The sequence below is a fragment of the Citrobacter sp. Cb023 genome (assembly GCF_030336805.1).
Lineage (GTDB): Bacteria > Pseudomonadota > Gammaproteobacteria > Enterobacterales > Enterobacteriaceae > Citrobacter > Citrobacter braakii.
On sequence record NZ_JAOWCV010000035.1, the window covers coordinates 1 to 50,576 of the forward strand.

44 protein-coding genes, 1 other RNA gene, 1 pseudogene and 1 other annotated feature are annotated in these 50,576 nt (G+C 52.9%); of the genes and pseudogenes, 23 read left to right on the plus strand and 23 right to left on the minus strand.

The features are described from left to right. Positions 1-472, plus strand: a 472-nt coding sequence (locus OGW44_RS12370; protein WP_286454125.1) for a tail fiber protein, incomplete at its 5' end; no start/stop codon positions are given. Further along, entirely contained in the window at positions 472-1,065 is a 594-nt protein-coding gene (locus tag OGW44_RS12375; protein WP_101701457.1) for a tail fiber assembly protein, read from the plus strand. The genes OGW44_RS12370 and OGW44_RS12375, both read left to right, overlap by 1 nt. Here the strand turns inward: OGW44_RS12375 and OGW44_RS12380 are convergent. From OGW44_RS12380 to OGW44_RS12390, 3 genes and pseudogenes are all read right to left on the minus strand, one after another. Next, positions 1,037-1,456 carry a tail fiber assembly protein gene (locus OGW44_RS12380; protein ID WP_268063700.1) on the minus strand — a complete coding sequence of 140 codons (420 nt, stop codon included), beginning with the start codon at positions 1,454-1,456 and terminating at the stop codon, positions 1,037-1,039. The genes OGW44_RS12375 and OGW44_RS12380 overlap by 29 nt on opposite strands. Beyond that, entirely contained in the window at positions 1,456-1,791 is a 336-nt protein-coding gene (locus tag OGW44_RS12385) for a hypothetical protein (protein ID WP_286454126.1), read from the minus strand. The genes OGW44_RS12380 and OGW44_RS12385 overlap by 1 nt, the downstream gene beginning before the upstream one ends. Further along, positions 1,780-1,845, minus strand: a pseudogene (locus tag OGW44_RS12390) (hypothetical protein); the annotation flags it as partial. The pseudogene OGW44_RS12390 and the gene OGW44_RS12385, both read right to left, overlap by 12 nt. 149 nt (positions 1,846-1,994) lie before the next feature. Between OGW44_RS12390 and OGW44_RS12395 the strand changes: the two are divergent. From OGW44_RS12395 to OGW44_RS12430, 8 genes are all read left to right on the plus strand, one after another. Beyond that, positions 1,995-3,167 (plus strand): phage tail sheath protein, encoded by a 1,173-nt coding sequence (locus tag OGW44_RS12395; RefSeq protein ID WP_278085771.1) that lies wholly within the window; start codon positions 1,995-1,997, stop codon positions 3,165-3,167. Between the two features lie 9 nt (positions 3,168-3,176). Then, positions 3,177-3,692: a phage major tail tube protein gene (locus tag OGW44_RS12400; RefSeq protein ID WP_024552851.1), complete on the plus strand. Its 516-nt coding sequence runs from the start codon at positions 3,177-3,179 to the stop codon at positions 3,690-3,692. Between the two features lie 54 nt (positions 3,693-3,746). After that, on the plus strand, positions 3,747-4,049 hold the full coding sequence (locus OGW44_RS12405; protein WP_001528658.1) for a phage tail assembly protein: 303 nt from the start codon (positions 3,747-3,749) through the stop codon (positions 4,047-4,049). 14 nt (positions 4,050-4,063) lie between these two features. Then, positions 4,064-4,183 (plus strand): GpE family phage tail protein, encoded by a 120-nt coding sequence (locus OGW44_RS12410; RefSeq protein WP_000763315.1) that lies wholly within the window; start codon positions 4,064-4,066, stop codon positions 4,181-4,183. Beyond that, on the plus strand, positions 4,176-6,953 hold the full coding sequence (locus OGW44_RS12415; protein ID WP_278085773.1) for a phage tail tape measure protein: 2,778 nt from the start codon (positions 4,176-4,178) through the stop codon (positions 6,951-6,953). The genes OGW44_RS12410 and OGW44_RS12415 overlap by 8 nt, the downstream gene beginning before the upstream one ends. Further along, the gene (locus tag OGW44_RS12420; RefSeq protein WP_013098780.1) at positions 6,950-7,435 is read left to right on the plus strand and encodes a phage tail protein; all 486 of its coding nucleotides are present in this window, start codon (positions 6,950-6,952) and stop codon (positions 7,433-7,435) included. The genes OGW44_RS12415 and OGW44_RS12420 overlap by 4 nt, the downstream gene beginning before the upstream one ends. Continuing rightward, positions 7,432-8,532 (plus strand): phage late control D family protein, encoded by a 1,101-nt coding sequence (locus OGW44_RS12425; protein ID WP_278085774.1) that lies wholly within the window; start codon positions 7,432-7,434, stop codon positions 8,530-8,532. Before OGW44_RS12420 ends, OGW44_RS12425 begins: the two co-directional genes overlap by 4 nt. A gap of 67 nt (positions 8,533-8,599) precedes the next feature. After that, positions 8,600-8,818, plus strand: a complete 219-nt coding sequence (locus tag OGW44_RS12430; protein ID WP_045901840.1) for an ogr/Delta-like zinc finger family protein — start codon at positions 8,600-8,602, stop codon at positions 8,816-8,818. 39 nt (positions 8,819-8,857) lie between these two features. Here the strand turns inward: OGW44_RS12430 and OGW44_RS12435 are convergent, their stop codons facing one another. The 7 genes from OGW44_RS12435 to smpB form a co-directional block, all read right to left on the minus strand. Further along, positions 8,858-9,241 carry a hypothetical protein gene (locus tag OGW44_RS12435; protein ID WP_278085775.1) on the minus strand — a complete coding sequence of 128 codons (384 nt, stop codon included), beginning with the start codon at positions 9,239-9,241 and terminating at the stop codon, positions 8,858-8,860. Between the two features lie 96 nt (positions 9,242-9,337). Next, positions 9,338-9,701: a transfer-messenger RNA gene (gene ssrA / locus OGW44_RS12440) on the minus strand. Positions 9,702-9,773: 72 nt separating this feature from the next. Beyond that, positions 9,774-10,937 carry a beta-barrel domain-containing protein gene (locus OGW44_RS12445; protein WP_109018004.1) on the minus strand — a complete coding sequence of 388 codons (1,164 nt, stop codon included), beginning with the start codon at positions 10,935-10,937 and terminating at the stop codon, positions 9,774-9,776. Positions 10,938-10,944: 7 nt separating this feature from the next. Beyond that, entirely contained in the window at positions 10,945-13,131 is a 2,187-nt protein-coding gene (locus OGW44_RS12450) for a type I secretion system permease/ATPase (protein WP_185654523.1), read from the minus strand. After that, positions 13,128-14,537 (minus strand): TolC family outer membrane protein, encoded by a 1,410-nt coding sequence (locus tag OGW44_RS12455; RefSeq protein WP_046275995.1) that lies wholly within the window; start codon positions 14,535-14,537, stop codon positions 13,128-13,130. The genes OGW44_RS12450 and OGW44_RS12455 overlap by 4 nt, the downstream gene beginning before the upstream one ends. Before the next feature lie 100 nt (positions 14,538-14,637). After that, positions 14,638-25,899, minus strand: coding sequence for a BapA/Bap/LapF family large adhesin (locus OGW44_RS12460; protein WP_185654524.1), 11,262 nt, complete (start codon positions 25,897-25,899; stop codon positions 14,638-14,640). Positions 25,900-26,480: 581 nt separating this feature from the next. After that, positions 26,481-26,963, minus strand: coding sequence for an SsrA-binding protein SmpB (gene smpB / locus OGW44_RS12465; protein WP_003031211.1), 483 nt, complete (start codon positions 26,961-26,963; stop codon positions 26,481-26,483). Between the two features lie 154 nt (positions 26,964-27,117). On the opposite strand from smpB, the gene ratA reads away from it, so the two are divergent. Beyond that, entirely contained in the window at positions 27,118-27,561 is a 444-nt protein-coding gene (ratA, locus tag OGW44_RS12470; RefSeq protein WP_003031213.1) for a type II toxin-antitoxin system toxin RatA, read from the plus strand. Further along, complete coding sequence (locus tag OGW44_RS12475; RefSeq protein WP_185654530.1) at positions 27,551-27,841, plus strand: RnfH family protein; 291 nt, start codon at positions 27,551-27,553, stop codon at positions 27,839-27,841. Before ratA ends, OGW44_RS12475 begins: the two co-directional genes overlap by 11 nt. Positions 27,842-27,891: 50 nt before the next feature. On the opposite strand, the gene bamE is transcribed toward OGW44_RS12475, so the two are convergent. From bamE to nadK, 3 genes are all read right to left on the minus strand, one after another. Next, positions 27,892-28,236: an outer membrane protein assembly factor BamE gene (gene bamE / locus OGW44_RS12480; protein WP_003826401.1), complete on the minus strand. Its 345-nt coding sequence runs from the start codon at positions 28,234-28,236 to the stop codon at positions 27,892-27,894. A gap of 149 nt (positions 28,237-28,385) precedes the next feature. Then, positions 28,386-30,047, minus strand: a complete 1,662-nt coding sequence (gene recN / locus OGW44_RS12485; RefSeq protein WP_016157188.1) for a DNA repair protein RecN — start codon at positions 30,045-30,047, stop codon at positions 28,386-28,388. A gap of 85 nt (positions 30,048-30,132) precedes the next feature. Continuing rightward, positions 30,133-31,011 (minus strand): NAD(+) kinase, encoded by an 879-nt coding sequence (nadK, locus tag OGW44_RS12490; RefSeq protein WP_016154073.1) that lies wholly within the window; start codon positions 31,009-31,011, stop codon positions 30,133-30,135. Between the two features lie 122 nt (positions 31,012-31,133). On the opposite strand from nadK, the gene grpE reads away from it, so the two are divergent. Beyond that, a complete protein-coding gene (gene grpE / locus OGW44_RS12495) occupies positions 31,134-31,727 on the plus strand; it encodes a nucleotide exchange factor GrpE (protein ID WP_003031221.1) in 594 nt (197 codons plus the stop codon). A gap of 50 nt (positions 31,728-31,777) precedes the next feature. On the opposite strand, the gene OGW44_RS12500 is transcribed toward grpE, so the two are convergent. Both OGW44_RS12500 and OGW44_RS12505 read right to left on the minus strand, forming a co-directional pair. Then, entirely contained in the window at positions 31,778-33,067 is a 1,290-nt protein-coding gene (locus OGW44_RS12500; protein WP_008324538.1) for an HlyC/CorC family transporter, read from the minus strand. An 18-nt stretch (positions 33,068-33,085) separates the two neighbouring features. Next, entirely contained in the window at positions 33,086-33,877 is a 792-nt protein-coding gene (locus tag OGW44_RS12505; protein WP_003031224.1) for a cytochrome C assembly family protein, read from the minus strand. 165 nt (positions 33,878-34,042) lie between these two features. Here OGW44_RS12505 and ffh point away from each other — a divergent pair, with 165 nt between their 5' ends. From ffh to rplS, 5 genes are all read left to right on the plus strand, one after another. Next, positions 34,043-35,404, plus strand: coding sequence for a signal recognition particle protein (gene ffh, locus OGW44_RS12510; protein WP_003031226.1), 1,362 nt, complete (start codon positions 34,043-34,045; stop codon positions 35,402-35,404). A 253-nt stretch (positions 35,405-35,657) separates the two neighbouring features. Beyond that, positions 35,658-35,906 carry a 30S ribosomal protein S16 gene (rpsP, locus tag OGW44_RS12515; protein WP_003031228.1) on the plus strand — a complete coding sequence of 83 codons (249 nt, stop codon included), beginning with the start codon at positions 35,658-35,660 and terminating at the stop codon, positions 35,904-35,906. A gap of 18 nt (positions 35,907-35,924) precedes the next feature. Continuing rightward, the gene (gene rimM / locus OGW44_RS12520) at positions 35,925-36,473 is read left to right on the plus strand and encodes a ribosome maturation factor RimM (protein ID WP_003031230.1); all 549 of its coding nucleotides are present in this window, start codon (positions 35,925-35,927) and stop codon (positions 36,471-36,473) included. 44 nt (positions 36,474-36,517) lie between these two features. Continuing rightward, on the plus strand, positions 36,518-37,285 hold the full coding sequence (gene trmD / locus OGW44_RS12525) for a tRNA (guanosine(37)-N1)-methyltransferase TrmD (protein ID WP_016157187.1): 768 nt from the start codon (positions 36,518-36,520) through the stop codon (positions 37,283-37,285). A gap of 41 nt (positions 37,286-37,326) precedes the next feature. Next, positions 37,327-37,674: a 50S ribosomal protein L19 gene (gene rplS, locus OGW44_RS12530; protein WP_002914145.1), complete on the plus strand. Its 348-nt coding sequence runs from the start codon at positions 37,327-37,329 to the stop codon at positions 37,672-37,674. A gap of 127 nt (positions 37,675-37,801) precedes the next feature. On the opposite strand, the gene OGW44_RS12535 is transcribed toward rplS, so the two are convergent. The 4 genes from OGW44_RS12535 to OGW44_RS12550 form a co-directional block, all read right to left on the minus strand. Then, complete coding sequence (locus OGW44_RS12535) at positions 37,802-38,284, minus strand: OmpA family protein (RefSeq protein WP_016154071.1); 483 nt, start codon at positions 38,282-38,284, stop codon at positions 37,802-37,804. Between the two features lie 10 nt (positions 38,285-38,294). After that, on the minus strand, positions 38,295-39,521 hold the full coding sequence (gene dgcN, locus OGW44_RS12540; protein ID WP_047414892.1) for a diguanylate cyclase DgcN/YfiN: 1,227 nt from the start codon (positions 39,519-39,521) through the stop codon (positions 38,295-38,297). Beyond that, complete coding sequence (gene yfiR, locus OGW44_RS12545) at positions 39,514-40,032, minus strand: regulatory sequestration protein YfiR (protein WP_016157185.1); 519 nt, start codon at positions 40,030-40,032, stop codon at positions 39,514-39,516. The genes dgcN and yfiR overlap by 8 nt, the downstream gene beginning before the upstream one ends. 158 nt (positions 40,033-40,190) lie before the next feature. Then, entirely contained in the window at positions 40,191-40,565 is a 375-nt protein-coding gene (locus OGW44_RS12550; RefSeq protein ID WP_185654525.1) for a DUF2799 domain-containing protein, read from the minus strand. 215 nt (positions 40,566-40,780) lie between these two features. Here OGW44_RS12550 and aroF point away from each other — a divergent pair, with 215 nt between their 5' ends. Further along, the gene (gene aroF / locus OGW44_RS12555; RefSeq protein ID WP_016154067.1) at positions 40,781-41,851 is read left to right on the plus strand and encodes a 3-deoxy-7-phosphoheptulonate synthase AroF; all 1,071 of its coding nucleotides are present in this window, start codon (positions 40,781-40,783) and stop codon (positions 41,849-41,851) included. A 10-nt stretch (positions 41,852-41,861) separates the two neighbouring features. Next, a complete protein-coding gene (tyrA, locus tag OGW44_RS12560) occupies positions 41,862-42,983 on the plus strand; it encodes a bifunctional chorismate mutase/prephenate dehydrogenase (protein ID WP_016154066.1) in 1,122 nt (373 codons plus the stop codon). 101 nt (positions 42,984-43,084) lie between these two features. Here the strand turns inward: tyrA and pheA are convergent, their stop codons facing one another. The 4 genes from pheA to bamD form a co-directional block, all read right to left on the minus strand. After that, the gene (pheA, locus tag OGW44_RS12565; protein ID WP_047499527.1) at positions 43,085-44,245 is read right to left on the minus strand and encodes a bifunctional chorismate mutase/prephenate dehydratase; all 1,161 of its coding nucleotides are present in this window, start codon (positions 44,243-44,245) and stop codon (positions 43,085-43,087) included. A gap of 22 nt (positions 44,246-44,267) precedes the next feature. Beyond that, positions 44,268-44,393, minus strand: a sequence feature (Phe leader region). Then, entirely contained in the window at positions 44,345-44,392 is a 48-nt protein-coding gene (gene pheL / locus OGW44_RS12570) for a pheA operon leader peptide PheL (protein WP_100250063.1), read from the minus strand. It overlaps the preceding feature by 48 nt. 102 nt (positions 44,394-44,495) lie before the next feature. Continuing rightward, positions 44,496-44,834: a ribosome-associated translation inhibitor RaiA gene (gene raiA, locus OGW44_RS12575; protein WP_003031244.1), complete on the minus strand. Its 339-nt coding sequence runs from the start codon at positions 44,832-44,834 to the stop codon at positions 44,496-44,498. A gap of 268 nt (positions 44,835-45,102) precedes the next feature. Then, complete coding sequence (bamD, locus tag OGW44_RS12580) at positions 45,103-45,840, minus strand: outer membrane protein assembly factor BamD (protein WP_016154064.1); 738 nt, start codon at positions 45,838-45,840, stop codon at positions 45,103-45,105. 131 nt (positions 45,841-45,971) lie between these two features. Here bamD and rluD point away from each other — a divergent pair, with 131 nt between their 5' ends. The 3 genes from rluD (at position 45,972) to clpB (ending at position 50,383) form a co-directional block, all read left to right on the plus strand. Further along, positions 45,972-46,952, plus strand: a complete 981-nt coding sequence (gene rluD, locus OGW44_RS12585) for a 23S rRNA pseudouridine(1911/1915/1917) synthase RluD (protein ID WP_016154063.1) — start codon at positions 45,972-45,974, stop codon at positions 46,950-46,952. Then, on the plus strand, positions 46,949-47,680 hold the full coding sequence (yfiH, locus tag OGW44_RS12590) for a purine nucleoside phosphorylase YfiH (RefSeq protein ID WP_047499528.1): 732 nt from the start codon (positions 46,949-46,951) through the stop codon (positions 47,678-47,680). Before rluD ends, yfiH begins: the two co-directional genes overlap by 4 nt. Before the next feature lie 129 nt (positions 47,681-47,809). After that, complete coding sequence (gene clpB / locus OGW44_RS12595) at positions 47,810-50,383, plus strand: ATP-dependent chaperone ClpB (protein WP_185654526.1); 2,574 nt, start codon at positions 47,810-47,812, stop codon at positions 50,381-50,383. The last annotated feature ends 193 nt before the right edge of the window (positions 50,384-50,576 follow it).

Here is a 50,576-nt window from a genome sequence, read left to right on the forward strand (position 1 = left end):
ATACCTTGGTCTGGGAGAAGGCTCTATGCTCCCGGTTGGGACTCCAATTCCCTGGCCGCTGGCAACACCGCCGACCGGCTTTCTGAAAATGAACGGTGCAACATTTGATAAGGTTGCAAACCCTAAGCTTGCCCTTGCGTACCCGTCCGGAGTCTTGCCCGACTTACGTGCGCAAACTATTCGTGGCTGGGATGATGGAAGGGGTATTGATACCGGACGGGCGCTTTTAAGCGAACAGGGGGATGCGATCCGAAACATTATTGGCAGTGCCGCGAACGTCTATACAGGAAACCCAGATTTAGCGACGGGCGTCATTACCTACACCGGTACTGGAATCACCTCGTGGCAGAGTGGAACAGGACTGAGTATTTCCTACAGAAACTTAAATATTAATGCTGCGACTCAAGTTCCAACCGCTGCTGAGAACCGCGTTAAAAGCGTGGCATTTAATTACATCGTGAGAGCGCAATAATGAAAGAATACATCACGCTTAATGCGCAGGGATTTGCAGAAACTTCAGGATGGATTGTTTGCTATCTGACAAAACCTGATGGGGAATATATCGGCTTTATTGATGAGTTTATCCCGGCAACTGCTGGCTTACCTGCTGGTGCATATATTGATGAACCCCCGGCCGATGAAGCGGGAAAAGCGATAATCCGTGTCGGCGATAAGTGGGAGTTAGTCGATGACCATCGCGGCGAAACGGTTTACAGCACAGAGAGCGGCCAACCAATTGAAGTGAAAGCCCCTGGTGATTACCCTGAAAACACAACACCACTTGCGCCAGCCACACCTTTTGACAAATGGAATGGCAGCGCCTGGGTGACTGATGAAAACAAACTGAAAGCTGCAAATATCGCTGAAAATGAGTTTCGTAAAGCCCAATTGCGCGCTCAGGCGGATTCAGAAATCGCCTGGCGACAATACGCCGTAGACAAGGGCAAAGCGACGGAGGAAGAAGCCGACGCTTTGATTGAATGGCAGGATTACAGGCTGGATTTGATGCGGGTTGATACTATAAATCCTGTCTGGCCTACACCGCCGGTTTCTCAGACCAGTTAATCTTTGGCGCACTGGAGGTGTCTACCCCCTCCAGTTCCTTGATATAAGTTCTCCACTCAATTAGTTTCGCCTTGTCTTCATCACTAATGGTGCCAAGCAGCAGGTCAATCTGCCACCCTTTGGTAACTTCTGATGCTTCAGCGAGGAACTGAGATTTTTGCTGCTCAGCCGCTGCAATTGCCGAGGCTTTAATTTCTTCTGCCGTTGGTGGTGGAATCTCTTCCCATGACGGGAGGCCATCATCACCGGCAACCCGACGCTTTCCATCCAGAGGCGTAACACAAAACTCTTCAAAAACAGATTTCTCAACAGAAACCACATCAGCAGGTGCTGACGTGCTATCAGCGAACCAGAATGCGTTCTGTTCTGAGCTATAAACGAAAGTGTGCATCAGATAGTCCCCACCACAACCCAGTTAAAGTTAGTAGACTGAGCGACAAATTTACCGTCACTGCCACGATATGAAGATGATTTAGCGAGAAATGAAGACGTTGTAGAAACTTGCGCACCATATACCGTGAAGAAGTCATACACCCCACCGCTACCTGTCCAGCTACCAGATAATCCTTCAATCACCACAGGGACATACGCTGACATTGCTACGGGTAAAGAAACAACAGCGCCACCATTTGCATCCGTGTTGCTGTTCCCCCATTGAATGCACATTCGGTTAGGGAATCGGTAAATATTGACCCCTCCGGATACAGAGAATACGAAAGAAGACATATCTGGTATCTGATTTACCCCAGTGCCAACCCCTCGTTTTGCCGCTTCTCCCAGACCAACCTTTCAAAGAATTTAAATGCACTGCTAACCATCATTTTCATCAATCTCAATTGTGCCATTTCCCACACATAGCCCGGTGCGTGCGCCGCACGCATATCAACCAGAACATAGGCACACCCCCTGTAAACCGGAGAGACTGCCTTATGGCTCAGGATTACCACCACGGGGTGCGCGTTGTCGAAGTCAACGAGGGCACCCGATCCATAACCACGGTGAGCACCGCCATCGTGGGCATGGTCTGCACCGGCGATGATGCTGATGCGTCCATGTTTCCCCTCAATAAGCCGGTCCTGCTGACCGATGTGCTGACCGCCAGCGGTAAAGCGGGAGAGTCAGGTACGCTGGCCCGTTCGCTGGATGCGATAGCAGACCAGGCAAAACCTGTGACTGTCGTTGTACGCGTGGCGCAGGGCGAAACCGAAGCGGAAACCACCTCCAACATTATCGGCGGCGTGACTGCTGACGGTAAAAAAACGGGCATGAAAGCGCTGCTTTCGGCGCAGTCACAACTGGGCGTCAAGCCGCGTATTCTCGGCGTACCGGGACACGACACGCAGGCGGTTGCCACTGAGCTGCTGAGCGTGGCGCAGAGTTTGCGCGGTTTTGCTTACCTGTCCGCCTACGGCTGCAAAACGGTGGAAGAAGCGATTGCCTACCGTGACAATTTCAGCCAGCGAGAGGGGATGCTGATCTGGCCTGACTTCATCAACTTTGACACCGTGTTGAATGCAGATGCGACGGCCTACGCCTCCGCCCGTGCGCTCGGACTGCGAGCCAAAATTGACGAGCAGACCGGCTGGCACAAAACCCTGTCCAACGTGGGAGTGAACGGCGTCACCGGCATTTCCGCTGATGTGTTCTGGGATCTGCAGGACCCGGCAACCGATGCGGGGCTGCTGAACCAGAATGACGTCACCACGCTTATCCGCAAAGACGGCTTCCGCTTCTGGGGTTCCCGCTGCCTCAGTGACGATCCGCTGTTTGCCTTTGAGAATTACACCCGCACGGCGCAGGTACTGGCTGACACCATCGCAGAAGCGCACATGTGGGCGGTGGATGGCGTGCTTAACCCGTCGCTGGCCCGTGACATTATCGAAGGTATCCGCGCCAAGCTGCGCAGCCTGAAAACGCAGGGCTACATCATCGGCGCGGACTGCTGGCTGGATGAGTCGGTGAACAATAAAGACTCCCTGAAAGCCGGGAAACTCACTATCGACTACGACTACACGCCGGTGCCGCCGCTTGAAAACCTGATGCTGCGCCAGCGCATCACCGATCAGTACCTGCTGGATTTCTCCAGCCAGGTCAGCGCGTAAGGGGACACCATGGCTTTACCACGCAAGTTAAAACACCTGAACCTGTTCAACGACGGGAACAACTGGCAGGGGATCGTTGAGTCTCTGACTCTGCCGAAATTCACCCGCAAATTTGAGAAGTATCGCGGCGGCGGTATGCCGGGCGCGGTGGACGTGGATATGGGGCTGGATGACGGCGCACTGGACACGGAATTTTCAATCGGCGGCACCGAACTGCTGTTATTCAAGCAGATGGGCAAAGCCACGGTTGACGGCATCCAGTTGCGTTTCACCGGCTCCATTCAGCGTGACGATACCGGCGAAGTGCAGGCCGTTGAGCTGGTTGTGCGCGGGCGTCATAAAGAAGTGGATTCCGGCGAGTGGAAAACCGGCGAGAGCAGCACCACCAAAGTCAGCAGCACCAACAGCTACGCGAAGCTGACCATTAACGGTGAGGTGCTCTATGAGGTCGATCTGGTCAACATGGTTGAAATCGTTGACGGTGTGGACCTGATGGAAGAACACCGTAATGCCCTCGGCCTCTGATTAACCTTAACGGCGCGGGCAGCCGCGTCAGTATTTCATTAACAGGAAACGAACATGAGCGACAAACTGACTGAAAAGACCGTAAAACTGGATACCCCCATCATGCGCGGTAAAGCTGAAATTACCGAGATTGTGCTGCGCAAGCCGCAGTCAGGCGCACTGCGTGGCACCCGTCTGCAGGCCATTATGGATATGGACGTGGGCGCGATGATGACTGTGATCCCGCGTATCTCCACCCCGACGCTGACCGCGCAGGAAATGGCAGAGCTGGACCCTGCCGATCTGACAGCAATGGCTGTAGAGGTGGTGACTTTTTTGTTGCCGAAGTCGGTGCTTGCCGATTTGCCGACAACCTGACGGTTGATGACCTGGTGGCAGACATTGCCACCATCTTTCACTGGTCGCCGTCCATCACTGACGTTATGCCGCTGACTGATGTGCTGGAGTGGCGGCATAAGGCAATTCAGCGAAGCGGGGCCAGCGATGAGTGATAATAACCTGCGACTGCAGGTAGTTCTGGGGGCGGTGGATAAGTTGACCCGCCCATTTAAAAATGCACAGGCTGGCTCTAAGGAGCTGGCATCAGCTATTCGACAAACCCGCGATCAGATTAAAAAGCTGAGTGATGCTGGAGGTCAGCTTAAATCCTTCGACCAGCTAACTCAGAGTGTTAGCCGTACTGGTGCCGAACTGGATCAGGCGAGGCTACGCGCTCAAATGATGACGCGCGAAATGTCATCTTTGGAATCCCCAACAAAAAAACAAACGCAGGCGCTTGAAGCTCAGTGGCGTGCTGTTTCACGTCTTGAACAAAAACAGCAACAGGAAACTCGCCAGATGGCGGCAGCCAGGGCTGAGCTTTATCGGCTGGGGTTATCTGCTGGGGGCGGAGCGCGCGAGACGGCGCGGATTGCACGGGAAACTGAGCGGTATAACCGACAATTAGCTGAGCAAGAGCGCAGGCTGCGTGAAGTTGGCGAGCGTCAGCGAAAGCTCAACGCTATCAAATCCAAGGCAGAAAAGACCCGCGAGTTAAGGAACTCTCTGGCAGGTAATGGTGCAGGGGCGATGGCGGCTGGGGTAACTACTGGCATGACGTTGCTGGCTCCAGTAAAAGCCTATTCGGAATCAGAAAATGCAGCGAATCAGCTCGCTGGTTCAATGATGGGACCGGGCGGAAAGGTAGCTCCTGAATTTGAAAAAATTAACCGGCTTGCAGTTGCTTTGGGCGATAAGCTGCCGGGAACAACAGCCGACTTTCAGAACATGATGACTATGCTACGCCGTCAGGGTATGTCGGCGCAGGTCATCCTGGGCGGCTTGGGAGAGTCAGCCGCTTATCTTGGTGTGCAGTTACAGATGGCCCCCACTGCAGCTGCTGAATTTGCAGCTAAGTTACAAGATGCTACTCAGACCTCCGAAAAAGACATGATGAATCTGATGGACGTGATCCAGAAAGGATTCTACGCGGGGGTAGATTCAGGAAATATGCTGCAGGGTTTCTCAAAAATCAGCAGCGCGATGGATATTATTCATAAAAAGGGATTGGACGCGGCTAAGACATTTGCTCCTCTATTGGTTATGGCTGATCAGGCTGGTATGGCTGGAGAGTCAGCCGGTAATGCCTACCGAAAAGTATTTCAGTCCGTCATGAATACGGAAAAAGTGAAGGATGCTAATGATGAACTAAAAGGCACTGGCGTTAGGTTCGATTTTACGGATGGCAAGGGGGAATTTGGCGGGCTGGAGAAAATGTACACGCAGTTAGCTCAACTCCAAAAGCTTAATACTGAGAAAAGGTTAGCTACTCTAAAAGGTATTTTTGGGGATGATGCGGAAACGCTGCAGGTGCTAAATATTATGATTACCAAAGGCATCTCAGGGTATCGTGAAACGGCTTCAAAGCTACAAAATCAGGCTTCTCTACGCGAGCGTGTTGATGCCTCCTTGAATACTCTTGGTAATAAATGGGAAGCCGCTACAGGTTCCTTTACCAATGCTATGGCTAGCATCGGTGAAACAGTTGCCCCAGCATTAAAGAAGCTGGCTGACTGGTTGGGGGAACTGGCGTCACGTCTGGATGGTTTTGTTAAGCGACACCCACAATTGACTTCTGCGCTGTTTAAGCTGGCAGCTGGGTTTGCCATTGTTGCCACCGCCGCTGGAGTTGTTTCACTGGCGCTGGCGTCCGTACTAGGGCCGATGGCAGTAGTACGAATGAGCGCAGGGGTGATGGGGCTAAAATTTTCATCTGCATTTGGTCTTATTGGGAAAGCAATCACTTCTGTTGGCAAGTCAGTTATATGGCTGGGCCGATTGATGTTTGCAAATCCTATATTGGCTGTCATTGGGCTGATCGCCGCTGGTGCTATTTATATCTGGCAGAACTGGGACACGCTTGGACCAAAATTCAAGGCAATGTGGGATGCCGTATGTAATGCCACAAGTACGGCATGGGATTGGATTAAAGAAAAGGCCAGCGCCGCATGGGAGGGGATTAAGTCACTGTTCTTTAATTATACCTTGCCGGGATTAATAGCTAAAAATTGGGATGCAATAAAAACTGGAGTTTCTGAGGCGTGGGCCAATATCAAACAATCTATTAGTGATAAATGGAATTCGATCCTGGCTGATGCTGTCGCGCTTCCTGCGAAGTTTCAGGAAATGGGCAGCGCCATTATTGACAGTATTCTCAATGGGATTAATGCCAAATGGGAGACTCTTAAAAGCAAGCTTTCCTCAGTCACCGATTATCTGCCTGACTGGATGACCGGAAATGATAAAACACAAGGCAAAGCACAGGTGCAGGTGATTGGTGGAGCAGCGGCTGCTGCGGTTCCGTTTGCCGGAATGTATGACAATGGCGGCACGATCCAGCGTGGTCAGTTTGGCATCGTCGGGGAGAACGGCCCAGAAATTGTGAACGGTCCCGCAAATGTTACCAGCAGACGGCGCACTGCCGCGCTGGCTTCCGTCGTTGCAGGTGTCATGGGCGTAGCGGCAGCGCCTGCGGAGGCAGCACCTTTGCATCCGTACAGCCTACCAGCAATGGCATACAAACAAAGTCAACCTGTGAAATCTGCCAGTGTACCGTCAGTGATCCGTTATGAGATTAACGCGCCCATTCATATCACTGCCCAGCCTGGGCAGAGTGCGCAGGATATTGCCCGCGAAGTCGCGCGGCAGCTTGATGAGCGCGAGCGCAAAGCCAGAGCGAAAGCGCGCAGTAATTTCAGTGATCAAGGGGGATATGAATCATGATGATGGTGCTGGGGTTATATGTTTTCATGCTGCGTACAGTGCCATATCAGGAACTGCAGTATCAGCGAAGCTGGCGACACGCCGCCAACAGTCGGGTGAACCGGCGACCATCAACGCAGTTTCTTGGCCCGGATAATGACTCGCTGACGTTATCTGGCGTACTGCTGCCGGAAGTCACTGGGGGCAGGCTGTCATTGCTCGCGCTGGAGCAAATGGCCGAGCTGGGCAAAGCATGGCCTCTGATTGAGGGAAGCGGGACCATTTACGGCATGTTTGTGATCGAGAGCCTGAGTCAGACAAAAACAGAGTTTTTTGAAAGTGGAATGCCTCGCCGTATTGAGTTTACGCTGACCCTGAAAAGGGTTGATGAGTCGCTGTCTGATATGTTCGGCAGTCTCAGTGATCAGCTCAGTAACCTGCAGGACTCTGCAACGTCTGCGATAGGTAATATTAAAAATACGGTTGGAGGGTTGCTGCAGTGAATTTTAGCTCTGATCTTTTTGACCTGAACAGCAGAAGCCCGGCTTTCAGTATCACTATTGAAGGTAAGGACGTGACCATCGCGCTGGATGCGCGCCTGATGAGTCTGACGCTGACCGATAACCGGGGTTTTGAGGCTGACCAGCTTGATCTGGAGCTGGACGACGCCGACGGGCAGATCGTTCTGCCGCGACGTGGTGCCGTTATTCAGCTGGCGCTGGGGTGGAAGGGCCAGCCGCTTTTCCCAAAAGGGGCATTTACGGTGGATGAGATTGAGCACAGCGGTGCTCCTGATCGTCTGACTATCCGTGCCCGTAGCGCTGATTTCCGTGAAACCCTCAATACCCGGCGCGAAAAGTCATGGCACCAGACAACCGTTGGCGATGTGGTAACGAAAATCGCAGCACGGCATAACCTCAAAATGGCGTTGGGTAAAGACCTGACGGACAAGGCGCTGGATCACATGGACCAGACCAATGAAAGCGATGCCAGTTTCCTGATGAAGCTGGCGCGCCAGTATGGGGCGATTGCTTCCGTTAAGGATGGAAACCTGCTGTTTATCAGGCAGGGGCAGGGAAGAACGGCGAGCGGTAAGCTGTTGCCGGTTATCACCATTGAACGTAAAGCCGGTGACGGTCATCGTTTTACTCTGGCTGATCGTGGTGCTTATACCGGTGTAATTGCTAGTTGGCTGCATACCCGCGAACCCAAGAAAAAAGAAACAACCAAGGTTAAGCGCCGCCGGAAGAAAACCACCTCGCCCAAAGAGCCGGAAGCAAAACAGGGTGATTATCTGGTGGGAACGGATGAAAACGTGCTGGTTCTTAATCGTACTTACGCAAACCGCAGCAATGCTGAGCGTGCAGCAAAAATGCAATGGGAGCGCCTGCAGCGTGGGGTTGCGTCATTCTCGCTGCAGCTCGCAGAGGGCCGGGCAGATCTCTACACCGAAATGCCAGTAAAGGTGAGCGGCTTTAAACAGCCTATCGACGATGCCGAATGGACCATTACAACGTTGACGCATACGGTCAGCCCGGATAATGGTTTTACTACCAGTCTGGAGCTAGAAGTAAAGATTGATGATATAGAAATAGAATAAATGAGTTCTCAATATTAATTCTTTGTGTATCATTATTGAGAACTTAATGGCAGCGGAGAAACTCAAGATGATGAATTGTCCAAAGTGTGGACACTCAGCGCACACTAGGAGCAGCTTTCAGGTAACTGATAGCACAAAAGAACGTTACTGCCAGTGTCAGAATATCAATTGCGGTAGCACCTTTGTCACTCATGAAACAGTAGTGCGGTTTATCGTTACGCCAGCCCTAGTAAATAACGCTCCTCCTCATCCAGCAGCAGGCGGACAAGGCCACATGAATTTTTGAAGAGTCTTTATCACCATTTGGCTTACAAATGGAGTGTCGTTAGAACTGAGTAGCGTTTTCGATGATATTGGCTTTATAGGCTTTCTCTTGTTCAAAAGTCATAGAGCCACTTTTCTTACACTCATTCCCGCCAGCATCAATTTTGTAACCTTGATCGCGTGTGACGTTCAGAAGCGTGACCCTTTTTATTGTCTCCGGCTTCCATTTATTCATGAAATAGTCATTACATATCCAGTCAAACATGGCGGTAGCCATATCCTGCGTCACTTTTGAACGGTCATATCTGACAGTGAGTTCACCATTTTTAAGACTATGCTCACGAGCATTTGTGCCAGCAATGACATTCTCAATCGAAACCGGAATCTTGTCTGCATAGGAGTTGGCGCTGGTAATAAGTAATAAGGCAATTAGAGATTTTTTCACGTCGGTAGTCCCTTTAATGGATAAATGTCTGTCGCCATTTTGCCGCCACTACTAAATAAAAAGGGGCTACGTTTTCACGTAACCCCTTGTTTTATTTGGTGGAGCTGGCGGGAGTTGAACCCGCGTCCGAAATTCCTACATCCTCGGTACTACATGCTTAGTCAGTCTTTACATTCGCCTGGCACCTGCGGACAGACACGCCACTACCAGACTAGCCTGATTAGATTTAACGCTTCAACCCCAGGCAGGGCCTCCACGCGATCTCTTTTGGGTTTGACCTCTCTTTGATCCCCGTCTTAAGAGCGGAAGCTAGGGAGAGAGGGCTCAGAGCAGGTTATTAAGCTGCTAAAGCGTAGTTTTCGTCGTTTGCGACTATTTTTTTGCGGCTTTTTACGAGGCCAACCGCCCCTCGGCATGCACCTTGGGTTTCGCGAATCCCGTCGAATCCAGAATCAGCCCCAATGTGTTAGAGCAAGTATAACAGACTTGTGACACGCGTGACCAGCCCCCGCAACCCCTAATCCTCAAGGATTTACCGCTCGCGCAGCGCTTCTTTTGCGCGATTAAACGGTTTGATTAAATAGTCGACGATGGTTTTTTCACCTGTTTTTATATCCACTGTGGCAATCATTCCCGGTACGATGGAGAAATGGCGTCCCAGTTTGTTCTGTAAGAAGTCCTGATGGGTGCGGATAAACACGCGGTAGTAGAATATTTCCGGTTTCACTTTGTCCTGAATAGTATCCGGGGAAATAGTTTCGACTACGCCTTCCAGACCGCCGTAAATCGCGTAGTCATAAGCGGTTATCTTCACCAGCGCCCGCTGGCCGGGGTGGATGAACGCGATATCGCGCGGAGACAGGCGGGTTTCAATCAGCAGATGATCGTCCAGCGGTACAATCTCCATCATCTCGCCATTGGGCGGGATAACGCCGCCAATGGTAGTGACCTGGATGTTTTTCACAATACCGCGCATCGGCGCGCGCACGGTCAGGCGGGTGACGGAATCCTCGCGTCCTTTCAAAATAGCCGCCAGCATATCCACTTCGGCATTGGCTTTTGACAGCGCTTCCCGCGCCTGCACGAAGTATTGTGAGCGCAGATCGGTGATTTTTAATCCTAAATCGCTTTTTTGTCGTTGCAGACGCAGCACTTCAACGTGGCTGGCGGCACCACTTTTTTCCAGCCGTTGGGTTATGGCCAGCTCTTTATTTACCGAGACCAGCGCATCCTGCAGTTCTGCCATAGAATCAGCGAGCTGCGCGCGGCGGCTTTTATACAAGCGCGTTTCGGAGGCGATGAGATCCGGCCAGGCGCGTAGTGAAGCGGGAAACACGAGCGGCAGATCGTTAACTTCGGCATTGAGCCTTGCGCTGGAAGCCAGTGAGGCGCGATAGCGGGCGGCGCTCTCCCCAACGTTGGACTCAGAGCGAGTGGGGTCGAGGCGCGCGACAATCTGATTAGCCTGTACTTTATCTCCTTCGCGTACCGTGAGCTCGGCGAGAATGCCGCCATCCAGCGACTGCAAAACCTGCTCGCGCGAGCTGGGGATTACCTTCCCGCTGCCGGTCGAGACTTCATCCAGCTTGCCGAAATACGCCCAGAAACCCAGGACGGCAAATAGCAGCGTGCTGAGCAGAATAATGCGGCTGGCCCCGGAGAAACGGTGCTCGCGGCGGATATCGAGGTCGTCCATGGCAGCGTCATGCGGATTGGTTTTCATTTTTCCACTCCCGACCGTGAGTAGGGGCTGGTGCCCGGCTCGCATTCAGCGCCTGCGCTTTCGGGGCATCCATGACCAGTTGACCTTCTTTTAACACCACTACGCGCTCGACCAGCTCCAGAACCGGTACGCGATGGGTGGCGACAATCAATGTTCGGTTGCCCAGCCACTGGTTCAGGCGCTGAATAAACTCTCGTTCGGTATGTTCATCCAGCGAGGCGCTGGGTTCGTCGAGCAGCACGATATTGGGCGATCGCAGCAGCATTCTTGCCAGCAGGATCGACTGCCGTTGTCCACCGGACAGACCGTTGCCGCCCTCCATAATGGGGTGCGCCAGCCCTTTGGCGAGTTGTTTAACGAAAGCCGCCGCGCCGCTGACCTCCAGCGCTTCGAAGATCTGCGCGTCACTGGCATGCGGTGCGCCGAGGGTCAGGTTCTCGCGCAAGGTGCCGAAAAACAGCCGCGCATTCTGACTGAGAAAACCGATATTGCGGCGTAAATCGGCCATATCGATCTGCGCCAGGCTAAGGTTATCGAGTCGGACATCGCCCTGGATAATCTCCACGCCGCCCGCCATGGCCTGTAGCAGTGTTGATTTCCCGGCGCCGTTACGCCCGAGGATCGCCACCCGTTCGCCGGGCATGACCTCCAGACGTGAGATGCGCAGCGGAACGCGTTGATCGTCGCTGTGGTAGCGAAAGTGCGCGTTTTCAAACAGATAATGGCCGTGAAAAATCTCCTGATGCACCCGGTCTTCATCGTACTGCGTTTCGGTGGGAAGCTGCATGATGCTGTCTAACCCCATCTTCGCCGCCTTGACCTGCTGCCAGCGGGCCAGCACGCCACACAAGTTCGCCATCGGGGCAATCATTCTGGAACCGAGCATCGACGCGGCCACCACGGCCCCGGTGGTCATTGTGCCTTCAATGACCATCGGCGCGCCGAACATAATGATGGCGGCGTAGACCAGGCTTTGTACCGACATGCCCCAGCCAATCAGCCCCTGAGTCAGCTTGCGCGTGCGCAGCCCGGACTCTCCGGTAATACGGATGTAGCTGTTCCACTGCTGTAAAAAGCGGTTTTCCGCCTGCATCAGCTTGATATCTTCCAGCCCCTGAACGCTCTCGACCAGCACCGCGTTGCGCAGGGTGGATTCATGCGCTGCCTGGTTGGCGAGTACCGCCAGTTTCTTCTGTAACAGCAAACCAGGCAGGATCATCAGCAGGGCCGCGACGGGGGCTATCCACGCCAAGGGCGGGGCGATAAAGGCCAGCACCACGATAAACAAAAAGAAAAACGGCAGATCGACAAGGGTCGACAGGGTTGAGGAGGTGATCATCTCGCGAACCTGTTCCAGCTCGCGCAGTTGAGAAATAAAGCTCCCCGTCGAGCGGGGAACGGCGCTGTTGCGCAGCCGCAATGCGTGGCTGAACACGCGATCGGAAATGCGCATATCAGCGCGTTTGCCGAGCAGGTCCATTATGTGGGTACGCGCTTCGCGCAGCAAAAAGCCAAACAGCACCGCCACCAGAACGCCGGTGGAGAGCACATACAGCGTTGGATAAGACTGGGCGGGGATCACCCGATCATAGACCTGCATCGAAAAGATAATCCCGGCAAGCGACAGGACGTTAATCAGAAAGGCGGCAATCATGACCGGCAGGTAAGGGCGGATATCCTGTAACACCAGTTCGCGCATCCAGTCGGGCCTGAAGCGCGAAATATAGCGGTCTACCCGACTGTCCTTCAGCGCCGACAGCGGGCGCAGCGCGGTAATGCTCACGATCTCCGGCAGAAGTTCTGCAACTGTGAGTCGGTTACGCTGGCCCTCTTCGGCGATGATAAAAACATCCAACGCATCTTCACCGTTGAAATGTTCTATCACCATCAGTTGGCCGTCGCGCAGTTCCGCCACCACCGGCAGACGCCACTGGCCGAATGCCTGCGTGGCGGTATCCAGCGCATGAAATGACAGCCCCGCCTGACGCGCCAGCTGCGACAGGGCCATAGCTCGGCTTTTTCCCGCAAACCACGGGGCGTTGGCCTGGATTGCGCCGGGCGAACAGGCAACGCGATAGTGGCTGGCAATATGCGTCATCGCCAGCGCCCACTGGCTCAGGGCGTGTTCGCCAATCGCATCTTCCGCATGTGTATCGACGTCGCTCATAGCTTTATCTCCACCGATTGAATACTGCGGTTATTTAAGGCGAACGCCTGGCGAAGCGAGCCGGTGTTATAGAGGCAGTTCAACTGGAGCTGGCGCAGCTGGTTTTGAGTCTGGAGTTCAGCAAAACGGGCCTGATATACCTCCTGCTCGGCGTTAAGCACGTCGAGCAGTGGGCGTGACCCGAGGTCCAGATACTGCTGTTGATAAAGCTCGCGCGTTTGTTCACTCAGCCGTTGCTGGCGACGCAGGATCTGCAGGGCAGTGGCGAGGCTCATCGCCTGGCTGCGGGATTCCAGTAATTTCTGCCGCACTTCAAGTCGGGTACGCTGGATGGAGTACTGTGCAGACTCTACCGCGTGACTGGCGGCGTTGCGTCTGGCGGTGAGTCCGCCCCCCTGATACAGCGGCATCTCGACTTTTACCCACGTGGAGTACTGGGTTTTATCGAGCACCTCATGGCTGGGGTATTTGTCGTTGAGATAGTGCTGAACCGACGGCTCGAGGGAGATAGTGGGCGTCATCTGCGCGTTGGCGTAATCGAGATTTGCCTGGGCCACATTCGCCTGCGCCCATGCCGCCAGCACCGCAGGAACCAGCTTATCGTCCGGTTTGACCACATCACAACTGCTGTCCAGTTTGACCGGAAATTCGTTGCTGATGCCGTTAAGCGAGTTCCAGCCGAGGAAGCTCATCAGCGTTGCCTTGCTGCTGTCGAGATTAGCCTGATACTGCGCCAACTGAGAACGTGCAGACTCGATACGCGCATCGGTTTGCACCACGTCGGATAGCGAGGTTGCCCCTTCATCATTGCGTTGACGGGTCAGCCGACCAATACCGTTCAAGGCGCTGAGCTGCTCTTCGGCGGCGTCCACCATTTGCTGCCACGTCTGCACCTGGACTATCGCGTTGGCGGTTGCGTGGGCGATGGTATCAATACTGAGTAACACATTCGCCTGCTGTTGTGCGGATCCGGCGGTTTCAGCGCGGACCTGGCTTGCCACTTTGCCGAAGTCGTACAGCATTTGCGATACTGAAATAACCAGGGCCGGGCTAAAGCCGTGATCGGTATAAGTATTGCTGTAACCGTTGTTCATCCCGGCAGAAACCTGCGGGTAATATTTTGATTTCGCCACGTCGATCTGCTCATTTTGTGAGAGCAGTTTGCCGATGGATTCACGAATAGAAGGATGCCAGCTCACGGCGCGGCTCACTGCGTCGTTGAGCGTCAGGCTGCCGGGGGCGGCGGCGCTCAGCGGCAGATCGGCAACCGCGCCGTCCAGCGAGGGCAGCATCTGGCTGGTGGCCAGGCCTTCCGGCGTAATAATTTGCGGTTCATCTTCGGCATTCACCCGCAGGGTACAGAGCGTTAATGCCAGCAGTAAGGCAACAGGCGCGACATTTCTCATAGTTTATCCCTTACAAAATACGGCAGCGACGACTGTTATTGCCCCGGACGTCATGGCATCCGGGGCTGTAGTTATGGCGCTTTAACGTTATGCGTTAGCTTCAGGGCACAATGTGATTTTGTTGCACCAGCTCATCGAGCGTGGTGTGTACGTTCTCCAGCGTTATGAGATTGGTTGAGTGATAAGTGTTGCCCGTACCGTCGCGGTCGATGGCAATCACCGTGTTGTTACCGCTGGTGGTCACGGTGAGGTAGTTGCCGAGCGTAGTGTTCTGCCCGTTCCAGCCCACCAGCAGGTCGCCGATATCGATTTTGTCGCCCTGGGCCAGCGAGAAGTTGGTCCAGTTGTCGGTAGGTCCAACGCCAACATTGCCAACGTTACCACCGGTAGCGTCGTTGGCGTTGAGCAGGTGATAAATCAGCGTATCGCCGTAGACACTGCCGGTAAAACGATCGGCATCTACGGTGCTTACAACCTGCGGATTCATGTTGATGGTCAACGTAGCGGTATCGGTATGCCCATTCTGATCGTTTAGGGTGTAAGTAAATGTCTCTTTGGTGAGGATGGTGGAAAGTGAGACATCGCTGTTGAGGGCGTAGGTGTAATGACCATCAATGCCAATGGTCAGTTTGCCGTACAACCCGTTAATGATGGCGCTGGTCGTGCTGCTCAGCGGATCCAGCGTGGCGGTGCTACCGCCCGTGCCGCTCACCGTCAGCAAGGTATGCACGCTGGCAATATGGTCCCCGTCATAAATGTTGCCGGCGACGCTGTTTGCCGCGGACGTTTCGACGTTCTGCAGGTCGATTATCGTGCCTTTCACGCTAGGGGTGATGGTGATATTCCCCAGCCCTAAAGCCCCGACGCTGCCGGTGTAGTCGAGTCGATAGTTACCGGGGTGCAACATGATCCCCAAGGCAATATCGATATTGCCGCCAATAAGCAATCCACCGTTGAATGAGTTACTGGCAACCTTGACGTTGTTGCTGTCATACAGCGCCCAGGTGACGGTCAGTCCGCCCAGCGTCAGACCTGAAGCAACGTTAAAATGCAGTATGGCGTTTTGCACCGCCGTTCCCGTCGCGACCTCAATGACGCCAGTGCCATTTTGTGAGGTGGGAGAAAGGAGTTGGGCGTTCCAACTGGCGTTCCCGACGCTGTTGTCAGCAAACAATCTGGAGGTGTCCGCCTGCGTGGTGACCGCCATCGTGCTGCTGACGTCATTTACGGCGTCCAGCGGCTGCGGCGTTGGTTTGATATTCAGCGAGGCGCTGCCGGTATCGCCGTTTGGTGCTCTGACCTTATACACGAAGCTGTCCGGGGTGTTGATACCGTCTGCACCCAGTCCGCTTCTTAGCGTGTAGGTGTAGTTCCCCTTCGCATCGATAGTCAGCGTGCCGTACTGCCCATTAATAGTGGTAGTGGCCGTCCCGTTAACGACGATACCGTTAACTTCGGTGATAACGGTATTGGCCGGAGCCGAGTCGTTGACCAGCAGATTGCCATTGGTTGTCGCACTCAGGCTGTCGACGGCGTAGGTGTGATCGGCCTGAATATTCAGGGTATAGCTGGTCAGCAGCGTCAGGCCGCCGGAAGCGTTAAGCAGGAACAGATAATCGCCACCTGGTAGCGTAATGGTATACGCTGACGAACTTCCGCCCAGTAGGGCGGTGACCCAGTTTGGCTGTACCCGGTACTGCTCATACTGCTGAATTGACTCGTTGAAGCGATAAACATAGAGATCGAAGCCGCCAAGCGTCACGCCGAGAACATTCGCCTGTACGGTCAGCGTGCGGGTTGCGCCATCGTCAACGTTGAACTTAATCGGGTTAGTCAGACCGTTGACCAGACTGACGTCCAGCACATTGCCGAGTCCGACGCTGGCGAGCGTGAAGCCGGTTTGTTGTGATGGCAAGTGGTCAACCGCGATGACCTGCGTTCCGTAAGTCAGCACTGCTGCATCGTCTGCCGCGGTTACCGTGCTGGTGGTTGGAGCCTGACCGAGCGTTACCACCAGTTTTGCCGAGGAGTGATCGCTGCCATGCGTCAGCGTGTAGGTGAAGCTTTCGGAGCGCCCATACACCGAGATTGACGTATTGGTCAGGGTATAGGTGTAGCTACCGTTCTGATTGATATGCAGAATACCGTATTTCCCTTGCACATCAATGCCGCCCGCCGGGATATTCACGACGTTGCCGTTACCGTCGGTGATGGCGGTGACCAATGTGCCGGAAGGCGCATTATCCTGCCCGTTGGCGGGATCGGTATCCGTGATGATGTTCCCGGATTCCGTGGTACCGCCGATGATGGTCCCTGCGCTGGCTTTCACCACCGAGACATCAAGGCTGGTGTATGCGCCGGTCGCCAGCAGGTTGGTGTTGTAGCTGACCACGCGGTAATCACCACCAGTCAGCCCGCTGTAATTGAGCGTTACGCCCGAGGCACCCAGGGTGAGCAGGCTGGCGAAGTCTGGTTTCCCGGTATCCACCACCGTTACCCAGGCATTCAGCCCGGTGTCAAAGCGCTGGATAACGACTTCAAGCGTGTTTAACAGCGACAGCACCACGCCGGTCGCGGCGGCATTGATCGTAATGGACCCACTGCCGCCAGAAGCGATGCTGAAATTAACGCTTGCCGTATCGTTCCCCAGCACGTTGGCGACATTCCCCAACGCATTAACCAGCAGGAAACCATAATCGCTTTGATGCTCGGTGCTGACGATAACATCGGTTTGCAGCGGCAGACTGGTGACGTTGTCTTCAGCCAGCAGTGGCAATACCGGTGCGATAGCGCTTGTCGGCGATGAGGTATTGCCCGCCGCATCGGTCGCCGTGGCGGACAGCGACTGGCCTTCAATTTGGCGAACCGGCAGGTTGACGCTGTAGACACCGCTGCTGTTGGCGATTGCCGTCACGCTGGTGCCGCCGGGCAGGGAGATAGTGACCGTGCTTCCCGCTTCGGCGACGCCGCTGACGGTGCCGCCATCGGCGCTGATCAGTATCGTTGGCGCGGTCGGTGGCGTGGTGTCCACAATCACGCTGAACGAACTGGATAACCCGCTTGCGCCGTTGGCGTTTGTTGCAGTGGCGGTAAACGCGTGGTTACCTTCGCTGAGCGCCCCCGATGGGGTAAAGCTCCAGATCCCGTTACCGTCTGCGGTCGTGGTGCCCATTAGCACGCCGTTGTTGTACAGGCTGACGATGGCGTTAGCCTGCGCCGTTCCGCTGAGCGTTGGCAGCGTATCATTGGTGGTTTTACCCGCCGCGACGGGCCCCGTGATCGTACCGACGTCATCGAGAACGGTGGCAATAACCGGCGCAGGCGGTACGCCAGTAAACGGTGCCAGAACGTTACCCGCCGTGCCGATGTTGCCTGCGGCATCCTGGGCGCTGACCTGCAGCGTTTGCCCACTGATTTGCGGTGGGTTCAGCGTGAAGGTGAAATTACCGGAGGCGTTGGCGGTTGCCGTGCCGAGCACCGTTCCACCGCTGGAGGTAATAATGACCGTGCTGTTTGGCTCGGCAACGCCGGTGAGCGTGGTACCGTTGGCGTTTACCGCCAGCCCTGTAGGAATGCCCGGGGCGACGGTATCGACCACGATCGCTGCCGCAGACGATATGCCACTGGTATTACCCGCACTGTCCGTTGCGGTGATGGTAAAGGAGTGGGTACCTTGTGCCAGCGCGGTGGTTGGGGTGTAACTCCAGTTGCCGCTGCCGTCCGCCGTCACGCTGATGACAAAGCTGCCGTTATCGTAAATATCGACCCGCGCGTTGGCTTCTGTGGTGCCGTTTAACGTTGGGCGTGCGTCGTTGGTTGGCTGATTAGCGCCAATCGCCCCGGTGTTTGGCCCGACGTCGTCAATAATGCTGCTGATTGAAGGCTGCGTCGGCGCCGTGGTGTCGACCACCACGTTAAAGCCTGCCGTCGCACTGCTGGTGTTGCCCGCCGCATCTGTCGCGGTGACGGTGAAGGTGTGCGATCCATTCGTCAGCGGCGTAGTTGGGGTAAACGACCAACTGTTATTACTTTGCACCAGCGCCGTACCTAGCAGGGTGCTTCCATCATAGATGCTGACGGTGCTGCCTGCCTCGGCGGTACCGTTCAGTGTCGGGCGCGCATCGTTGGTCAGTTGTCCGTTGTTGAGCGCCGCATTGAACACGCCGCCTGCGATATCATCCACCACTGAGACCAGCAGCGGGGCGGATGGCGCAATGGTGTCGACATTAATAATAAACCCGCCGGAGGTAGGACTTACGTTTCCGGCGGCATCGGTGGCGATAGCGGTAAACACATGCTGACCGTTACCCAGCGCGGCAGGCAGATATTCCCAGGTGCCGTCTATCGCCGCAGTTACCGTTGCCAGCAGTGTGCCATTATCGTAGATGGCTACCCGGGCACCGGCTTCCGCCGAGCCGTTGAGTACGGGACGGGTGTCGTTGGTAAAGGCCCCGCTCGACAGCGTTCCGGTTCCCGGTAGCACGTCATCAAAAGCCTGGATAATCGTTGGCGCAAGCGGGGCGACGGTATCAACAACGATGTTAAATCCAGCGGACGTGAGGCTGACGTTTCCGGCAGCGTCGGTGGCTGTCACCGTCAGCGCGTGGTTACCGTTGCCAAGCTCGGTTCCTGGCGTGAAGCTCCAGGCGCCCGTGCCATCCGCTGAGGTAAAGCCGATAAACGATCCGTTATCGTAAACTCTTACCGTGGAATTGGCTTCAGCCGTGCCGCTAAGCGTCGGGAGTGGATCGTTCGTGGCCTGACCGTTGTTCAGATTACCGATCAGCGGGCCGACATCATCTGCAACCTGAGTAATCGCTGGCGTACCAGGCAACACGGTATCCACGATAAGCGTGAAGCTATTGGATGGCTGGCTGGTATTACCGGCGCTGTCGGTGGCGGTGACGGTCAGCGTATGCGGGCCGTTACTGAGTGCATCCGTTGGGGTTAAGCTCCAGGTGCCGTTTGCCCCAACGGTGGTGGTGCCGATGGGCTGACCATCGCTCAGGACGGTAATGGTCGCGCCAATTTCACCGGTGCCGCTCAGGGCCGGACGGGATTCATTCGTGGTCTGCCCGTTGGTTATCGGGCCTGTTGTCGGTGCGGTGCTGTCCTGAACTGAGCTGATGACCGGGATTGACGGGGCAACTGAGTCCAGCTCAATAGTAAACGATGATGATACTCCGCCGGAGTTACCTGCCTGATCGGTGGCAACGGTGGTGAATATATGTTGTCCCTGTCCCAGTGGTGCATCTGGTGTGAAGCGCCAGTTGCCTGACTCGTCCACCTGCGCTGTACCGATGGCGTCGCCGTTATCACGGATCGTGATGATGGTACCGATTTCGCCTTTGCCGTTCAGCGTAGGCTGCGCATCGTTCGTCAGTTGTCCGTTAGCCAGTGTTGTATTGCCTGGCTGATCGTCAATTACGGAGGTAATGGTCGGTGCTGCTGGCGGCAGCGTGTCGACGACAACCACAAACGGCGGCGTTGCCGGGCTGATATTGCCCGCGCCATCTGTGACGGTGGCAGTCAGCGAGTGGCTGCCTTCACCGAGAGCAGGCGCAGGCGTAAAGCTCCAGTTGCCGTTTTCATCGCTGATGGTTGTGCCGATGACCGCCCCGTTATCGCGGATGGTAACAAGCGAATCCGCCTCGGTAACGCCAGCAAGCGTTGGGGTATTATCGTTGGTCAACTGCCCGGAGGTTAGGATTTGGGTTGTACCAACGTTGTCTGTGACTGTCACAATAGAGGGGGCATTCGGCACCAGGGTATCGACAATGATCTGGAAATCACCGGATGGATCTCCCTGGTTGCCTGCGGCATCTGTTGCGCGAGCGGTAAAGATATGGTCGCCTTCTCCCAGCGGAGCGGTCGGGGTAAAACTCCAGAATCCGTTGCTGTTTACCGTGGTAGTGGCATAAGCGATGCCATTATCGTAAAGGGTGATGGTTGCCCCCGCTTCGCCGGTTCCGTTAAACGTCGGGCGTGAATCGTTGGTAATTTGCCCTTTATCCAACGATCCGGTGCCGGGGGCAATATCGTCAATAATGCTGGTGATAGTTGGCACCTGCGGGGGCGTGGTGTCGATGGTGATTGCGTAGTTGGGCGACAGACCACTTGGGGTACCGTCCACCGTTTGTGAAACCGTGAAGTTATAGGTAATGCCGTTAGTCAGCGCAGTGGGTAGCTGATAACTCCATGCGCCAGACACGGCATCGGCGGTTACCGTGGCGATGAATGCGCCATTTTGATAGATAGTCACCGATGCCCCAGCAGTGGCCGTCCCTTGCAGCAGCGGTAAGGTGTCGTTGGTGGTTTTACCGTTGCCAATCACCCCCATGATGGGCGCGATGTCATCAACGATCTCAAGAGTCGGTGGATGCGGAACGCTGGAGGTAGCGGCGTTAAACGTTGTCGGATCACTTTGATTTCCGGCGGTATCCTGAGCGATGGCGTTGAGCGCCTGACCGGTTGTTTGCGCTGGCGAAATGGTGACAGCAAAGTTACCAGAACCGTCTGCCACCCCCTGGCCGAGAATGGTGTTACCGCTGCGAATAATCACGGTGCTGCCGGCATCGGCCGTACCGCTTACCAGCGTCCCGTTAGGATCTACGCTGGTAACCGTAGGCGTTGCAGGCGGCAGGGTATCGACAATCACCGTCAGCGGGTTATCTGCAGCCAGTGAGTTACCTGCGGCATCCACTGCGCCGAACGTCAGTGTGTGAGTGACGTTCGGCGTGAGGGGAACATCCACACTCCAGGTGCCGTTAGCAGCAACCGTAGCCGTAGCAATTGCGACGGGATTATTGCCATCGAAAATTAACACTGTACTGCCCGGTGTGCCGGTCCCGCTGAGGGTCGGGGTGGTATCGTCCGTGACGCTGCCATTGGTTAGCGAACCGGTAAAGATTCCAACGTTATCCTGAATATCCGTTACCTGCGGCAACGTCAGCTTCGTGTTGTTAACCGTAAACGAAATGCTGTTTGAATTGTCGCTGATGTTACCTGCTGCATCGGTTGCGGTGGCGCTTAATGTGTAGCTTCCGTTCGCCAGCGCAGTCCCTGGCGTAATACTCCAGGTTCCGCCAGCCACCGTTGTAGTACCGATTACCGTCCCCCCGTTATACAGGGTGATGGTATCCCCGTCTGAGCCAGTACCGCGAATGGTTGGCGTGGTGTCATCAGTCACGGCATCTGTCGCAAGGTCGCCCGTGACATCACCGACATTATCGTTGGCGGCGATGATCACCGGTGGTGCAGACGACGTCGTGTCGATGTTCAGTGTTATGGCGTTAGATGGCAGGCTGACGTTGCCTGCTGGATCGGTTGCGGTGAGAGTTACCTGATAACTACCAGGAGCAACCGGTGCTGACGGAGTGAAGCTCCAGGTACCGTCTGCACCTACTGTTGTTGTTCCCTGCAATGGGGGAGTACCGGCAAGATAGAGGGTAATCAGATCCCCGACGTTCCCCGTGCCGCTAAAGGTTGGCGTGGTGTCATTGGTGTTGCCATTAGTGACCACTCCCGTTACCGGAGCCACATCGTCGGTAATGATTGGCGCGGCTGGTTGTGCGGGAGGCGTATTGTCTACTGTCAGAGTAAAGCTGGCCGACGGGATCCCCGTGTTGCCCGCGACGTCGGTCGCCGTGGCGGTAAATTTATGCGGCCCGTCGGCGAGTGAGGTTGGGGTAAATGTCCAGGTGCCGTCTGGCTGTACGGTGACGGTGCCAATAGAACCGCCATTATCATAAATCGTAATCTTCGCGCCGGGCTCGCCGGTTCCGGAGAGTTCGGGATTCGAGCTTTTGGTACTGCTGCCGTTACTCAGCGTTTGTAGATTTGTCCCAATCAGACCTTCTGCAGAGCTGATAACCGGGGCAACTGGTGGGGTGGTATCAATCGTCAGCGTAAAGTTCCCTGCATTGCTGGCGTTGCCTGCAGCGTCCGTGGCGATAGCGGATAAATTGTGTGCGCCTTCACTGAGCGGTTGGCTGAGTTGAATACTCCAGGTGCCGGCGGGTAAAACCGTTGTGCTGCCAATTGGCGTGGAACCCTCATAGAGGGTGATTGTAGAACCGGCTATTCCGGTTCCTTTCAGCTCTGGTAAGGTATCGTTTGAACGGCTTCCGGAAGGCAGATCGATCGGCGCATTCCCAACGTCGTCGGTGGCAGCCAAAATGACAGGATCGCCTGGCGGTTGAGTATCTACGGTAACGCTGACCACTGTGGGTGAGGTGATGACATTACCGGCGGCATCGGTTGCCGATACCGTAAACTGATGAGTGCGGTCGCCGAGCACCTGATTTCCCGGAACGGTATAGCTCCAGGTGCCCGAACTGTCGACAAGAATAACCGTCATCAACAGACTGCCATCGTACAGGCTCACCAGCGAACCGGGTTCACCGGTACCCGAGAGGGTTGGCGTGTTATCGTTGGTGACCCAACCGTTATTTGCAACGTTGCCCGTAATGCTGCCAACATCATCGTTAACCAACGTTATTACTGGAACGGTTGGGGCGATGCTATCGACAATAATTTTCCAACTGGCGGCGCTGCTGGTGTTGTTGGCAGCGTCTGTTGCCGTCACCGTAAATACGTGCGCGCCCTGGCTTAGTGCTGCGGTGGGCGTATAGTTCCAGTTACCGTTGTTATCAGCGTTAACGGTCGCAAGCAGGGTGCCATTATCATAAATTTTGACCCGCGAACCTGCTTCGGCGATGCCTTCAATTTTCGGTTTATCGTCGTTGGTTAACCCATTGTTATTGATGGGGCCAGTGAAATCGTCAACATCATCAGTAACGGCAATAATAACTGGCTGGTTTGGTGCAGTGATATCCGGAGCCAACGCGGAGGTAGGCTGACTCTCGTTATTGCTGCTGTCCGTTGCTGTGACGTTTACCGTTTCGCCGTTCTTTTGCGACGGCGCTATAGACACGGTGAAATTGCCGCCGCTGTCAGCCTGGCCTATGCCAATCGGGTTACCGTTGCTGTCTTTAACGGTGACGGTGCTTCCCGCTTCAGCATGTCCGCTTACAGAACCGCCGTCTCCGGCGACGGTGACGCCGGTTGGCGCATCAGGTGCCGTGGTGTCCGGTGCGGTGACAGAGGCGTTGTCGCCCTTGTTACCTGCGGTGTCGGTCGCATTTGCCGTAAGGGTCTCGCCGTTGGTTTGCGGCGGAACCAGCGTTGCGGTGAAATCCCCATCCGTATCGGCAGTTGCCGTACCAATGATATTGCCATCTGGATCCAGAATATTGACCGTACTGTCGGGTTCGGCCTTGCCGGTGACCTGGTCGCCAGTGCCATTAACTAGCAGGTTTGTTGGGGGCTGTGGCGCGGTAATGTCTGGTGCAAGCGCCGTTTCTGGCAGGCTTGGGTTTCCTGCCGGATCGGTTGCGATGGCTTCAATGGTTTCGCCATTGGTCTGTGGTGGGTTAATGGTGATGGTAAATGAGCCGTCCGTTCCGGCGACGCCGCTGCCGATCTGAGTTCCGCCACTGCCGGTGATAACCACGGTATTGCCCGGCTCGGCCGTCCCGGTAACAACAGTGCCATCGGCAGATACGTTCAGATCGTCCGGCGCTGACGGTGGTTGTGTGTCGATGCTGATATTGAACGCTGGTGACATGCCTCCTGTACCTGACTGGTTTGTCGCGGTGGCGCTGAAGGCGTGTAGCTCATCTGATAACGGGGAGCTGGAAGTCCATGTCCAGTTACCGTTACCGTCAGCCAGTACGCTGTCGATAATTGTGCCGTTGTCGTAAATAGTCACCGTGCTGTTGGCGTCGGCAGTGCCAGAGAGCGTGGGGGTATTATCGTTGGTGGCCTGATTATTGCTCAATGGTCCGGTTGAGGGGGCGAAATCATCCATTATGCTGACGATAACAGGCACGCCCGGGTAGCCAGAGTTGGTGGCATTGAAAGAGGTATCTGGCCCGATGTTGCCTGCCTGGTCCTGAATTTTCGCGATCAGCGCTTCACCGTGCGTCTGTGAGGGCGAAATCGCGATGACGAAATTGCCGGTTTGACCGACCGTTGTTGAACCCAAAACCTGATTATTACTGCCGATGATAATGACCAGGCTTCCCGCCTCAGCGCGACCAGTTACCTCGTTACCTTCTGGATTAACGGAGGAAATGACTGCGGCTGCAGGCGGGGTGGTATCAACCGTGAATGTCGGTACGCGCGTTTCCGCGCTCACGTTACCTGCGGCGTCAGTTTGCGTCAGCGTCAGATTGTGAACACCATCGCTGAGCGGAATGTCCGGTGTAAATGTCCAGTTACCATTGTCATCCACTTGGGCCATGCCGATCAGAATGCCGTTATCAGAAATGCTGATGAAACTACCTACTTCGCCTGTACCAGTGAGCGTCGGCGTAGCATCGTCGGTTACGCCGTTATTGGCGATAAAGCCGGTAATGGAACCGACATTGTCGGTTTCCTGAGTGACCACGGGGGCGTCGGGGGCAAGCGAATCGACAATAATTTCCCAACTGTCCGACATGCCGCTGCTGCCAGCACCGTTTGAAGCGCTGACGGTAAACTGGTGTGTGCCGTCTGCCAGAGGAGAGGATGGCGTAAACGACCAGTTGCCGTTGGCATCGATTGTGACCTGGCCTATTTCGACGCCGTTATCAAAAATATGTAATGTGGCATTCGCGGGGCCGGTGCCCTGGAGTGTCGGCGTATTATCGTTGGTGGATTCCTGCTGATTGACAGGGCCAGTAATCAGCTCCTGGTTATCGATTATGCTGGTGATAACGGGGACGTCAGGCCTGTTAGGGGTTGTCGTTGGCGGTGTGCCGCCATCACCGTCACCGTCGCCATTACCGTTACCGTTACCTTCGCCGTTGCCACCGTTGCCATTGCCGCCGCTACCATTGCCGTTCCCGGCATTACCGTTTCCAGCGTTATTATCACTCCCACCACCGCCGCCGCCACCACCACCACCACCACCCGCAGCGAGGCCAATCCCGCCAGCGACAGCGATCCCGCCAAGAACCCACGGCCAGACGGCGCCGCCTTCATGACTGCCTTCGGCCGTCATCAGTGGTGTGAGATCGTCCAGGTGCTGGAAATGGAATGCTCCGTCAGTATCCTGAACCCACCACAGTGCGCCATTACTGTCCTCCAGAACAAGTTGGTTTTGCGCTTCGCCTTTTCCGAGGTAGAAATTTTTAATGGTGATGGTTTCACCTGAGCGGAGTGTGACAACCAGATCCTGATTAACGCGCGTGAGTTGACTCACCTCCTCACGCGACACAGACAGTTTCACGATAGAAGGTGAACTGAGCGTAACTTCAGAGGCTTCAACATTTGTGGAAACGCCAGTTAATTTTGATACAACGGCGAGTAGACGCATATGTTCACTCCTGATGGCATGCCGGGAGTATTAATCCGCAACAGCGCGCTGGGAAAATGAGCAGACAGGGGCTCCGTTCATCATAAAGATGAATTTACACATGTAATTTCATTGATTAGGTCACATAGATGTTAGTTTATTGATTAAATACGTCTGGGCCCTTTCGGCTGAATAGTTCTTTCGTATTAGATGATATAGTCAGAAAGAAAGTATTCTGCAACTTATCCATATTAAAAAAGTAATTAGTCATTTGAAAAGGATACTTTCCAGTTTGCTTTTAACGGTTGTTTTCATGGCAACTAATTGTATTTAAATGATTTTGTTTTTATTGAAATGAATGTCAATATAATAAACAATAGTAATAATAGTGTTATTAAATAAATGGAAATATGAATGCTATGGTCTTGAACTTTTATATTATTGGACTATAGACCGCAACGGTAATGGCAGGGGGTTTATTTCATATCTGAACGATTCAGCATAAATAAACTATAAACTCGGTGAATGTATTGTGTGGGTTTCGATAACTAAAAAATAAGAACCAGTCTCAGGAGGAGAGACTGGTCACAGGGGAGTAGCATTTAGCGGCCAGCATTTTTCATGATACGCGCTTTATCTAACTGCCATTCGCGTTCTTTCACATCAGAGCGCTTGTCGTGCTGTTTCTTACCTTTCGCAACGCCAATTTTCACTTTGCACCAGGCATTCTTCCAGTACAACGAAAGCGCAACGACGGTATAACCATCACGATTCATACGACCATACAGGGAGTCGAGTTCACGCTGGTTTAACAACAGTTTACGGGTTCGGGTGGGGTCGCATACCACGTGTGTTGAGGCCACCGCCATTGGCGTGAAGTTGGCGCCAAACAGGAACGCTTCGCCGTCTTTGAGTATGACATAGCTGTCGCCGATGTTGGCTTTACCCGCGCGCAGGGATTTTACTTCCCAACCTTGCAGGGCGAGTCCTGCTTCGAACTCTTCTTCAATAAAGTATTCGTGTCGTGCGCGCTTGTTTAGCGCGATTGTGGCTGAGCCAGGTTTGTGTGCTTTTTTCTTCGTCATAATGCCGCTCAGTATAGGTAATCTGGAATCGAAAAACACCCCATTTCATCCAGCGGGGCGCAAGGCGCTATCTTAGCACGAGTTAGGCTATAGCGTTTTTTTTAGCGGGTGATAAATGGTATTATTTGTGTGATTGATATTGATGGGAATTGTTATGCCTCAGATTAGCCGGACCGCTTTAGTACCCTACAGTGCGGAACAGATGTATCAGCTAGTGAATGATGTTAAGTCCTATCCTCAGTTTTTGCCGGGTTGCACCGGTAGCCGCGTACTGGAGTCGACTCCGGGACAAATGACGGCCGCTGTGGATGTCTCGAAAGCAGGGATCAGCAAAACGTTCACCACGCGCAATCAACTGACCAGTAATCAGAGCATTCTGATGCATCTGGTCGATGGGCCGTTCAAGAAACTGATTGGCGGCTGGAAGTTTACGCCACTGAGTCATGAAGCGTGTCGTATTGAATTTCACCTCGATTTTGAGTTCACCAATAAGTTAATCGAGCTGGCGTTTGGCCGTATCTTTAAAGAACTGGCTTCAAATATGGTGCAGGCCTTCACGGTTCGCGCGAAAGAGGTTTACAGTGTCAGTGTCGGCTAAAATTGTCGTTGAAGTGGCGTACGCGCTACCCGAGAAACAGTATTTACAGCGCGTAACGCTGCAGCAGGGCGCAACGGTGGAAGAGGCTATCCGCGCTTCCGGGCTGCTGGAATTACGTACCGATATCGATCTCAGTAAAAATAAAGTGGGTATCTACAGCCGTCCGGTAAAGCTTGCTGATGTTCTGCATGACGGCGATCGGGTGGAAATTTACCGGCCACTGATTGCGGACCCAAAAGAGCTGCGCAGACAGCGAGCAGAGAAATCCGCTAAAAAGTAACAGACAATAAAAAAGGTGCTCATTGAGCACCTTTTTTTGATCTCTCAAACCTACTTGTTATCGGTCAAAGCGGGTTTGTTATCAATGTTGGTCAATACGCCGCTGCTGTTAAAGGTCAGCGTCAGCGTTTGCTGGGTTACGCCTTCATGTCCAGGTTGCTGACGGAACACATAAAACCAGGTGTTAGTGCCAAAAGGATCGGACATCATTGGTGTACCCAGAGCATAAGCAACCTGCTGTTGCGTCATACCCGTGCGCACTTTAGCGACATCGGTAGGTGTCAGATAATTTCCCTGGTTGATGTCAGGGCGGTAAACCACTCGCTCCAGAGTGGAACAGCCTGCAGTCAACATCAGTAGTACTGCTGCAGCAGCAGTCAGCGTTTTACAGCGCATAGTGATTTGATTCCTTTTCGGGCCCGAGCAGTACGCGGCTCATATGTAATATGCCGATGATAATAGACCTTTCACCACTTTAAAACCTTTTGCTGTCGGGTCGGTCGGCGATTTTATGTTGAACTCAGACCTTCACAAGGTAAAAAAGTTTATGCCGCCAGCAGTTCTTTTGCATTTGCGAGGGTATTGCGCGTCACTTCGCTACCGCCAAGTAGACGGGCTAATTCCTGCAGGCGAGCGCGTTTATCAAGCGGCTGCATGTGTGTTTCCGTCATCGCGCCATCTGTTTCTTTGCTGACATAGAAATGTTGATGACCACAGCCCGCAACCTGCGGCAGGTGAGTAACACACATTACCTGCGTTGACTCGCCCAACTGTCGCAACATTTTACCCACTACCGCAGCCGTCGGGCCGCTGATACCAACATCCACCTCATCGAAAATTAGCGCAGGCGTTTCCATCTTACGTGCTGTAATGACCTGAATAGCCAGCGCAATACGTGACAGTTCCCCGCCGGAAGCGACTTTCGCAATTGGCTGTAACGGCTGACCTGGGTTAGTGGTCACTTTAAACTCCACGCGATCGGCACCGTCTGCGCTCAGATGATGTTCCTCAAATTTCACATCAATGCAAAAGACACCGTGTGGCATCGAGAGAGCATGCATGCTCTCTGTAATAAGTTGTCCCAGTTCCTGCGCATAATGCTGACGCTGTTGGTGCAGCATTTTTGCCGTTTCCAGCGCCTGCTGGTGGTGATTGTTCACCGCCAGGGTTAAGGTTTCGAGCGAGTCGGCCTGATCGTCCAGTTGCTGTTGTTCATCCAGCAAAGACTGATAGAACTGTGGCAGCACTTCAGGGGCAACATGATGCTTACGCGCCAACGAGATTTGCCTGGAGATACGCTGTTCGAGCTCGAACAAGCGGTTAGGGTCTAAATCCAGACGATCGCAATAGTGGCGCAGCTCGTCGCTGGCTTCGCTGAGCTGGATGGTGGCCTCTTCCAGCATATCCAGAATACCTGAAAGTTTGCCGTCCATGCCTGCCAGTTCAGTGACCAGGTGTTTTGCGGTGTACAGTTGGCTTTGCAGATTGATGTCTTCACCATCTGCCAGGATAGCCAGCGCCTGTTGGCTGGTGGTGAGCAATTGCCCACTGTTAGCCAGGCGCTTGTACTCTTCATCAATTTGCTCAAACTCACCCGGCTGCGGATTGAATTCGTTCAGTTCCTTTAACTGGTATTGCAACAATTCCGCCCGGGCTGCGCGTTCCAGGCTTTGTTGCTGATGATGCGCCAGGTCACGACAACTTTGGTGCCATAGTTGGTAGCGCGCAGCCATTTCCTGGGTCAGAGACGCTTCATTGGCGTAACCATCAAGCAGGGATTTTTGGTGTTCTGATTTTGTCAGGAGCTGATGCGCATGCTGGCCATGGATTTGAATAAGTAACTGACCCAGCTCGCGCAACTGCGATAACGGAACGGCGGTTCCGTTAATAAACCCACGAGAGCGGCCATCGCTGCTGATAACGCGACGCAGCAAACACTCACGGCCTTCCTCAAGCTGGTTCTCTTCCAGCCAGCGCAGGGCTGCGGGGGTATCTTTTAAGGCAAAACGGGCGCAGAGGTCGGCTCGCATGGCACCTGCACGCACCATGTCTGCGTCTGCGCGTCCGCCCAGACACAAACCGAGAGCATCAATGGCAATGGACTTACCCGCACCGGTCTCACCGGTGATAACGGTCATTCCGTTCTGGAAATCGATCTCAAGTTCACGAACGATAGCAAAATTGCTGATGGTCAGTTGTGCCAACATAGCTGTTTTCCTGTATGAAAAACCATAACTGTGATTTCATACAGTATAAACTGGTTTTTTATACAGTAAAGAGGTTCGCGTTAAATTAGAATAATTTTTTTGACCAACCAAGCTTAGTGCTTAATGTGTTGAAATAGCTGTAATCTTTTGGATGTATCAGGTTCAGATGATAATCACAGCGGCGAATCAATACGTCTTCACCTTCCTGTATAGGCAGGGCGATTTGGCTGTCACAGCTGATCTCCAGATCGTTACGGCGATGAGAAAAGCGCAGGCGAATGGTGCTGCTACTGTTGATCACCAGCGGCCGCGCGGAAAGCGTATGCGGAAACATGGGGACCAGCGTAATGGCATCCAGAGAAGGCGTCAGAATTGGGCCTCCGGCAGAGAGCGAGTAGGCGGTAGAGCCGGTCGGCGTCGAGATAATCAGCCCATCTGAACGTTGGGAGAAGGCAAAAATTTCATCGATATAGACTTCAAATTCAATCATGTGCGCCACTTTCCCGGGGTGCAGCACAACTTCATTGATGGCAGTGCTAATGCGCTTCTGGCAATCCTGTTGACACACCTGAGCTTCGAGTAAAAAGCGCTTTTCGCTGATGTAGTGGCCTTCCAGCACGTCAGCTAACTGTTGCTGGGCATTGTCTGGGTCAAGGTCGGTCAAAAAACCGAGGTTGCCGCGGTTAATGCCAATAACCTTGATGTCATAACGTGCCAGGGTGCGTGCGGCGCCCAGCATATTGCCGTCGCCGCCGACTACCACGGCGAGGTCTGCCTGTTGGCCAATTTCTGCGAGCGTGCCGGTTTTCACATTTTTCAGCTGCAGTTCGTGGGCGATTTGTTGCTCAACGATAACCTCATAACCTTTGGTGCACAGCCAACGGTAGAGCATTTCATGTGTGGTCAGTGCAGTGGGGTGACGTGGATGCCCCACAATGCCAATACACTTGAAATGTTTGTTCATTTTCTCGAGGTCCTTGTAACGAAGATTAGTGACAATGTGAGTACTTCCCTTGAATCCCTGAATCTGATCCCCATAATAAGCCAAGTTAGCGAGATGAATGCGAAAAAAACGCGGAGAAATTCATGAGTAGTAAAGAACAGAAAACGCCTGAGGGGCAAGCCCCGGAAGAAATTATCATGGATCAGCACGAAGAAGTTGAGGCGGTTGAATCAGACGCTTCTGCTGAGCAGGTGGATCCGCGCGATGAAAAAATTGCGAATCTGGAAGCTCAGCTTGCTGAAGCCGAAACTCGCGAGCGCGACAGCGTGTTGCGTATCAAAGCGGAAATGGAAAACCTGCGTCGTCGTACCGAACTGGACGTAGAAAAAGCGCATAAGTTTGCGCTGGAAAAATTCGTCAACGAACTGCTGCCGGTGCTGGATAGCCTGGACCGCGCGCTGGAAGTGGCGGACAAAGATAATGACGCTATGGCGGCGATGGTTGAAGGTATTGAGCTGACCCGTAAGTCAATGCTGGATGTCGTGGCGAAGTTTGGTGTACAGGTGGTTGCGGATATCGATGTGCCGATGGACCCGAACGTGCACCAGGCAATTGCAATGGTAGAGTCCGACGACGTTGCTGCCGGTAATGTGCTGATGGTAATGCAAAAAGGCTATACCCTGAACGGACGTACCATCCGCGCCGCGATGGTCTCTGTGGCTAAAGCCAAAGGCTAATCAGCCTTCAGGCCGGGTAATGCTCACGCGCTACCCGGCCTGAATTACTCTCACTGGTCCGACACGCTTTCCCGTAGCGGTTTGACCGGCAATACCTGCACCTGTTTAATCATATTGTCCTGCACGTCGAGAATATCGATATCGTACTGTCCAATGCGCACACGCGTGCCGGCAACCGGGATCTCTTCCAGCGCTTCAAGAATAATACCATTCACGGTACGTGCGTCATCTTCCGGCAGGTGCCAGTTAAACGCCTTATTGATTTCACGAACGTTGGCGCTGCCGTCAATGATCACCGAGCCATCATTCTGCGGCGTTACCTCTTCGGCAAGCGTGGGTGACATTGAAGTGGTGAAGTCGCCGACAATCTCTTCCAGAATATCTTCGACCGTGACCAGCCCCTGAATATCGCCATATTCATTAACAACCAGACCCACTTTCTTCTTGTTTCGCTGAAACTTAATGAGCTGGGTGCTGAGAGGTGTACCTTCCGGGACGTAATAAATTTCGTCGGCGGCACGTAACATGGTCTCTTTGGTGAACTCTTTTTTCTCTGCCATCAATCGCCAGGCTTCACGTACGCGCAGCATACTGATGGCGTCGTCCAGCGAGTCGCGGTACAGCACAATACGGCCGTGTGGAGAGTGCGAAAGCTGACGCACGATTGACTTCCAGTCATCGTTAATATCAATGCCGATGATTTCGTTACGCGGGATCATGATGTCATCGACGCTGACTTTTTCCAGATCCAGCACTGACAGAAGCATATCCTGGTTACGGCGTGAAATTTGCGAGCGCGATTCATTCACCAGCGTTCGCAGTTCATCTTTACTCAGCGAACCGCTCACCACGATATCCGTTTTGATGCCCATCATGCGCATAAGTAGCCGCGTGATGGTATTGAGTAGCCACACCAACGGCATCATCAGAATCTGCAGTGGAGCCAGCAGTACACTGCTCGGATAGGCGACTTTTTCTGGATACAGCGCTGCAATAGTTTTGGGCAGTACTTCGGCAAAAACCAGCACGACAAACGTCAGTACCCCAGTGGCAATGGCGACACCCGCATCGCCATACAGGCGCATACCGACAATGGTGCCGAGCGCGGAGGCCAGAATATTCACCAGATTATTACCGATGAGCACCAGGCTTATCAGGCGGTCCGGCTTACGAAGTAGCTTTTCAACGCGTTTTGCCTGACGATTTCCCTGCTTGGCCCGATGACGTAAACGATAGCGATTCAGGGTCATCATTCCGGTTTCAGAACCGGAAAAATAGGCGGAAATGACCACCATGATGAGAAGCGTGACAATGAGCGTGGTGGTGGAGATGTGTTCCACGTAGGGTTCCTTAAAGATTTAACTCACGAACTGCTGCAGGATACGACTGCCGAAATAGGCCAGCGTTAGAATGCCTGCGCCTGCGACGTTAAACCATACGACGCGACGTCCGCGCCAGCCTTCATGGTAATGCCCCCACAACAGAACGATATAGACAAACCATGCCACGATAGAGAGAACGGCTTTATCAATGTTCTCGGTACTGAACAGGTTATGCATGTAAAACAGGCCTGTGCACAGGGTGAGCGTCAGCAGAACCACGCCAATTTGGGTGATATGAAACATTTTCCGCTCAATACTCATTAGCGGCGGCATCTCATTGCTGAAGGCCAGTTTTTTGTTTTTCAACTGGTAGTCGATCCATGCCAGTTGCAGCGCATACAGTGCGGCGATAATCAGCGTGGCGTAAGCGAATAGCGATAGCCCGATGTGAATCATCATGCCCGGCGTAGCTTCGAGATGGGTGATGAACTCGTTCGGCATAAACGTGGCGAAGGCCAGGTTGATTAGCGCAAAGGCGTAGACAATGGGCAGCAATAGCCAGCCACGATTGCGGGAAGCGACGATAGTCATTACCGTACAGATCATCAGGCTAACCAGTGAGCCGACGTTCAACAGACTCAGGTTTTGTCCGCTTTCACCGCCGGGCAGAATTCGCGCTTCCAGGGCGATAGCATGACTTACCAGCGCGACGACCGCAGAGAGAATAGCCATACGCCGCCAGCCGCTGTTTTTTTGCAGCAGAGCGGGAATAATCAGCGCGAGGCTGACTGAGTAGGCGACAAGGGCGAGCAGAGCAAAAACGGGCATATAGGTGTCGACAGTTGGCCAGTGATAAAGAAAAGCAGTATAGCGTTACGTGACCGCTGCTCCAACCGTTGCATAACAACAAAGGCGGCTTCATGTTATACTGCGACAAATTTCTGTTGATGTGTCGCTGTCGCGACCGACCGTTTCCACCCCAGGCGAGAGACAATGTTTGATAATTTAACCGATCGTTTGTCGCGCACGCTGCGCAATATCAGTGGCCGTGGACGCCTTACTGAAGACAACGTTAAAGAGACGCTGCGCGAAGTGCGCATGGCGCTGCTGGAGGCTGACGTAGCGCTGCCGGTAGTGCGTGAGTTTATCAATCGCGTAAAAGAGAAAGCGGTTGGTCATGAAGTTAACAAAAGCCTGACGCCGGGTCAGGAGTTCGTCAAGATTGTCCGTAACGAACTGGTTGCGGCAATGGGCGAAGAAAACCAGACCCTGAATCTGGCTGCACAGCCGCCAGCCGTTGTGCTGATGGCTGGTCTGCAGGGGGCGGGTAAAACGACCAGTGTCGGTAAGCTGGGGAAATTCCTGCGTGAGAAGCACAAGAAGAAAGTGCTGGTGGTCTCCGCGGACGTTTATCGCCCGGCGGCGATAAAACAGCTGGAAACGCTGGCCGAGCAGGTCGGTGTGGACTTCTTCCCGTCGGATGTCGGCCAGAAGCCGGTCGATATCGTTAACGCCGCGCTGAAAGAAGCCAAACTCAAATTCTACGACGTGCTGCTGGTGGATACCGCTGGTCGCCTGCACGTTGATGAAGCGATGATGGACGAAATCAAACAGGTCCATGCTTCTATCAAGCCGGTTGAAACGCTGTTTGTGGTCGACGCCATGACCGGTCAGGATGCCGCGAATACCGCAAAAGCCTTCAACGAAGCGCTGCCGTTAACCGGTGTCGTGCTGACCAAAGTTGATGGTGATGCTCGTGGTGGTGCGGCGCTCTCTATTCGTCATATCACCGGCAAGCCGATTAAATTCCTCGGCGTCGGCGAGAAAACCGAAGCGCTGGAGCCGTTCCACCCGGATCGTATTGCTTCGCGTATTCTCGGCATGGGTGACGTGCTGTCGCTGATCGAAGATATCGAAAGCAAGGTCGACCGCGCGCAGGCAGAGAAATTAGCCAGCAAGCTGAAAAAAGGCGACGGCTTCGATCTCAACGATTTCCTTGAGCAGCTCAACCAGATGAAAAACATGGGCGGCATGGCAAGCCTGATGGGCAAGCTGCCGGGCATGGGGCAGATCCCAGACAACGTGAAATCGCAGATGGACGATAAAGTGCTGGTGCGTATGGAAGCCATCATCAACTCGATGACGATGAAAGAACGCGCTAAGCCGGAAATCATCAAAGGTTCCCGTAAACGCCGTATTGCTGCCGGCTGCGGTATGCAGGTACAGGACGTAAACCGCCTTCTGAAACAGTTCGACGACATGCAGCGCATGATGAAGAAAATGAAGAAAGGCGGTATGGCGAAGATGATGCGTGGCATGAAGGGTATGATGCCGCCAGGCTTCCCTGGTAGATAAATATATCGGGCTACCTAATTTGCCTTTTTGACGTCGGGGTGGGCTCGAAATGCTCACGTACTGCATGTACGTTCCGCTTTCTGCGTGCACACCGACGCCAAACTGGCTGCAACGGTAATGCCCAAGTATAAAGCCTCATCACATGTTGATTGCTTTTTTCCCAGAAATCAGTAAAATTTTCGGGCTTTTAATATGACACCCGGGCTCCGTTCCTCGATGGGGCCTGGGTGTTTTATTCACACAAGAGGATGTTATGGTTACTATTCGTTTAGCTCGTCACGGCGCTAAAAAGCGTCCGTTCTACCAGGTTGTTGTTACCGACAGCCGTAATGCACGCAACGGTCGCTTCATCGAGCGCGTTGGCTTCTTTAACCCAATCGCTAGCGAAAAAGAAGAAGGCACTCGCCTGGATCTGGATCGCATCGCTCACTGGGTTGGCCAGGGCGCGACTATTTCTGATCGCGTAGCTACGCTGATCAAAGCAGCAAACAAAGCAGCTTAATCTGTCACGGTGGTCATGATGAGCAAGCAACTCGCCGCGCAGGCTCCTGTGGAACCCATCGTTTTGGGGAAAATGGGGTCTTCTTACGGTATCCGTGGTTGGCTCAGAGTGTTTTCTTCCACTGAAGACGCCGAAAGCATTTTTGACTATCAGCCCTGGTTTATCCAGAAGGCGGGTCAGTGGCAGCAAGTACAGCTGGAAAGCTGGAAGCACCACAATCAGGATCTGATCATCAAGCTGAAAGGCGTTGACGATCGTGATTCGGCGAATCTACTGACTAATTGCGAAATTGTCGTGGATTCCTCGCAGTTGCCAGCGCTGGAAGATGGTTCCTACTACTGGAAAGACCTTATGGGCTGCCAGGTAGTGACCACTGAAGGTTACGATCTCGGTAAAGTCGTCGATATGATGGAAACCGGTTCGAATGACGTCATTGTCATTAAGGCAAACCTGAAAGATGCGTTTGGTATCAAGGAACGTCTTGTACCGTTCCTCGATGGGCAGGTTATCAAGAAAGTCGATCTCGCTACTCGTACTATCGAAGTAGATTGGGATCCTGGTTTTTAAACCACCGGATAAACGGTAAAAGTCGGCGTTATGGGGATTGGCTTGTGTTTATAGGTATCGTTAGCCTGTTTCCAGAAATGTTCCGCGCAATTACCGATTACGGGGTAACTGGCCGGGCAGTAAAAAATGGCCTGCTGAACATCCAGAGCTGGAGTCCTCGTGACTTTACTCATGACCGGCACCGTACCGTGGACGATCGTCCTTACGGCGGCGGACCGGGGATGTTAATGATGGTGCAACCTTTACGGGACGCCATTCATGCAGCAAAAGCTGCGGCTGGTGAAGGCGCAAAGGTGATTTATCTGTCACCTCAGGGACGCAAGCTTGATCAAGCGGGCGTTAGCGAACTGGCCACGAATCAAAAGCTGATTCTGGTGTGTGGTCGCTATGAAGGAATAGATGAGCGCGTGATTCAAACCGAAATTGACGAAGAATGGTCAATCGGCGATTACGTTCTCAGCGGTGGTGAGTTACCGGCAATGACGCTGATCGACTCCGTTTCTCGGTTTATTCCGGGAGTTCTGGGTCATGAAGCTTCGGCAATCGAAGATTCGTTTGCTGATGGGTTGCTGGATTGCCCGCACTATACCCGACCTGAAGTGTTAGAACAGATGGAAGTACCGGCAGTGTTACTGTCGGGGAACCACGCTGAGATACGTCGCTGGCGTTTAAAACAGTCGCTGGGCCGGACCTGGCTTAGAAGACCTGAACTTCTGGAAAACCTGGCTCTGACTGAAGAGCAAGCAAGGTTGCTGGCGGAGTTCAAAACGGAACACGCACAACAGCAGCATAAACATGATGGGCTGGTCTGAGACCCCCAAATATCAGTTTACCCAGGATAAGAGATTAAATTATGAGCAACATTATTAAGCAACTTGAACAAGAGCAGATGAAGCAGGACGTACCTTCCTTCCGTCCGGGTGATACCGTGGAAGTGAAAGTATGGGTTGTTGAAGGTTCCAAAAAACGTCTGCAGGCATTCGAGGGCGTGGTTATCGCTATTCGTAACCGCGGTCTGCACTCTGCATTCACTGTTCGTAAAATTTCCAACGGCGAAGGCGTTGAGCGTGTCTTCCAGACTCACTCTCCGGTAGTTGACAGCATTGCTGTTAAACGTCGTGGTGCTGTTCGTAAAGCTAAACTGTACTACCTGCGTGAGCGCACTGGTAAGTCTGCTCGTATCAAAGAGCGTCTTAACTAAGATTCGCGCAAGCGACATCCTGTTAGAAAAGGGCTGGCCGAAAGGCTGGCCCTTTTTTTATTCCGACCTTACTCTTTTGTTTTATTGCAATTGGATGACTGCGCGGCGCGCAGCCAGTTGAAGACTTTTACGGCGTAGCGATCACGACTGCAACCCGGCGGTTTTCAGCACGACCTTTTGACGTCTGATTACTGGCGATCGGGTATTTTTTCCCGAGTCCCTGCGTTGTCAGATTAGTGCGGGGAATGTTGGCGCCCTGTGCCCACGCATCGGCAACCACATTCGCGCGTTTGAGCGACAGCGCTTCGTTGTAGCTGTCTTCGCCGTAGTTATCGGTATGACCATCCATACGCGCATGGTTTAGCCCGGTAGCTGCCAGTTTGGATGCCATTTCCTGGATCTGCTTTTCACTTTCAGGGCGGAGCTTATAGTCGTTTTTGTCAAACAGGATGTTGTCAGACAGACCAAGAGACCAGTCTCCGGAAGCTTCGGTAAATCCGTACGATTTCATGGCTGCAATTTGCTCCGGGGTAAATTTTCCCTGAGGTGCCTGACAGCCTGCCAAAATCAGTAAAAGCAGAAGGAAAGGGGATGATAGACGTTTTAGCATGTGTAAGTCCTTATTTTTTAATAATGCGTTCAGAACGCAAATTTTTGGCCTGATACATATTTTTATCGGCAAGTTCTTGTAATTTCTCGGCAGAGGCATGTTCCCACGTCAGCGCAAAACCAATGCTGAGAGTCATGCTTGCCTGATGACCGTTATGCAGGTCAAAAGGTCGGTTAAACTCGTGTGACAGTGCCGCGCAGATCCGCTGAACTTCGTATTCAGAGTGAACGCTGTACAGCACCATAGCGAACTCATCGCCGCCAAGTCTGTAGGGGTGATGTCGATTACCACCAAACTCGGACAGCCTGTTTGCAACTTCAATCAGGACCCGATCCCCCGCTGCGTGGCCCCAGGTATCATTAATAAATTTAAAATTATCACCATCAAGGAATAACAGTGCGGAGCTGCTGTGGGCGGCATGGTCATTCATCAGGGCGTTAATGCTGCTGCGAAATGCGGCGCGATTCGCCAGGCCGGTCAGCGGATCGTGTAGCGCCGTACGCAAAAGCTGGGCGTTCTTTGCCTGCAGTTTAAGTTGCCACTCCTCCATCTCGTCCAGCAGACTATTAAAATCCTGGGCAAAAAGGTGAAACTCTTCAATGCGCTCTTCTGAAACGCGCCGTGAAAAGTTACGGTTGGTACGAACATCATGTACCACCTCGGTTATATTTTGCAGGGCTTCCACGACGCCATTATGTAAATAACGAGTGAGCATTAATGCAATGCCAGAGGCCAACAGAATGCACCCGGTAAGGACAGCCAGCGACAAATAGATGAAATGGCTGATAACGCTATCGCGCGCAGTCAATCGTACTTCGCCGATGACGTTGCCATTATGCAAAATAGGTTGAGTGACCGGTTGTGGGAACAGCCAGTGGCTGATAAGTCCGCTGATTTTTTCAGTGGTATCCTGCGCGTTATAGCGCCAGGTGGCGATCACCTTCTGGTTTTTATTACGAACTTCTGCAACGGAAAATTGCCCCTGCTGGCCTAGTGCTGCCAGCGTTTCAGTTGCTGCGACGCCATCAGAAAAAACTAATGCTGCTTCAAGCGTGCGGGTCATGGTTGCAGCGGTCAGATCCAGGTTCTTTTGCGCATACTGTCTCAATGCCAGCACCGAAGAAATGCTGAGCAGCAGCCAGATCAGCGTCATAGTTACCAGAACGCTGATTATGCTGATACGCCGTAATGTCCGTTTAAACGTCGGGCGTGTTATGGGAGAATGGCCCTTATCCATGCTTCTGATTCCGTGCAAGCATTAATACGTCCGGACTGACCCTTACGCCACTGCGTGAAAGGGAATCCATATTTACGGAAAATCTCACATCTTCATCTTTAATTATGAGGCAAAAGGCGCTGCCAATAACGCATTCGGGGTTCTGTTCGGCAATTAATAGCAATGCCTTAGACGGATATTTATTCTTTAATTCCACCTGATAAGTAGGGGATTCTTTTCCAAAATAAAAACCGTCACACTGCGAAACTAATATTTCTTGTTCCGTACGAATGATGACGGGAAGATAGGGTAATGCTCCGGCACTGGTATCTCCCAGGACACTGGAAAAACGCGATGAAGAGAAAATACACAGTTTGGGGGGCCCGGACAGTGCAGGCCAGCGCGTATAACTGACGATGCCGGAAACCATAGCGCGTACAGATTTTGCTTCTTCCGTAACGCTTTGGGCGTACAGCGGTAATCCGGTCAGGAGCAGTGCCAGTAGAAGTATGAGTCGGTAAGAATAGCTCATGAATAGTTACCTACCAGCGTTTGCCGTAAAACGTCGAAATACATTCAAGATTATTTAGGACAAAATAACATTATTTTCCTAAGCCGTCATTATACCAGGTGGAAAGCTATTAGTGATTTAAGTTAAATCTTAGTAATTTATAAAATATAAGCTATTGTTTAATTTAATCTTATTGAGGTGGCACCTTCGTTTGCTCCTTTTTGCCAGGCACTGTGTAACTGGTCAATATTTTCGACCGTATCACAACTTGGGGGAAAGGTTTTCCCGGTCAAACCTCTGGCGTAAACAAAATCCGGCTGGCAGATTTTACGTTGTCCCTCGGCATAACCCTTAAGATATTCCGTACGATCGACTTCGGGGTCATTGTAGTTGTCGGCAAGAGTTTCATTATCTTTAACGGCATACCCCGAAATGGCATCTTGTATTCCGGCGCCGTACCAGGCGGTTCCCGTCCATGTGGGGGCGTGGGTATAAGGATCTATCTGACATCCGCTAAGAAGTAATAGAAATAGGGTGCTGATGAGTTGCTTCATTGCCTGTACTCCCTCGTTTTTTTAAGCATAGTGGATCTATATATCGGATGATGTAAATTTTAATGTACACAGTGGAGGGCGTGGTTTGTCATTAAATTGCATTCTGTAAATTAAAATTTACGGTTTGTGGATTGAAATCTTTACCTGTTGTGTTATCGTTATCACCTCCTCGCTGAGGATCAACTATCGCAAACGAGCTAAACAGGATCACCATCATGCAAAAAGACGCGCTGAACAACGTACATATTACCGACGAACAGGTTCTGATGACTCCGGAGCAGCTGAAAGCTGAATTCCCGCTGAGCCAGGCGCAAGAAGCGCAAATCTCTCAGTCGCGTAAAACCATTTCAGATATTATCTCTGGTCGCGATCCGCGCCTGCTGGTGGTATGTGGCCCGTGTTCCATTCACGATCCTGAAATGGCTATTGAGTACGCTCGTCGGTTTAAAGCCCTTGCCGCAGAGGTCAGCGATAGCCTCTACCTGGTGATGCGCGTCTATTTTGAAAAACCCCGTACCACCGTCGGCTGGAAAGGGTTAATTAACGATCCTCATATGGATGGCTCTTTTGATGTTGAAGCTGGCCTGAAAATTGCGCGTCAGCTGCTGCTTGAACTGGTGAATATGGGACTACCGCTGGCAACTGAAGCGCTGGATCCCAATAGCCCGCAATACCTGGGCGATCTGTTTAGCTGGTCTGCAATCGGTGCGCGTACCACGGAATCGCAGACTCACCGCGAAATGGCTTCCGGTCTTTCGATGCCGGTCGGCTTTAAGAACGGTACTGACGGTAGCCTGGCGACCGCCATTAACGCGATGCGCGCGGCGGCACAGTCGCACCGCTTTGTTGGTATTAACCAGGCTGGACAGGTTGCACTGCTGCAAACTCAGGGTAACCCGGACGGTCACGTGATCCTGCGCGGTGGTAAAGCGCCGAACTACAGCCCGGCAGATGTCGCCCAGTGCGAAAAAGAGATGGAGCAGGCGGGACTACGACCTTCTCTGATGGTAGATTGCAGTCATGGTAACTCCAATAAAGATTACCGCCGCCAGCCTGCCGTGGCTGAATCCGTGATTGCACAAATCAAAGATGGCAATCGCTCGATCATTGGCTTGATGATTGAAAGTAATATTCACGAAGGCAACCAGTCTTCTGAACAGCCGCGTAGCGAAATGAAATACGGCGTGTCTGTAACTGATGCCTGCATTAGCTGGGAAATGACGGATGCGCTACTGCGTGAAATTAGCCAGGATTTAAACGGCCAGCTGTCGGCGCGTGTAGCATAAGAGGTTGGTTATGGTTGCTGAATTGACCGCATTACGCGATCAAATTGATGAAGTCGACAAGGCGCTGCTGGGTTTACTGGCACGTCGCCTGGAGCTGGTGGCCGAAGTCGGTGAAGTAAAAAGCCGCTTTGGGCTGCCTATCTACGTGCCGGAACGGGAAGCCTCTATGCTGGCCTCCCGCCGGGCGGAAGCGGAAGCCCTTGGCGTGCCGCCGGACCTGATTGAAGATGTGCTGCGCCGGGTTATGCGCGAGTCTTACTCCAGTGAGAACGACAAAGGATTTAAAACGCTTTGTCCTTCTCTGCGACCGGTGGTGATTGTCGGCGGCGGCGGTCAGATGGGACGTCTGTTCGAAAAAATGCTCACCCTGTCAGGTTATCAGGTACGGATCCTGGAACAGCAGGACTGGGATCGTGCGCCGGAGATCGTCTCTGATGCTGGCATGGTGATCGTCAGCGTGCCGATCCACGTCACTGAGCAGGTGATCGCCAAATTACCGCGTCTGCCGTCCGACTGCATCCTGGTGGATCTGGCTTCGGTGAAAAATGGTCCTTTGCAGGCGATGCTGGCGGCGCACGACGGCCCGGTGGTGGGATTACACCCTATGTTTGGCCCGGACAGCGGCAGTCTGGCAAAGCAGGTCGTCGTCTGGTGTGACGGACGTCAGCCGGAAGCCTATCAGTGGTTTCTGGAACAGATTCAGGTGTGGGGTGCGCGACTGCATCGGATCAGTGCTGTTGAACATGACCAGAACATGGCATTTATTCAGGCATTGCGTCACTTTGCGACCTTTGCTTACGGTCTGCATTTAGCGGAAGAGAATGTTCAACTGGAGCAGTTACTGGCACTCTCTTCGCCGATTTATCGCCTTGAACTGGCGATGGTCGGACGTCTGTTTGCCCAGGATCCGCAGCTCTATGCCGATATCATTATGTCGTCTGAGAGTAACCTTGCGCTGATCAAACGCTACTACCAACGTTTTGGTGAGGCGATCGGTTTACTGGAGCAGGGCGATAAGCAAGCGTTCATCGACAGCTTCCGTAAGGTGGAGCACTGGTTTGGTGATTATGCGAAACGCTTCCAGAATGAAAGCCGTACTTTGTTGCGCCAGGCTAACGATAGTCGCCAATAAATACGATGCTTAATGGCAACGCTGATGCGTTGTATCAGTCATACAAGGATCGGCTAAATAGAATGCCGGAGAAGCGTAGCGCCATCCGGCATTGTCAAACGTTAGCTTGGATCGACCGGCACCACATTCTCACTTGGATAGCAGCCAAGTACTTTCATCGAGCGCGTAATCTCACCTAACTCCTTCAATGCTTTTTGCATCTGGGGTGATTCCAGGTTGGCCTGGATATCAAGATAAAACATTTCTTCCCACGGATTGCCGTGAATCGGGCGTGACTCCAGTTTAGTCATAATCAGATTATGGTTGCGCAGTACCAGCAGAGCTTCTACCAGCGCACCGGCTTGTTGTCCTGTCGCCATCAGCAACGTGGTTTTTGCTGGCACCTGATCGGAAACATTGATTGCCTTACGCGCCAGTACCACGAAGCGGGTGATGTTTTGCGTCTGATTAGCTTCGATATGCTCAAGAACCTGCAAACCGTATAGTACGCCTCCGGCTTCGCTCCCCAGAGCCGCCACGCGCGGTGAGTTAGCCTGCGCAACTTTTTCCATCGCCGCCGAGGTGCTTTCGGTGTACTCAATCTTCCAGTGTGGGTAACGACTCAGGAATTTGCTGCACTGCTGGAATGGCTGCGGATGGCTATATACCGTTTCAATGGTCTCGAGATCTGTCGTGCCGGACACCAGTAGGCAGTGGTCAATCGTGATAGTCATCTCGCCAACGATAGACAGGCTGGTGTGCTGTAGCAGGTCGTAAACGTCGTTAATCCCACCGGAACTGGTGTTTTCAATCGGAACCACTGCGTAGTCAGCTTGTCCGGTTTCGACCTGATTAAAGATATCGGCAAATTTCGCGCAGCCGCTTTCTATAAATTGTTCAAAATGGCGGGCAGCATACTGACGTGCGGCAAGATGAGAATATGACCCTTTTGGCCCAAGGAAAGCAACGCGTGCTGAGTGCGGGTTAATTTTGTTCAGATGCTGCTGGAGCAGTGCCTGCTGAGTCAGGACGGAGTCTTCGATTATAAGCTGGAACAGGCGAGTGATGTAGTGAGCATCAAGATGATGTGCTTTGCCAAGCTGAATCAGTCGGTCCAACAGATCGCGCTCACGGTCGATATCACGAACTGGACGATGCGAAAGCAGCTTAGCTTTGCCAACTTCTACGGCCAGTCCACGTCGCTCAGCCAGCAGGGCCAGTAATTTTTCATCCAGCGTGCTGATCTTATCGCGCAGCGCCAGCAATGGGTTATCCGATGTCATAGTGTTGCCTTTCTTGTTATCAATAAAAAAGGCCCCCCGTTGTGGGAGGCCTTATTGTTCGTCTTCGCATTCTTTATCACACGACGAAACGCCTCCCATTCAGGGGAAGGTAAAAAAGAATGCGAAGAAGAACGGGACAAGTTTCATGTAATTTTCCTTTGGCTACGTCAGTAAAGTACCCGTACTGTTTTCACCCTGTCAACAAAAAACGCGCCCGGAGGCGCGTTGGCGATACACTCAATGTAAGGGACTACTCTTCTTCTGCTTCGACGAAGTTGGCGTCTTTGACTGAAGTTGTTGCACGACGGGCTTCGCCTTTGTGCTGCACTTTATTGAGCTGCCGTTCCAGCTTGTTGATCAAATCGTTAATTGCGGTGTACATATCCTCGTGTTTTGCGCTGGCGACCAGATGTCCGTTCGGTGTATTGATGGTGGCATCAGCAATGAAACCCTGCGGCTCCTTAGACAGAATGATATGTGGATTAATCAGATGAGTTTGCCATTTTTCGAGTTTGGCGAGACGGTCTGCGACATGCTGGCGAATTGCCGGAGTAATTTCCATTTGTTTACTGGTAATGTTCATTGTCATAAATTTTACCTCTTGTCTTTCCCGTCTTGGTGATTCCAGCATACCGTTCCTAATGTCAAAATGTGTGATATTAATCACATTTTTTTGTCGCTTTTTGTCAAGAAAACCTTTTTGTGAGGCACCGCAGGAACAAGCGATTTTTTACTTGAGGAATACCTGAAAGCAGGCCATATTTGATGAGATGCGTTGCGGCTAAACCGCTTCAGTTGTTGTGTTTACGGATAAAAAAACGGCAGCCTTTGGGCTGCCGTTTGCATTCTGAGATAAATCAGGTATTGCTGCTGTTGGCGGCAATGATTTTCGCTACTTTTTCTGCCTGCGCATTCATCTGCATCTGGCGATAAGCATTTTCCATCAACGGCAGGGCATTGCGTGTTGCTTGAGTATCCGGGAAGTCGCGCAGCATGCCTTCTACACGGTTTACCACGGCAACCCATGCACCGCGGGCAGTGTAGTATTCCACAACGGAATATTCATACTTCGCCAGACGGTCTTTCAGGAATACCAGACGTTTGGTGGCGTCAGTGGTGTACTGGCTGTTCGGATAGCCACGTACCAGTTTGGAAAAGTCATTAAACGCAGCTCGGGCATGTTGCGGATCGCGATCGCTGCGATCAACACCAAAGAATCCTTGCAGTGCGCTATCATCCAACGCCATATTGGTCAGGCCACGCATATACATGACATAATCAATGTTAGGGTGTGTCGGGTTAAGACGAATAAAACGATCGATGGCAGCCTGAGCAAGTGGCAGATCGGCGTTTTTGTAGTAGGCGTAGATGAGATCTAATTGCACCTGCTGAGAATACGGTCCAAATGGATAACGGTTATCCAACGCTTCTAATTGCGTTATTGCCTGTTTCCAGTTACCGTCCTGCAGCTTTTGCTGAGCAGTCGCGTAGATTTCATTTGGCGGATTATCGGGCACCTCTTCCTTTGAACCAGAGCAACCCGCCAAAAACAGGCTCAACGTGGCTGCTGCCACCAGATATTTCATGCGCGTCATGACGTTTTGACTTTCCTCAAAATGTTTTACGGGAGATTCTCTGTTCCTGCTCCCGGTTAAGACCAGCTACAATAGCACACTATATTAAACGGCAAAGCCGTAAAACCCAACGTTAAACGAAGAAGCAGTTTATGGCACAACGAGTAGAACTCACCGCAACAGTCTCCGAAAATCAGCTCGGTCAACGCTTAGATCAGGCTTTGGCCGAATTGTTCCCTGATTATTCGCGATCGCGCATAAAAGAATGGATCCTTGACCAGCGCGTACTGGTAAATGGCAATCTTTGCGATAAACCGAAAGAAAAAGTGTTGGGTGGAGAGCGCGTCTCCATCACTGCAGAAATTGATGAAGAGGTTCGTTTTGAACCTCAGGATATCCCACTGGATATCGTTTATGAAGATGACGATATTCTTGTCATCAACAAACCCCGTGACCTCGTAGTGCATCCGGGTGCCGGTAATCCTGATGGCACGGTATTGAATGCATTACTGCATTACTACCCGCCAATCGCGGATGTTCCACGTGCTGGTATCGTGCACCGTCTGGATAAAGACACGACCGGATTAATGGTGGTGGCAAAAACCGTTCCGGCGCAAACGCGTCTGGTGGAGTCGCTGCAGCTGCGTGAAATTACCCGTGAGTACGAAGCCGTGGCGATTGGTCATATGACGGCAGGCGGAACCGTTGAGGAACCGATTAGCCGCCACCCGACCAAGCGTACGCACATGGCGGTACACCCGATGGGGAAACCGGCGGTGACGCACTATCGCATTATGGAACACTTCCGTGTGCACACGCGTCTGCGGCTGCGTCTGGAAACCGGACGTACGCACCAGATCCGCGTGCACATGGCGCATATCACCCATCCGCTGGTGGGCGATCAGGTCTACGGCGGTCGTCCGCGTCCCCCGAAAGGCGCTTCTGACGAATTTATCTCCGTGCTGCGTAAGTTCGATCGTCAGGCGCTGCACGCGACTATGCTGCGTTTATATCACCCAATTTCAGGTATCGAAATGGAATGGCACGCACCGATTCCACAAGATATGGTGCAATTGATTGAAGTGATGCGCGCTGATTTCGAAGAACATAAGGATGATATTGCCTGGTTATGAGTAAGCTAATTGTCCCGCAGTGGCCGATACCGCAAGGTGTTGTTGCGTGTAGTTCTACCCGTATTGGCGGTGTTAGCATGCCGCCTTATGATTCGCTGAATCTGGGCGCCCATTGCGGTGACAACCCGGAGCATGTTGAAGAGAACCGCAAGCGGCTGTTTGCTGCGGGCAATCTGCCGTCAAAGCCAGTCTGGCTGGAGCAGGTCCACGGTAAGGATGTCCTGAAACTGACCGGCGAGCCTTATGCCTCCAAACGTGCGGATGCTTCTTACAGCAATACGCCGGGCACCGTGTGTGCCGTGATGACGGCCGACTGTCTGCCGGTGCTGTTTTGCAATCGCGCAGGAACGGAAGTCGCGGCGGCACATGCGGGTTGGCGCGGATTATGCGCCGGCGTGCTGGAAGAGACGGTGGCGTGTTTTGCCGACAAACCTGAAAACATTATTGCCTGGCTAGGCCCGGCGATTGGCCCGAACGCGTTTGAAGTGGGAGCAGAAGTTCGCGCAGCGTTCATGGCGAAAGATCCGCAAGCGGACCTCGCATTTGTACCGCATGGTGATAAATATCTGGCGAATATTTACCAGCTTGCGCGTCAGCGTCTGGCAAATATCGGAGTAGAGAACATCCACGGTGGCGACCGTTGCACCTTCAGCGAAAGTGAGACGTTCTTCTCTTATCGTCGCGACAATACCACGGGTCGTATGGCAAGTTTTATTTGGCTGATATAACCTAAAGAATCAAGACGATCCGGTACGTGTAATTTTCTTTTCACATAATTCAGGTCATTCACCTTGAATAATTGAGGGATGACCTCATTTAATCTCCAGTAGCAATTTTGACCTGTTATGGGAGGAGTTATGCGTCTGGATCGTCTTACTAATAAATTCCAGCTTGCTCTTGCCGATGCCCAGTCACTCGCATTGGGGCACGACAATCAATTCATCGAACCACTTCATCTAATGAGCGCCTTGCTGAATCAGGATGGGGGATCGGTACGTCCTTTATTAACGTCTGCTGGCATTAATGCTGGCCAGTTACGTACAGCCATTGACCAGGCGTTGAGCCGGTTGCCGCAGGTAGAAGGTACCGGCGGTGATGTGCAGCCTTCTCAGGATCTGGTGCGTGTACTGAATCTTTGCGACAAGCTGGCGCAAAAACGTGGGGACAACTTTATTTCGTCAGAACTGTTCGTACTGGCGGCGCTTGAGTCACGCGGTACGCTGACCGATTTACTAAAATCAGCAGGTGCGACGACCGCGAATATCACTCAGGCAATTGAACAAATGCGTGGAGGTGAAAGCGTGAATGACCAGGGGGCTGAAGACCAACGTCAGGCCTTGAAAAAATATACCGTCGACCTGACCGAACGTGCCGAGCAGGGCAAACTCGATCCGGTCATCGGCCGTGATGAAGAAATTCGCCGTACTATTCAGGTACTGCAGCGGCGTACTAAAAATAACCCGGTGTTAATCGGCGAACCAGGCGTCGGTAAAACAGCTATCGTTGAAGGGCTGGCCCAACGAATTATCAATGGTGAAGTGCCGGAAGGCTTAAAAGGTCGCCGTGTGCTGGCGCTGGATATGGGCGCGCTGGTGGCTGGGGCCAAATATCGTGGTGAGTTTGAAGAACGCTTAAAAGGCGTGCTGAACGATCTCTCGAAACAGGAAGGCAATGTCATCCTGTTTATTGATGAGCTGCATACCATGGTTGGGGCGGGTAAAGCCGATGGCGCAATGGACGCCGGGAACATGCTGAAACCTGCGCTGGCACGCGGGGAACTGCACTGTGTAGGCGCAACAACGCTTGATGAATATCGCCAGTACATCGAAAAAGATGCGGCGCTGGAACGTCGTTTCCAGAAAGTATTTGTAGCCGAACCTTCAGTAGAAGACACCATCGCGATTCTGCGTGGCCTGAAAGAACGTTATGAGCTGCACCACCATGTGCAGATCACTGACCCGGCGATTGTTGCGGCAGCTACGCTGTCTCACCGCTATATTGCCGATCGTCAGTTGCCGGACAAAGCTATCGACCTTATCGATGAGGCGGCATCCAGCATTCGTATGCAGATTGACTCCAAGCCGGAGGAACTCGACAGACTCGACCGCCGTATTATCCAGCTCAAACTGGAACAGCAGGCATTAATGAAAGAGTCTGATGAGGCGAGTAAAAAACGTCTCGATATGCTCAACGAAGAGCTGGACGATAAAGAGCGCCAGTATTCTGAATTAGAAGAAGAGTGGAAAGCTGAAAAAGCATCCCTTTCGGGAACGCAAACAATCAAGGCTGAGCTGGAGCAGGCGAAAATCGCCATCGAACAGGCGCGTCGCGTCGGCGATCTGGCGCGGATGTCTGAACTGCAGTACGGCAAAATTCCTGAACTGGAAAAACAGCTGGAAGCAGCCACCCAGTCTGAAGGCAAAACCATGCGTCTGCTGCGTAATAAAGTCACGGATGCAGAAATTGCAGAAGTGCTGGCGCGCTGGACCGGTATCCCGGTTGCTCGCATGCTGGAAGGCGAACGTGAAAAACTGTTGCGTATGGAGCAGCAGTTGCACAGCCGCGTGATTGGCCAGAACGAAGCGGTGGAAGCCGTTTCTAACGCCATCCGTCGTAGCCGTGCTGGCTTGTCCGATCCAAATCGCCCGATTGGTTCGTTCTTGTTCCTCGGCCCAACCGGTGTCGGTAAAACTGAACTGTGCAAAGCGCTGGCAAACTTTATGTTCGACAGTGATGATGCCATGGTGCGTATCGATATGTCCGAGTTTATGGAGAAACACTCGGTGTCTCGTCTGGTCGGGGCGCCTCCGGGATATGTCGGCTATGAGGAAGGTGGATATCTGACAGAAGCGGTACGTCGTCGTCCTTACTCTGTCATCCTGCTGGATGAAGTGGAGAAAGCGCACCCGGATGTGTTCAATATTCTGTTGCAGGTGCTTGACGATGGTCGTCTGACTGACGGGCAGGGGAGAACGGTCGACTTCCGTAATACGGTTGTCATCATGACCTCGAACCTGGGGTCCGATCTGATTCAGGAACGCTTCGGCGAGCTGGACTACGGCCACATGAAGGATATGGTCCTGGGCGTCGTGAGCCATAATTTCCGCCCGGAATTCATCAACCGTATAGATGAAGTTGTTGTATTCCATCCGTTGGGTGAGCAGCACATTGCTTCTATTGCACAGATCCAACTGCAACGTCTGTACAAACGTCTGGAAGAGCGTGGCTATGAAATCCATATCTCTGACGAGGCGCTTAAACTGCTGAGTGCGAATGGTTACGATCCGGTGTATGGCGCACGTCCACTCAAACGTGCTATCCAGCAACAGATCGAAAACCCGCTGGCGCAGCAAATTCTGTCTGGTGAGCTGATTCCAGGCAAAACGATTCGGCTGGAAGTGAATGACGATCGCATTGTGGCAGTGCAGTAAGTCACAAAACGACAATAAACGAGCCCTGCGGGGCTCGTTTTTGTTTAAAAACAAAGCAAAAATCAATGTAATGGTTGAAAAGTAGTCGCTTGATAAGTTTTTTGTATTTTTAACTTGTCAGCCTGAAATAACTCCCTATAATGCGCCTCCACTGACACGGAACAACGGATTACAAACCGCCGGGTCAGCGGAG

Bases quoted from the DNA above. Each gene is read 5' to 3' on its own strand.
- OGW44_RS12420 (WP_013098780.1), top strand. From the start codon at position 6,950: ATGATGATGGTGCTGGGGTTATATGTTTTCATGCTGCGTACAGTGCCA.
- OGW44_RS12395 (WP_278085771.1), top strand. From the start codon at position 1,995: ATGGCTCAGGATTACCACCACGGGGTGCGCGTTGTCGAAGTCAACGAG.
- nadK (WP_016154073.1), bottom strand. From the start codon at position 31,011: ATGAACAAACATTTCAAGTGTATTGGCATTGTGGGGCATCCACGTCAC.
- OGW44_RS12445 (WP_109018004.1), bottom strand. From the start codon at position 10,937: ATGGACGACCTCGATATCCGCCGCGAGCACCGTTTCTCCGGGGCCAGC.
- rluD (WP_016154063.1), top strand. From the start codon at position 45,972: ATGGCACAACGAGTAGAACTCACCGCAACAGTCTCCGAAAATCAGCTC.
- aroF (WP_016154067.1), top strand. From the start codon at position 40,781: ATGCAAAAAGACGCGCTGAACAACGTACATATTACCGACGAACAGGTT.
- rimM (WP_003031230.1), top strand. From the start codon at position 35,925: ATGAGCAAGCAACTCGCCGCGCAGGCTCCTGTGGAACCCATCGTTTTG.
- OGW44_RS12400 (WP_024552851.1), top strand. From the start codon at position 3,177: ATGGCTTTACCACGCAAGTTAAAACACCTGAACCTGTTCAACGACGGG.
- tyrA (WP_016154066.1), top strand. From the start codon at position 41,862: ATGGTTGCTGAATTGACCGCATTACGCGATCAAATTGATGAAGTCGAC.
- OGW44_RS12415 (WP_278085773.1), top strand. From the start codon at position 4,176: ATGAGTGATAATAACCTGCGACTGCAGGTAGTTCTGGGGGCGGTGGAT.
- raiA (WP_003031244.1), bottom strand. From the start codon at position 44,834: ATGACAATGAACATTACCAGTAAACAAATGGAAATTACTCCGGCAATT.
- OGW44_RS12455 (WP_046275995.1), bottom strand. From the start codon at position 14,537: ATGAGAAATGTCGCGCCTGTTGCCTTACTGCTGGCATTAACGCTCTGT.
- OGW44_RS12505 (WP_003031224.1), bottom strand. From the start codon at position 33,877: ATGCCCGTTTTTGCTCTGCTCGCCCTTGTCGCCTACTCAGTCAGCCTC.
- OGW44_RS12450 (WP_185654523.1), bottom strand. From the start codon at position 13,131: ATGAGCGACGTCGATACACATGCGGAAGATGCGATTGGCGAACACGCC.
- OGW44_RS12405 (WP_001528658.1), top strand. From the start codon at position 3,747: ATGAGCGACAAACTGACTGAAAAGACCGTAAAACTGGATACCCCCATC.
- yfiH (WP_047499528.1), top strand. From the start codon at position 46,949: ATGAGTAAGCTAATTGTCCCGCAGTGGCCGATACCGCAAGGTGTTGTT.
- clpB (WP_185654526.1), top strand. From the start codon at position 47,810: ATGCGTCTGGATCGTCTTACTAATAAATTCCAGCTTGCTCTTGCCGAT.
- OGW44_RS12460 (WP_185654524.1), bottom strand. From the start codon at position 25,899: ATGCGTCTACTCGCCGTTGTATCAAAATTAACTGGCGTTTCCACAAAT.
- rplS (WP_002914145.1), top strand. From the start codon at position 37,327: ATGAGCAACATTATTAAGCAACTTGAACAAGAGCAGATGAAGCAGGAC.
- OGW44_RS12550 (WP_185654525.1), bottom strand. From the start codon at position 40,565: ATGAAGCAACTCATCAGCACCCTATTTCTATTACTTCTTAGCGGATGT.
- bamD (WP_016154064.1), bottom strand. From the start codon at position 45,840: ATGACGCGCATGAAATATCTGGTGGCAGCAGCCACGTTGAGCCTGTTT.
- pheA (WP_047499527.1), bottom strand. From the start codon at position 44,245: ATGACATCGGATAACCCATTGCTGGCGCTGCGCGATAAGATCAGCACG.
- OGW44_RS12385 (WP_286454126.1), bottom strand. From the start codon at position 1,791: ATGTCTTCTTTCGTATTCTCTGTATCCGGAGGGGTCAATATTTACCGA.
- smpB (WP_003031211.1), bottom strand. From the start codon at position 26,963: ATGACGAAGAAAAAAGCACACAAACCTGGCTCAGCCACAATCGCGCTA.
- bamE (WP_003826401.1), bottom strand. From the start codon at position 28,236: ATGCGCTGTAAAACGCTGACTGCTGCTGCAGCAGTACTACTGATGTTG.
- grpE (WP_003031221.1), top strand. From the start codon at position 31,134: ATGAGTAGTAAAGAACAGAAAACGCCTGAGGGGCAAGCCCCGGAAGAA.
- OGW44_RS12375 (WP_101701457.1), top strand. From the start codon at position 472: ATGAAAGAATACATCACGCTTAATGCGCAGGGATTTGCAGAAACTTCA.
- rpsP (WP_003031228.1), top strand. From the start codon at position 35,658: ATGGTTACTATTCGTTTAGCTCGTCACGGCGCTAAAAAGCGTCCGTTC.
- ffh (WP_003031226.1), top strand. From the start codon at position 34,043: ATGTTTGATAATTTAACCGATCGTTTGTCGCGCACGCTGCGCAATATC.
- OGW44_RS12535 (WP_016154071.1), bottom strand. From the start codon at position 38,284: ATGCTAAAACGTCTATCATCCCCTTTCCTTCTGCTTTTACTGATTTTG.
- OGW44_RS12430 (WP_045901840.1), top strand. From the start codon at position 8,600: ATGATGAATTGTCCAAAGTGTGGACACTCAGCGCACACTAGGAGCAGC.
- recN (WP_016157188.1), bottom strand. From the start codon at position 30,047: ATGTTGGCACAACTGACCATCAGCAATTTTGCTATCGTTCGTGAACTT.
- OGW44_RS12380 (WP_268063700.1), bottom strand. From the start codon at position 1,456: ATGCACACTTTCGTTTATAGCTCAGAACAGAACGCATTCTGGTTCGCT.
- yfiR (WP_016157185.1), bottom strand. From the start codon at position 40,032: ATGAGCTATTCTTACCGACTCATACTTCTACTGGCACTGCTCCTGACC.
- dgcN (WP_047414892.1), bottom strand. From the start codon at position 39,521: ATGGATAAGGGCCATTCTCCCATAACACGCCCGACGTTTAAACGGACA.
- ratA (WP_003031213.1), top strand. From the start codon at position 27,118: ATGCCTCAGATTAGCCGGACCGCTTTAGTACCCTACAGTGCGGAACAG.